This window comes from Nostoc sp., from assembly GCF_036917615.1.
Classification (GTDB): Bacteria; Cyanobacteriota; Cyanobacteriia; order Cyanobacteriales; family Nostocaceae; genus Nostoc.
The window spans coordinates 115,343-172,311 of sequence record NZ_JBALCZ010000061.1 but is presented as its reverse complement, the minus strand read 5'-3'; the positions used below and the strand labels follow the sequence as shown (position 1 = coordinate 172,311).

Genomic DNA, 56,969 nt, shown 5'->3' with positions numbered 1-56,969 from the left:
TTTCAGCCAGTTCTTCTTGGGATAAATCTAGCTCTCGCCTTCGCCGCCTAATCGCTTTGCCAAAGCGGTACTCAATACTGGAGTGTTTCTGCGTCACAAAACAATACTGAACCAGTATCGCCATTAAATCCATCTACTATAAGTGGATTTTTGCACAATATAAGTGTTATAAAGTTAAGTAGTATAGCATCAGGCAAGCAAGTTCCTAACTTTATGGTCTTATTTTGATAGATTCATAAAATAAAGTGCAAAGTGCTTAGTAAGGAGTATATGAAAGAGCAATTTGAACAATGGGTTGCTCGCCTTCAAATATCCGAGGCAGGGCAAAAAATTATTGAGAAAGTTCGCTCATCTGAGCCATCCCGTCGCGTTGGTGGCGGTAGTAAGAATGTTTCGGGACGCTACCCTAGTCGCAAAATGGGAGTCACGATTCAATTTGAGTCTCATCGGGTTGAACTGCCAATTATCTATCAGTTAGAACACGATGAAGATGTTCTAGAATTCTACGATCAACCACCACAAATTAAACTTGACTATCAAGCAAGTAACGGACGTAGATTAGGCGTTTTACACACCCCAGATTTATTTGTCATCCGAACCAATTCGGCTGGTTGGGAAGAGTGTAAAACTGAGCAGGATTTGAAAAAACTAGCAGAGAAAAACCCCAATCGTTACTTTTACTCTGAAGAAGATAATCAATGGCATTGCCCGCCAGGAGAATTCTATGCTAACCAGTTTGGGCTTTATTACCGCATTCGCTCAGATCGGGAAATCAATTGGGTTCTGCAACGTAATCTGCAATTTTTAGAAGATTATTATCGCTCAGAATCTCTAGTAGTGGAAGAAGCGATCGATCAATCATTACTTGCAATTGTGTCATTTCAACCAGGAATAACTTTAGCAGAATTACTCAATCAGTCAATAGGAGCTAAATCTGACGATATCTACATCTTAATTATTCAAGAGCAAATCTATATTGATTTAAATGCTTCACCACTTGCTGAACCAGAAAGATGTCTAATCTTCCGTGACGAACAAACTGCTAGTGCTTATAGATTAATGGTTGAGCAACCAAGTGTAAATCTTCCGGCTATCTCTCCTGTAGTCAATATTGTTACTGGAACGACTGTTAGTTGGGACGGCAAAGGTTTAAATATCATTCATGTTGGAGAAACAGAGGTTATACTTGGCGCAGAAAATAATCAGTTAATTGAACTCAAAAAAGCTATATTTGAGAATCTGGTTCGCCAAGGAAAAATCACAAGTCTCCAAACACCAGAAAAAACAGCTATTAGCACAGAATCTTGGCAGCGATTTGGTCAAGCTAGTCCTGAAGACCAAGCAGAAGCCCTTGAACGCTACAAAATTATCGAACCTTACTTAAACGGACATCTCCCAGAAAACGAAACAATACCAGCCCGTACCATTCGTGACTGGAAAGCTAAATATCTAACTGCAATTCAAAAATACGGTTGCGGCTACATTGGGCTTTTGTCTCATCGCAGTGTCAAAGGTAATCGTCAGCGCAAGCTGCCTGAAGACACCTTAGCAATTATGGAGAGGTTTATTTTAGAAGACTATGAAACTCTTAAACAAAAAAGAATGTGGGAGGTTCACGCGGCTTTAGTTCGAGCTTGCGAACAATCTGGTGTAATTGCTCCAAGCTATAAAGCATTTACCAAAGAAGTACAACGCCGGACTGGTTACGAACAGACTAAAAAACGCCAAGGTCGTCGTGCCGCTTATCAGCATGAATCCTTCTATTGGGAGCTTGCTATAACTACCCCAAGACATGGCGATCGCCCTTTTGAAATTGGGCATATAGATCATACTGAGTTAGATGTAGAGCTAGTTTGCTCTCGTACAGGTCGCAATCTTGGCAGACCTTGGGCAACATTTCTCGTAGATGCTTACTCACGGCGATTGCTGGCAGTTTACCTAACGTTTGATTCACCCTCATATCGTTCTTGCTTAATGGTGCTAAGAATTTGTGTCAAGCGTCACGGTAGGCTTCCCCAAATTGTAGTGGTAGATAACGGTGCAGAGTTTCACAGCGTTTATTTTGAAACACTACTAGCTACTTTTGAATGTACAAAAAAGCAAAGACCCCCAGCCAAAGCTCGTTTTGGTTCGGTTTGCGAACGCCTATTTGGAACTTCCAATACTCAATTTGTCCATACCTTACTTGCTAATACACAAATAACTCGTAATGTCCGCCAAGTCACCAAGTCAGTTAACCCTAAAAATCAAGCTGTATGGACACTTGGTTTACTTTATGAATATCTTTGTGCTTGGGCTTACGAAGTTTACGATACAGACGAACATCCAGCATTTTTCCAGAGTCCGAGGGATGCGTTTGCTGCGGGTATGGCGATTGGTGGCAGTCGGGTTCACCGCATGATTCCTTACGATGAAAACTTTCAGATTCTTACCCTACCTACAACCTCAGAGGTAAAAGCAAAAGTTCAGGTTGGACGCGGCGTAAAAATTAACTCAATCTACTACTGGTCTAATAGTTTCCGCGATCCCCAAATTGAAAATACCTCTGTTCAGATAAGATATGACCCGTTTAATATTGGTATCGCTTACGCCTTTGTTCGAGGACAGTGGGTAGAGTGTATCTCTCAATATTATGCAGAACTCCAAGGCCGTTCAGAAAAAGAACTGAAGTTAGCTAGTATCGAGTTACGCAAACGCCAGCAAAATCATGCACAACAATCTAAAGTTTCGGCTAAGAAATTAGCAGAATTTTTAGCATCGGTAGAGGCTCAAGAAGCTCTATTAGAACAGCGTTCCTATTATAATAGGCGAACAATTTTCAGCCACTTTCCAGATTTATGCCGTGCTATTTCTGCCAAATACCGTAGTCATAGTAAAGCATGTCACACAGAAAAGATACAGCAGTCTTGCAGAGAAGTTAAGCAGATTGTACTTAAGTTGCATAATCAAGGAGAATACCCCTCAGAAGCTCGTGTGTCTGAAATAATGACTCATCCTGGATATCTCCGTTACAAACAGGTTCGTGCTGTTTTAAATGAAACACGACGTGAAATTGGAGTGTAAAGCTATTAAACTTAAAAGGGCAGAGTAAGTTGGCTTCTTTCTTTACACTTAGAAAATTGGAAGCATAACCTTGCCGCCCTTTATTGGAAGCATAAGCTTACCGTTGCGGCAAAGTTATGGGTAAAGTCACAGTAGCGACTACTGCTAAGAACTTCCTAAAATGGACGTAACTGGATTCGAACCAGTGACCTCTACGATGTCAACGTAGCGCTCTAACCAACTGAGCTATACGTCCTTAACCACACGATTATCAATAATAGCATATACTCCTCTGATCGGGCAAGATAAAGACCCAAATCAGGCTAACTCTATAATTTGACATCTTGCACCTGTGGGAAAAACCGGGTTTCTAGCATTGGTAATATCCTTTTCTTAGATGACCCTAGTGTATGATCGATAAGGTTATTCGGTTCTGGTGGGGAGCAGCTACCAGAGGTAACGGGGAAAGTTCGGTGCAAATCCGGCGCTGTCCCGCAACTGTGAACCAATTTGAGATTAAGGAACTAAGTAATCTAAAATCCCAAATTGGTGAGTCAGGATGCCCGCCGAAATAGATTTATCAGTTCCACATATCTGCGAGGTACAGATGACTACTACTGTAAATATTTCCCCAACGAGTCCCTTGAGTGTTGCTGACCATACTTTATTTGTTTGCAAAACTTGTGCTAGCGTTTGGCAAGATGGAAAACGCTTAGGTGAAAGTGGCGGTCAAAAGCTTCTACACCAACTTCAGCAGCTTGCACAAGATTGGGACTTACGAGATGAATTCCCAATTCAGGAAGTTGAATGCATGAGTGCTTGTAATCGTTCCTGTGTAGTTGCCTTTGCTGCCAAAGGCAAATTAACATATTTATTTGGTGATTTAGCCGTTGATGGTAGTGCATCTGCGGTATTAGAATGTGCTAGTCAATACTATGCCAAAGCAGATGGTTTACTGCCTTGGTCAGAGCGTCCGGAAGCCTTGAAAAAGGGGATTTTGGCAAAGATTCCACCTTTATCTCAATGATCCGCGTTTTGATTCTGGGTGGGACGGGAGATGCCGCAGAACTAGCTGCCAAAATTGCGACTATCCAAGGGTTAGAAGCAATCACGTCTCTAGCCGGTCGCACCCGTGAACCTTCAGTTCCGTTAGGTGATTTGCGGGTTGGAGGCTTCGGTGGTGTGGCTGGATTGGCTACCTATTTGGGAGTAATGCAAATCGACTTATTAATTGATGCAACCCATCCTTTTGCGACTCAGATTTCCTTGAATGCCGCAGATGCTGCAACCGAAGTCGGAGTACCCCGTCTGATGTTAATCCGCCCGCCTTGGGAAAAAGCAAGTGACGATCGCTGGATTGAAGTTGACAGCGTTGGAGCCGCCGCAACATGTTTGCAAAACCAGGCACAGCGGGTATTTTTGACAGTTGGGAGGCAAGAACTTGCCGCCTTTGCTCACCTAGAGAAAATTTGGTTTCTGATGCGGATGATTGACCCTCCTACCGATGATGCTTTAGTGCAACTGGGAATGATATTGTGCGATCGCGGGCCCTTTACCCTCAATAATGAAAGGCAAATCCTGATTGATCACAAAATTGATACAATAGTGAGTAAAAATAGCGGTGGCGATGCAACAAAGCCCAAGATTCTTGCCGCGCGAGAACTGGGCGTGAAGGTTGTTATGGTAAATCGTCCAGCCATACCGCCAGGAGAGCAGGTTACTGATGTTGATGGTGCTTTGGCATGGGTATTTGACAAGTTGCACAACTAATGGCATTCGGCAAAAGCCGTCGATCAGACAAGGAAAAGACTGACTGCCGCATCAATAGAAGCATCTGCTGTACCACTTCCATCTTGGTAATGAACAGATTGAATTTATGCTTCTTGAATTATCTTTGCCTAAATAATACTACTTTCCCCAATTTTCCTATAATACACGGAAACCCTCTACAAGAACCGCGATCGCCTTTGGCGTGCTGAAAGCAATCGCACTAACGACCTCCATGAAAAATCTAGCACTTGCTACTGCCATAACCCTCGCCACTACATTTGGATTAGTTTTCGGGACAATGCCAGCCGCCTCTGCTTTAAGTTGGAACTGGAATTATTCTGGTACTGGCATAGCGGCGAGTGGTACTTTCACCACTAATGACACCCCTAACGATTTGGGTTTTTACCTGATTTCTGGAATTAGTGGTACACGAAATGGTGAAACAATTACTGGTCTGCAAGCCGCCGGGACTTCAATACCGGGAAACGAACCTTTTGATGTTGACAATTTAATTAGTCTGAATACTCAGCAGTTAACGGGTAACGGTTTTGGGTATTCCACTTCGGGAGGAAACTATTCTAATCCATTTTTCGCTAGTTTTTTGCCGACACCAGGTTATTTAGAGTTTTTTTCTGCGTCGTCAATCATGCCAGATTTTGAAAATTTGGGATTGGAAGATAGTGAGTTACCCATTAGTTTTTCTGCAACTATAATCACCGTCCCTGAACCTACGTCTATTCTGAGCTTACTCGTCCTCGGAACTCTCGGCGCACCTTTAGCACTCAAACGTAACAACCTATCCAAATTAATTCAGAAGAAGCTGGAAAAAGTTTCTTAAAACCATCAATAAAAACTCACAATTACTCCTTCATTCACTCTCTTGAAGGGGTTAATCGTTGTCAGCCAAGCCGAAGGAAGATGAGGTGCGTACCCTCTGAGAAAAATTGCGATATTCCTATAGGCTCTTTCAGACATACAGATTAGAGTAATATAGCAGCGGTGGTATCATTGCATCCAAATGATACCGTAATTTTGTCTAAATATAGAATTATATCGCCCTGCCAACGGTAGATTATTTCTAAAAGGAGTTTGCTGCAATGTCCACAACACCAACTACTCGACTGATTTTGGAGACTTTACTCCCCCATCTCAAAGTAGCAGCAGCCTATGCCCATTTTCTTCAACCAAAAATTGCTGCACTTCCCGCCAAAGAACAAGGAAAAAACTTTTTTGCTGCCGCCCTTACTGATGCAGATGTGGCTATTCAAAATCTTATAGAAGTAGTACTACTGGGCACTTTCCCAGAAACTCGCTTTTATGGTGAAGAATATGAGAGTTCTAATAACACCAAGTATTTTCGTGCTATTGAACTCGGTTCGGAAGGTGATTACTTAGTCACACTCGATCCGATCGATGGCACGAAGTTTTACATGGATGGACATTCTAATTACCAAATTATTCTCAGTATTCTAAATTCGGATGACTTTGAAGCAGTACTCGCCATTTCCCCTGCCCAAAACATTTATTTTTACGCTTTTCGAGGCGAAGGTGCTTTTAAAGGGACGCTGGAGATGAACTTAGAAGCCTGTGCCCCATTACACATAACATCTGCCAAACCTTCTATTTTGTTGGGATGGGGAATGAATTCGATCGCACATTTACTAAAAGATCGATATAAAGTAATCGATATAGCGACTGATTACTCTAGTGAGATTCAAATTCCCAATCTCAATGGTATTCTCAGTGGCGACTTGAGTGGAGCAGTCATCAAATCGGGCAAATTTATTGATAGTGCTGCACTCGCTTTTATTGCCAAAGAGGCTGGCTGGATTGTGACTACTCTGGACGGTTCGACTTTACCGCCACTGCATACTTGTAAAAACTATAGCTTGCCTGGATTGATAGTAGCTGCCTCAAAATCTGTTCATCAACACCTGCTGTCAGCGATGCAAAGCGTAGCTGTTTGAGGGTAAATAACTAGTTAATTATTTGCTAACTATCCCTAAACAAAATGAAAATCTGTATTGTTGGCGCGGGTGCGATTGGTGGATATTTAGGGGCAAAACTGGCACTGGCAGGTGAAGCAGTGACGCTGATCGCTCGTGGTTCTCATTTGGAAGCAATTCAAAAAAATGGGCTGAAGTTGCTCATGGCAGATGGTTCCAGCCAAATTGCTACTCCAATGGCAACTAGCGATATCCAGTCAGCGGGGGCACAAGATGTAGTAATTTTAACTGTTAAGGCTCACAGTGTGCCTGCGATCGCACCCTCTCTCTCTACACTCTACAATCCTCATACAATTGTGGTAACAGCCCAAAATGGCGTTCCTTGGTGGTACTTTCGCAAGTATGGCGGTGAGTATGAAGGTACACGCATTCAATCTGTTGATCCAGATGGGATTATTGAAGCTAGTATCGGTGCTGAACGCGCCATCGGTTGTGTTGTTTACCCGGCAACTGAGATAATTGAACCAGGTGTGATTAAACATATTGAAGGCGATCGCTTTACTCTCGGTGAAATCGACGGTACTAAAACAGAACGCATCCAATTATTAGCACAGACTTTAAAACAGGCAGGATTCAAAGCACCAATCCGCAATCAGATTCGCACGGAGATTTGGATCAAATTGTGGGGTAATGTCGCGTTTAATCCGATCAGTGCCCTTACTGGTGCTACTTTAGAGGATATTTGCCGTTATCCCCTCACCCGTGAACTAGCGCGGCAAATGATAACCGAAACTCAAGCGATCGCTGAAAATTTGGGTATAAAGTTTGGCATCACTTTGGAACAACGAATTAATGGCGCAGAAAATGTTGGTGCCCACAAAACTTCGATGCTACAAGATATTGAAGCCGGACGCACAACGGAAATAGACGCTATTGTTGGCGCGGTGGCAGAATTGGGAAAACTCACTCAAATTCCCACACCTTATATTGATGCTATTTATGCCAGCGTTAAGCACATTCTAGTAATTAGCTCACCGCGTAAATGGTTACTAGGAATGCTACGCAATTCTCTAGGTAAATTTATCCAAGCATATTCAATATCTTCATCGCTTGCTAATACTTCTCTTGGAATTCCCAAAGCCACTGTAAATTGATTGATAGCTGGTAGTATAGTTTGTGGGAGTGATGGCAGTTGAATTGTTGTAGGCTTTACAGGGATAATCTCTGTCATATGTAACATTCCGGCTTTTAATTATATTTGTATTTTATTATAATACATAATTTAATACTAAGTATAAACCCTTCCTCCCCTCTGCATCCTCTCCAAAATTTATCTCAACCAAGCTTCTTCCTGTAGCGATTTTAGCTACTTCCCAAAAAGAAAGAATGCTGATTCCTAATTCGTCAGACTCGTAATTTTGTAATTAAGTCCAAATGTAACTTAGAGAAAGTTTCTAAAGAAAATCTAAAGGTAGCAAATAGCGATCGCTGAAAACAGGATAATGCAGTTTTCCTACTCATCAGATCTCCTGCGCCATCCAAACGAGAAAACCCAAGATTTGCTCAACCGGAGGGAGCGGGTAATCTGTAAGGTCAATGGTTACACATTGCTCTTCTAACTTCAGAAACCGCCAAACCGTGCCACTACTTACCGTTCCGTAAATCGTCGAGATCGGCTGTTGCTTTTGTTGGTTAAAACGTTGAGCTGCAACCATTTCGGCGAGGCATTGCCCTAGTGCTGGTTTCAAGTCTTCCTTTTTAGCTTCCACCAGGATAACCGCGGGGGCTTTGATAAATAGCTGCTCTGGGGAACGACTAATGAGAAAGTCAACATAGCCAGTCAGTTCAGCCTCCGGTTCTACATTGAATTCCTCGCCAGAGAAAACGCTAATCTGTCCTTTGAGTTGGCGTTTGACTTCCAGTAACACAGGATTAATGATCCCCTCAGAACGGGCTTTCTCGCTACTCACCGCGATCGCCCAGGGAATCGTTTCTTTAAGAATATCCTGAAGCAAAGCAGTAGGAGCAATCGAGGGAATTTCTGGCAGGAAGCGGCTTCCTTCAACGATTGTAAGTTGGAAATCCTCTACAGCTTTTTGAAGAGTAAATTTACTATAAGGCATAGATTTATAATTATTAGAGAGGATGAAGAATTTGCTAATACAGAAGGGCGTAAATAACTATCCAGTCGAAAAAGTTTAAAAAGCTTATAAAACAAGCTTTCTTACCTTCTGCCTGAGGATTGGGGACTGCCGCGATCCGTTCAAAATTATTTGGGTGAAATTGAAGTGCAGTTATTAATTGAAATAGAAACACAAAAGTATTTATTATTTAATTGTAAGCTCTCAAATGCTTATCTTGCTCTAGGATTAAAGCAGAAGGACTAAAAACAGAAACATTTTATACCATCTTAAGTGTCTCATTATATATAATAATTTTCATTACTATAGTTACTATTTTTGTAAGTTATTTTTTAAGTTCATGAAGAAAAAAAAAGTATGGCCATTAACGATACTGGTTGTAGCAGTAGTAGGAATCAGCATCATTACAGGACATAGTAATTCTCTAAAAGCTGCCTCATCTTTAGGCAAAGACACGCTGACGATAATTACTTCCCCAGATTATCCCCCTTATGAGTTTTATGATACGAAAGGAGGCGATCGCCAAATCGTTGGTTTTGATATAGATATTGCCAAGACCCTTGCTGAAAAACTAGGGTTTAAACTTCAAATAATGGAATCCGATTTTAATGGATTAATTCCTGCACTCCAAGCAAATCGCGCTGACTTTGTTATGGCTGGAATGACTCCAACTCCAGAACGTCAGAAAAATATTGATTTTTCAATTATTTATTACGAAGCTAAAGATACGATTGTCGCACCTAAAGGTAGCAACCTAAAGCAGCCCCAAGATTTGTCTGGAAAAAAGGTTGGGGTACAACTAGGAACGATACAAGAACAGAATGCCCAGAAAATTGCGAAAAAAGTTGCGGGTATTCAGCTAAAGCAACTCAACAAAGTGCCGGAAGTAGTTCAGGAAATCAAATCTGGGCGAATTGATGCAGCAATTGTTGAGGATACAGTCGCCAAGGGATTCGCTCAAGCTAACCCAGATTTAGAATTTAATATAATTCCCTCAGAGGAGGCAAGTGGATCAGCGATCGCTTTTCCCAAAGGTTCTTCTTTTGTACAACCGTTTAACAAAGTCCTTCAACAAATGAAGGACGATGGCACATTAAATAAACTTGTAGCCAAGTGGTTTTCACAGAATACTACCGCCAATCCTGCATCCTCAACTCCTGCCAAAGGCGGATTAAATCTCGACTTCACCAGAATTCTTCCAGATATTCCCTTTATTCTGCGGGGAATCCCTTTAACCTTGTTGTTTACGCTATTATCTGTATCCTTGGGGTTAATCTGGGGAACAATCCTGTCTCTATTAAAAATTCTCGGCATCAAGCCGCTTACCTGGGTTGCTAATGCCTACACCTCTGTTTTCCGAGGCACACCCTTGCTATTACAGTTGGCGTTAGTTTACTACGCAACACCCCAGCTTACAGGCTATGACATTTCAGCATTGCAGGCTGGGGTGCTAACTTTTACCCTGAATTCTGGTGCTTATATGTCGGAAACTATCAGGGGTGGGATTCAGGCGGTGGATAAAGGGCAAAGTGAAGCGGCGATGTCTATGGGTGTTCCCTATTGGTTGATGATGTGGGATGTGATTTTGCCCCAAGCATTAAAGAACATTCTTCCAGCATTGGTAAATGAAACTATCGGACTGCTCAAAGATTCCGCGCTGGTGTCAACAATTGGGGTAGTGGAAATATTACGCAGCGCCCAAATTGTTGGTGCAAATAAGTATATTTATTTTGAACCGCTACTATTTGCAGGATTAATCTACTATGTTTTGGTAATGGGTATGACCTTGGGTGCGTCCGCTTTATAAAGGAGGTTACGGGAAAGTGAGTAATGTAGTAATTCGCACGGAATTCTTATCTAAATCCTTTGGCAAACTCGACGTACTCAAAGATATTTCTACTGAGTTTTACCAGGGGGAAGTAGTTGCTATATTAGGCCCTTCTGGTTCAGGTAAGTCTACCTTTTTACGATGCATAAACTTGCTAGAACAACCCACCAGAGGAAGAATCTACTTTCACGAGCAAGAAATTACCAAGCCTAAAGCAAACATCGCTAAAGTACGCCAGCATTTGGTGATGGTATTTCAACATTTTAATTTGTTTCCTCACATGAATGTGCTGCAAAATGTCACCTACGCACCGATCAAGGTGAAAGGAATAAACAAGCAAAAAGCAGAAGAACATGGCTTAGAATTGCTTGCTAAGGTAGGTTTAGAGCCAAAAGCGTCTGTCTATCCGTCCAAACTATCCGGGGGACAGAAACAGCGAGTAGCGATCGCTCGTGCATTGGCAATGGAACCAGAGATGATTTTGTTTGATGAACCCACCTCTGCCTTAGATCCAGAAATGGTCAAAGATGTGCTGGAAGTAATGAAAGCTTTAGCGCTATCTGGAATGACAATGGCGATCGTTACTCATGAAATGGGCTTTGCAAGAGAAGTTGCCAATCGGATTATGTTCCTCGATCAGGGGAGTTTAGCAGAAGATGCTACTCCTAACGAGTTTTTCCAAAATCCTCAGTGCGATCGCGCCAAGCAGTTCCTGGAAAAAATGCTTTATAAGAATTTAGGACTTACGCACTGTACAAATTAACCATAATATGTATTATGCAAAATGAACGTTTCAGACGCTGAACACAACCCTGATTTGGTCGCATATTGACTGTGTTGGGTGTTAGATATGGTTCAAAAGCCCAAATCCCGTATAGTACATATGTATGATGCGTAAGTCCTAGAATTGAAATTAGCCACTTTTATTGTGTAACTGAAACTTTTTAATTCCCAAAAATCATGTTTTTAACATATAAGTATTGTGTTATTACAAAATAAATAAAGGTTTTGGGAATTTTTATTAATACATTGCTCGACTTCTTTATCAAAAATTTATATAAAATATTTATGTGATTATGGTAAGTTTTTTTTAGTGGTTCTTACCAAGCCAATAGTAAGGATAAAAGAACATATTTGTATTAAGCCTACAAATTTTTCACATTTGTTCTGTCACTTTAACTTTTCAAACGATTAGAGGAAGCTTGCGTCACTACTTATCTAAGGATTGCTAATTAAGTTTGTTAAGGTTCATAACCGATACTACGATAAATTCAGAGATCAAAAGCCCTAGATTCTGACTCCTGGATTTAACGAAAGAGTAGGTATTCGGGAGAATTTTTGCGAAATCGCGTTTATTCATTCAATAATTCAAGGTTTATTCATGAAACTTCAAATATTTCCTGTATTGCTTGCAATGGTGACTTGTTCATCCATTCCCTTTGTGTTTGCAGTTTCATCCGCTCAGGCTGCTGATTTCGCATTCAGCGCGAATTTTACTAATGGATATTCAGCCGAAGGTTCGTTTACAACTAAAACTAATGCTCCGGCTTCTTTCTCAGAAATTAGTCCAGGGTATAGTCCATTTTCAACTCAATTTTTGGAATCTCAATCGCTATCCATTTTCGACTCCACCAATACACTTCTTCAAAGTGGTAGTTCGGTTATAAACGGCATTTCAAATGACAAGTATTTACGTTTGGATTACGATAACTCTCTAACTCCTAGCCATCGCTCACTATAATGAAGCAAAAATTTATTCTGGCTGTGACGAGAGCGTTGCCGTAATTTCTGTTCCAAGTCAAGCTGATGACTATGGAAGACCGCTGCCAAACGCGAAGTTTACAAGTTTTCGCTTTCAGCTTCCTTACGGTGGAAAAAAGGCGTTTGAGCCTTGTTTATTTCACCAAGAGTTTAAGTTTTCTCAAAATGATGTTGTCTGTTGGAACGAGTTTAATCGGCCATTTCGGGATGAAACGTTCAAATATGTCCTTCCCACAGCTCAAAATATTTTAAACAAGTATAATCTGCCAGAGTTAAGCCTGATCGACCGTAAGAAAAAGGCTTCTGATTTTCTTGCCGACTCGATGTGTGCAGCTTACGTAAAACACGAGCAGCTCACAGTTCTCAGCGTTGGCCCAGCAACGAACCTGGCAAGAGCTTACGAAAAAATTGAGAATAAACCTAATAAGTACGGTTGTCCGCAATATCTGCAACTTTCTCAGTTAAAGAATGTCATTTCAACCCGATTTATCGGTGGTGTGTGGGATACCAACAAAGCCGATAATTTCGATGCAAAAGGAAATTATCGTCTGAACGAACCTTACCCAACCTGGACGTTGGGGAACATCTATTTTCAGGATGGCTCGCATATCTTTGGGGAGCATCACCTGCCGTTTCCCGGTACAAATTTTGAAAACATTCAAACCGGACAGCACAAGAAAGCTTTTAACTCGCTCAATAATGCAGAGGCCAACTTCTGGATTGATGCCGTTGCTATCAATAAAATCTTAAATTCCGGCATCCCGGCATACATTGTTCCATTAAATGCAACTGATGAGGCCAGGCTGACTGGGTTTGCTGACCGCCTGCAAAGCAATCCCCGATGTGCCACACCTCCGGCTCAGTTCATGAAGAATCTTCAGCTTTCTAATCAACCCACTCCAGGATTTTATGTGTACGACACATTATTCTTCTGGGATACTCTGGCGGCGACCAGCATTTGGAAAGATTACGTTAATTTTAAGGATTTTTCTGACCTTGAAATTACAACTTTGACAAATGGAGATCCGAAGACTGTGACGGGACAAGTACCGGTTGCGGAACTGTTTCGTCGAGATATCGGTAACCTGTTTCGGCGGGGACGCTACAACCATCCGGTCAAACTGGCGCTGTCTGCAAAACCAGCAGAAGGCGATCCTGACTTTAAAACAACGATTCAAAACTACGTAATCGGTCTTGCTTGCACGGCAGGGCGGCCGCATCATGTCAATAAGTAGAGTATATAGTCTAAACTCCAGTTGTATCTAAGTTGTTGAGAACTGTAGTTTTTGCCCTCACCCTAAATCCCTCTCCCAAGTAGGGCTAGGGTGTACACACAAGTCGGAAAAACTTCATCCACCAAAGATTTGCGGTGAAACAGCGCTGCTGTTAGCGTAGCATTAGCGACGTTAGGAGCGTCACCCGAACGCAAGAGCGTCTCCTGTCTTGAGAAGGGTGCGTTACGTTGGCGTGACAAAGCTAAATTGTTGCAATCATGGCGATGCCTGCGGTTCTTGCTAGCCAACGCATTTGTTATTTCGGCGAACCCATTTGTTATTTCGGCGAACCCATTTGTTATTTCGGCGAACCCATTTGTTATTTTGGCGAACTCATTTGTTATTTTGGCGAACTCATTTGTTATTTTGGCGAACCCATTTGTTATTTTGGCGAACTCATTTGTTATTTCGGCGTACTTATTTGTTATTTCGGCGTACTCATTTGTTATTTCGGCGAACCCATTTGTTATTTTGGCGTCTCCATAACGCACTCTACGAAACAACTAGAAGAGTTGAAATCTATGCTGGTCATACTTCAATACGGTTCAGTTAAGGTTAAAACTTTTTGTCAAAGTCAATTTTTTTAACGAACCGCGGAGGCGCAGAGGACACAGAGAGAAGGAAAAAATGCTTAACTGAACCGTATTGGGTCATACTTGTGTGTACACCCAAGCCCAAGTAGGGAGAGGGACTTATTTTTGGCTCCCCTTCTCCCAATATTGGGACAAGGGTGGGGGATGAGGGTTTTTTCTGTTCAAACGGAAAGAACTACAGTTTTCAAGGTGGACGCGGTTTAATTGGGGTTTCGGTGCTGCTTGGTGCTGTGGAGTTTTAGTTTCCAGAATAATCACTTCCACAGCATCGCCGGCATGAAAGGGTAAACCCCGCAGCATCAGAGTTTCTCTTGAGTTAAAACGACTTCTATCTTGTGAGCGTTCATATTTAAACTCTAAAAGCAGGGTTTTCAGTCTTTACTATGATTACTGTAAAATCTAACTTAGAAAAAGTTTGTAAAGAAAATCTAAAGGTAGCAAATAGCGATCGCCTGAAAACAGGATAATGCAGCTGAACAGGTTAATCCTTCCCATTCAACCTAGAACTATGGCATCTACACCCAAAATCCTCGCCTTTGCTGGCAGCACCCGGATTGATTCTTACAACAAAAAATTGGTAAAAATCGCGGCGGCTGGCGCGAAGGCAGCAGGCGCAGAAGTGACTTATATAGACCTCCGCGATTTGCAACTACCTCTTTATGATGAAAATTTGGAAGCTCAAGAAGGACTACCAGCTAACGCCCGCACTTTTAAGGACTTGATGATTTCTCATCAAGGATTGCTGATTGCTTCGCCGGAATATAACAGTTCCCTCACAGCAGTTTTGAAGAACGCCATTGACTGGGCATCCCGTCCATATCCAAATGAAGCGCCTTTGGCTTTGACTGCTTTTGCAGGTAAAGTTGCTAGCATTATGAGCGCTTCCCCAGGCGCTCTTGGTGGTTTGCGGGGGTTGGTTCACCTGCGCTCTATCTTGGGAAACATGAAAGTTTTGGTACTTCCTGATCAGGTAGCCGTACCCAAAGCTTATGAAGCCTTTAATGCTGATGACACGTTAAAAGATCCTAAACAGCAGCAATATATTGAAAAGCTAGGCGATGGCTTAACAAAGATATTGCTGAAGCTTAATTAAACTCTTTAACTTGATAGTAAATAACGAATACCTATGATTAACACGAAGATACCATACAGCTTTTTCATTAACTCGGTGCTAATAAACGGCTGATTTGCAAACAATGCCCCGAAGAAGTTACCCACAATTAAACCAACTGCAATAATCAGGGCATATTTGATATTAAGATTACCGTTGTGGTGGTAAACTAAGGCTGCTAAAATGCCAATTGGCAAAATTTGAGCAGCCACAGAAGTTCCTGTAGCTAACTTCTGATCCAAACCAATTACTAACACCATTGCCGGAATCATAATTGCGCCGCCACCAATACCAAACATCCCGCCAGCAACGCCAGAAACTAAACCGATTAACAGCAGTTGGATAAAGATATTAGACATAAAAAATGGTCTCTAGATGGCAAATTATAAATTAATATTCTTGGACAATATTGATTTTGGTAGCATTCCATGCACACCTTTTTGGGGACTGTTGACAACTTGAGTGATATGAAAATTTACAGCTAAACTACACAATACATAAGCATCTTCTGGCGACAAATTTGCAAAGCGTTCCAGAAAATCAATCATATTTTTTAAAGCCAGTTCTAAGGCTTCATCTAAGGTTTGAGCAAAGCCCATTGTGATGATATGAGTTGGAGTTTCGGCAATTGGTGTTGTTAGTTGTAAATCCTTCCGAAGTTTGAGAGTGATTCTACCGTTCATCGAAGTTTCAATGGCGGTGACATTTACTTCGCCGTCTCCCTGTGCAGAATGCCCATCACCAATAGAAAATAATCCACCTGGTACGAAAATCGGCAAAAATAAACGAGAACCAGCTTGCAGTTCGCGGTTGTCGATATTACCACCGTAAGAACCTGGTGGGACGGAAGTTCGAGAGGTTTCTGGAGTAGCGACACCAAGAATTCCAAAAAACGGTTTGAGGGGAATTTTTATGCCAGCACCCGCCGGAAATTCAGCGATATTGTTTGCTAAATCTAGAGGAATGAATCTCAAAGCAGGTTGAGGAAACTGATGTGGTAAAGCTCCCCAACCTGTACGAATGGCATTGAAGCCGACAGGTAAACTAGGTGCGATCGCATCTAATTGTACTTCTAAAATATCCCCTGGTTCGGCATCGCGCACGTAAATAGGCCCTGTGAGTAAATGCGGCCCCCCAGCAATTTTGCGTTCTGGTAGAAAATTTTGGCAGATGTCGAGAAATTCTGGTGTGACAAACTCTGGTGGTGCTTTGTCGTAAACGTAGTAACCAGTATAAGTTTCTACGTCAACTGTATCACCAGAATCAATAGTAAGTGCTGGTTCTAGCAGATGGGAGAAACCACCTAGATGCACGGTTTCCTTGGTAGCTTTTAAAATATAGTGAGTCATCGCTGTTTTGTTTTTAGTTGCGTGCAATACAGGAGCAAGTCCCATAGGCGGATTAAAAGACTTGAACAAATTGGTGTACTATTGGTAGGGGTACAGCAATATTCCCTAAGGCGTGTTGCATCAAAGAGAGAACCGCTATGTGAATAACTTGCACAGAATTTTAGCAATCAAATCTTGCGTATCCGATGACAATGTACCCAGTTCACGCTGAATCACCGATTTACTAACTGTCATCAAATGATCCAGCCTAATAGTCGATGGTTTATTTAATCCACTGGCAGCAAAATCAGGATGATTGGTATCCAATATAATGTCCGTTTCCATCAAATCAGATGGAATCTTACTGGTGATGAAAGCAAGGATAACATGTTTGTAAGATCCCACTGGATTAGTCAAGCAAATGGCTGGACGCAATTTAATAGCTGATAAATCATCGAATGGGAAAGGTACGAGGACAATTTTACCCTTAGTCATTGAATGGCTTTCCATCGGCTAAGGTGTAAATATCTTCTTCAGGGTCTTTTAAAAAATCAAAGACTGGATTACTCACTGCTGCTTTCAGCCATTCTTGTTCATCTATTTCTTCTTCATCTGCCCAATCATTTTCTGTCTGAATCAAAGCATGAAACTGCTCATTTTCTCTAATAATGTCAAAATCTGAGTCATTTTTTGCCATTATTAAGTATTGGTCATGACTCAGATTTATAACTTTTTGCAAATTATCAATTGCTAGTTCAATATCTCCCTGCAACGCATAACAACATGCCTTATTGTAAAAAGCATCTGCATAATCCGGTTTTAATTCCAAAGCTTTATCAAAGCTACTAATAGCTTCTTCAAAGTGTCTCAGCTTCAATAACATGTAGCCTTGGTTATTCCAATCCCCGTAGTCATCAGACTTAATTTTAAGGGCTTTATTAAAACTAGCAATTGCTTCGGGAAAGCGTTCTAACTTTCTCAGTGTGATCGCTCGATACTTCCAAGCTTCGTACCAATCCGGTTTTAATTCTAAGGCTTTATCAAAGCTAATGATTGCTTCTTGCAAGCGTTTTAATTGCCCAAGTGCAATACCTCGACAATACCAGCCTTTGGAGATAATGGGGTTAAATTTTATAATTTTGTCAAAACTATTGGTTGCTTCTTCAAAGTGCCCCAAGTCATAAAGTACAATGCCCAAATTGTACCAACTCCAGTAATCGTTATATTTAAATTGAATGGCTTTGTTGAAACTGGCAATAGCATCTTCTAGGCGTCCTAAGTCATACAGCGTAATCCCTCGGTTAAACCATGCTTCGTATTTGTTGGGTCTAATCTCCAAGGCTTTGTCGAAACTGGCAAGTGCCTCTTGCGACTGTTCCAAACATCCCACTATAATCCCCCGGTTGAACCAGGCTTCATATAAATCTGGTTTAATTGCTAGAGCTTTGTCCAAGTTAGCGAGCGCCTCTTTTAAGCTGCCTAAATTCACCAGCGCAATACTCCGGTTATACCAGGCTTCGTACAAATCTGGTTTAATTTCCAGTACTTTGTCTAAGTTAGCAACTATATCTATATCACTAACTTCTAAGTTCGCCAGCACTGTTTTGCTTTTGTAGGAGCCTGCTAAAAAGTCAAGATTAATGTCCAAAGGCTTTTCGTAGCCGATGTTCGCTTGGTTTGGGCGTTCTAAAAGGAGGCTATCCATTATGCGTATCTATTCCATTCAAGTTTTACCAAATTAGTCATCTGGGTATTAATGCGATCGCACTCTTACTTAGATTTTAGCCTTTCCTCTTCTGCCTTCTCTCAATAATTAATTATTTCTGTCCTAAATCAATAGCTAAAATAGGTTTCAAGTTAAAGGGGTGGACAGATATACACCCAAAGGGCATATATTATCAGTTTTGTTAAAAGCTAGGTTATTATCTCAACAATTTGCTAAACTCCAACTTCAGGGAGAGAAATAAAAACAATTTGAACATCGGGAATTTGGAGGGGGTTGCAGAGTGGGTGATGATCAACGCATAGTCAATACACAACAGATTCATCCAAGGGATTTTTCTTGGGGATTATGGCCTGTCGTGCCACTTTACCCATATGGTAGGCGGCAGACAATTCGTAAAGAAGTCGTCAAGGACACAATCTGGAATTTTGACCAGATTCAAGGCATTTTCTACGTTGTTGTACCGATTCGCATGACTGTAATTAAGCTCGAAGCTGGAGGTCTTCTCGTCTACGCGCCTGTTGCACCAACTCCAGAGTGCATCCGGCTTGTGAATGAGTTGGTGACAGAACATGGCAATATTAAGTACATCATCCTGCCAACTATCTCTGCTATAGAACACAAAGTCTTCGTTGGCCCCTTCGCTAAATACTTTCCGACTGCACAAGTGTTTGTGGCTCCCCATCAGTGGAGTTTCCCGCTAAATCTCCCCCTTAGCTGGCTTGGCTTACCCTCAAAACGAACTCAAGTACTCCCAGAAGATAGTAGTAAAACACCCTTTGCTGATGAGTTTGATTATGCGATGCTGGGCCCCATCCACCTTGGGCCTGGTCGGTTTGCAGAAGTTGCTTTTTTCCACAAGCGATCGCATACTCTTTTAGTAACAGATTCTGTGCTTTCTATCCCAGAAGATCCACCTGCGATCGTTCTTTTAGATCCATATCCCTTGCTATTCCATGCCAAGGATCATGCTTCTGATATTGTTGCAGACATTGAAGTAAATCGCCATAAGGGTTGGCAGCGCATCTCGTTGTTTGCTTTGTACTTTCAACCAAGCACACTAGATATACGCCAATGGAGTCAGGTATTGCAAGATGCCTTGAAAGCCCCAGAACGCTCAAAGAAAGCTTATTTTGGATTGTATCCCTTTAAATGGCAGTCAGATTGGCAGCGATCGTTTGATGCCCTGCGAGGTGATGGGCGTTTGTTTGTCGCACCAATTTTACAGAAGCTGATTCTCAACCGCGCACCCAAAGAAACCATCGACTGGGCTGATAAAGTTGCTAGTTGGGACTTTGAGTGGATTATTCCCTGCCACTTTGATTCACCGATTAAAGCCGAGCCGCATCAGTTTCGCCAAGCTTTCTGTTTTCTTGAAAAGCAGCCTGCTGTCAGTAGGGGTTTGTTCAGCAGTAGCAACTATCCTTTACCACAGGAAGATTTTAAAGTACTTAGAGAAATCGATGCCGGTTTAAGTAAGTTTGGCATAGTGCCAGCAGCAAAGGAGAAAGTGTAGAAGAATTTTTGTCAGACTTACGCATTGTACAAATTCATCGTGATGTGCATTAGCGAAAATAGGTTATTTCAGGTTTTTCTTAATTATCCTTTGATAGTAAATAGACCATGCCCTATGGGCACGGCAATGTTGTGCGTCTACGAAAGATGTAGTTTTAAACTTTTCTATATTTAGTATTTATTGTCAATGCGTAATATGATGTCCACATAGTTAGTTATGATTCCCACAGTCATTGCACCCCACAGGCGAGATGCTCTACTTGGAACTCGTCATGTAAAATTTTGGCTCTCCATCTAACATTTCACATTTCTGCTTAAAAAAGTATACTACCTGGCTTTTTTAATGAATACAAAGAAGAGACTTTTAGAAATTGATGTTCTTAGAGGAGTTGCAGCTATAAGTGTTGTCTTATTTCATTACACAACTCGCTACAGTCAGAAGTTTGGCCATTCAAATGATGTATTAATCTATTTCCCTCAAGGGTATTATGGTGTTGAACTATTCTTTATAATTAGTGGCTTTGTAATTTTTATGAGCCTAGAGAAAATTACAAGTGGCTCTGAATTTATCATTGGGCGTTTTTCACGGCTTTATCCAGCTTATTGGACTTGTCTGATTTTGACTTACGCTATTGTTAATATAACTGGATTACCTAACTATACAATTAGTTGGGATGTTGCCATAATCAATCTCTCGATGTTTCAAGTATTTTTCAATGTTAGTAATGTTGATGGAGTTTACTGGACTCTGGGACTTGAATTATGTTTCTATATTATTATGTTTATTCTCTATCAAACCAGACTATTAAAGTATATTAATCAGATTTCAATAATCTGGCTCATACTAATGGCATTAACTATTATATTAGAGAAGCAAGCTAACATATTTATTGAATACAGAATTGGACTTTTATTTTTTATAAAGAGTAATTCAATAATATTTGCTAACTTATTTATCATAGGTATGATGTTTTATAAACAATACAAAAAAGGATTATCGCTCAAAGAATATTGTATTATTACTGCTTGTATATTCATTTATCAACTTCAACATTATTGGACTGAAACTTTGTTAATCATTTGTTTTACTGGATTATTGCATCTGATAATAGATAACAAAATGAGTTTTATTATTCAAAAACCTCTGTTGTTTATGGGAACTATATCTTATAGTTTGTATTTGATTCATCAAAATGTTGGTTATGTCATAATAAACAAATTATACAAGTTTGGAATTAATCCTAATATTAGTATATGTATTGCTTTAACAATATCTATATTATTAGCGGCTATAATTACATTTAAAATTGAAAAACCAATGATGCGGTTGATAAAAGAACAGTATAAAAATGTTACTACCAAGATGACTTGATTTACAGCATATACATCACCTATTTTAAACTTCCAATGCTGCCATAACTAGGGATTAGGTGGTTGCCTAAGACGCTGCAATGGCTGCGGGAGTCACTGAGCTTGCGATGCCCTGAGCCTGCCGTAAAGCCTGCGGCATAGCTTCGCTTAAGGCGCAGCCCAAGGTAGAGAAGGGTCGAAGTGCGGGCTGTGACGCTTGTGACGCTCGATAGCGAAGCGTTAGCGACGTAGGAGCGTCTGACTCGGTAACGCTGCGCTATCACTTTTGGCGTCTCCCCTTCTCCCAAAGGGAGAGGCTAGCGCCTGCCGTAGGATGCCTAAAGGGCTGTAGGGGGAAGCAAGCGCAGCGTCTCTACGAGACGCTGCGCTTGCTTCCCCGTAGGAGTACGCTATCGGTGACGCACAGGCATTTATCAACCTACGGCAATTCGGTTATATGAATCTGCGGGTTATTAACGTATAGCAGCCTATGGACGCTATGTGGGAAATCCAGTGAGTGTTTGCTTTGAGAAATGGATTCTTGAGTCTTAACGTTTAATTCCCTTAAACCGTTCTTGTGCTGCCTGAAACGCTTCTTGCATCACCAACTGAATTTTTTGGGGGTCGGGTTTCTTACCTCCCATTAAATCACCAAAGTAAACGCAGGCTGCTTCCCCTAATGCCCAAGTATAGGCGGCTGCCCAAGAGGCTGCGATCGCACTACCAAAACCTGGTATAAATTTAATTAACTCCCGGGCAATTGCCTGTGCTAAAAAACCACCTGCGATCGCACTCACAACTCCTCCCGCCTGAGATGGCGTAAGTGTCTGCCCATATAATTTACCCAACAGACCCACCATTGATCCTTGCAAGGCAGTTAGTACGGGCATTGTGGCAAATGGCAAAGGTACAGCGGCGACGGTGGCAGACATAATCGCAAATGGCAAAATATAACGGCGGGCAGCATCCCGATAAAGGTTGCCAAGTTGCTTACCAGTTTCTTCTCGATCCAATAGCTGATAAATGGACTGGGCTTCGGCATCTGGGAGTAGTTCTGCCAAGGAATCTCGCAGTGCTTCTAAGCCGTAAAATACTGGAGTGTAGCCATCTTCTTCTAAAGTAAAGTCAATTAGTACAGAGCGGTCAGTTATTTTTGCGAAGGCTTGCTGCATTGCGGCAAATGCGCGGTTGACTTCCTGATAGTCTGGCGGATAGGCAGGATGATCGACGATATTGGCAGGATAAACCTCATGCAAGCAGGTAACTACCAGCAGACAGGGAATATTTGGATACTGCTGGCGCAACTGTTGAGCAATTTGTCGCAGTGTGTCAGTTGCAAAATCATTGATTTTAACTGTCAGAAGCAGGATTCTGGCGGAACGAGTCTCCTGTTGTAAATCGCCAACTAACTCCTGAATAATTACCTGAGTATCTTGTTTAACATCGCCTAGTCCCACCGTATCAGTAAAAATCAGTAACGGCAGATCATTGGAAGGATAGGCATAGCGCTGGGTGTGTTGCGTGTGGGGACGAAATCCCTGACCGACAATCTCGGCAGATACGCCCGTCAATCCCCGGACAATTGAACTTTTTCCGGCTTGGGGTTTACCAATCACCAAAGCTTCTGTGGTTGGCAGTTCGGCTCGGACTTTCTCTAAAATCTCTGCAACCTGAGTTTCGCTGACACTAAACCATTCAACAACTGTCTGTGCCAGTTGTTCTACGGGTAAAAGTTGGGTTAAGCGTGTTGTTGCGTTGTTCCAGACACCAGCAATACGGTTTGTCCAGGAATTCTCGACCGACTTGGTTATTGCTCCATCGGTCGATTCACTCAATTTTTGAGAATCAGTTGACGGTGAGTCAGCATCACGTTGCTCAGTCATTTCTATGCAAACGGTAGATAGCTGTTTTTAATTTAGGACACTTCATGGTGTTTAAGATTGAAATTGTTGACATAGAAGACCCTTTTACTCATCTTATAGCGATTCTCAAAAGGATATAGCGATTTTAAATTGGATGAAGTACGCAGATAGACCTAACCCCCTAACCCCCTTCCCGACGCGGGAAGGGGGAAGAATTCAAAGCCTCTTTCCTTTTAGGAGAGAGGTCAAAACTGTACCTCACCCAATCGAGAACCGCTATAACCAGTATTGTTAATAGTGTTATAAACCTGGGCGATCGCGTTCTGGAGGTAGCGGTGGCTCACACTCCTAGACGAATCGTCGCCGTAGAAGAAGGTGCAGGGGAAAATTATTACATCGACCTGCAATGCGATTGTATCGGCTGACATTTTTGGTTCTTGGTAAAATAGGAGCGATCGCCTGCTAATTAGTTTGCGTAGCAAGCTTCACTAATTTAGAAATTTACTTATTTCAAGTTTATTTTATCCGTCTGATGGTTTCTCTTTAACACGCTCTTTCCAGTATCCCGGTTCGCGGCTACAGTGCATCACCGCCAAAATCAAAACGTAATCTTCCTCAATGGTGTATAAAATTCCATAGGGAAATTTGCGCGTTAGACATCAACGAATGTCTTCGTCAACAACAGCCTAACGACTCGGTGACTAAATGATTCGGAAAATAGCATCCTCAACCGCATTAATAAATGCCTGTGCTAATTCAACCCGACGCTCTGCGTAAAACTTGACTGCTTCGCCGTATTCGCTTAATGCCGTTGGGTGAAAAACGTATTTCATTACTCTAAAAGTTGTCTCACCCTAGCTAACGCTTCCTCTCCAGAAATGGGTGAAACTGTACCGCTTCGGACTTCATCTCTACGCTTTTTGGCTTCATCTGTCCACAGCATTTGAAGTGTTTCGTCTAGATCAAATTCAAGACTTTCAACCAGCTTTTCTGCCAACAATGCTCTCGCTGCACTGGGCAAAGCTAAGGCTTCCTTCATGATTTGCTCAACAGATACCATAATTCCTGAAAGCATAGGGACTATCGAGAGTCTAGCAGGAAAGCAGTAGAGATGGCACAACACCAAAGTTATGGAAAGCCTCTCGGACGCTTATCTATATCACCTTGACTCAATCAAATCGACGATCGCCTTCACCAATACATCTGGATCTACTGGTTTAGAAATATGTATTTGAAATCCTGCTGCTAGTGCTTGCTGCTGATTCATTTCCCCTGCATAAGCCGTCAGAGCGATCGCTGGTACCAATCCTCCAAGTTTGGGCGATCGCGCCCTCACTTCCCGCATCAGCATATAACCGTCTGTCTTTGGCATTCCAATATCGCTAATTAAAACATCTGGTATCGACTCAGACAGCGCTTGTAATGCCTCCTGTGCTGATGATACGGCGGTTACTTCTGCACCGTAGTCTTGCAAAATAAAGGTAATTAAGTCGCGGATATCGGGTTCATCGTCTACCACCAAAATTTGAGTGTTTGAAAGCAGCGAGGATTCCGGATCAGAATCTATAGACTCATTCTCTTCATGTCTCACCTGTTCACTTATGACCAAAAGCGGTAGTTCAACAGTGAAGGTTGCACCCGATGTTTCTCTAGGAGTTTCCGCTTGAACATTTCCCCCATGCATTTCTACAACTTTACGCACGATCGCTAATCCTAAACCTAATCCACCAAATGTCCGGGTAGTTGTACTATCAACTTGGCGAAAGTAATCAAACACATAAGGCAAAAAGTCTGGCGGAATTCCCTTACCTGTATCGCTGACCTGAATTTGAGCTTGCTTACCAACTTCCACTAATCGAATTTCTACCCGTCCTCCTGTTGGTGTAAATTTTACCGCATTGGAAAGTAGATTCCACACAACTTGCTGAAGCCGATTTGGGTCGCCCATCACTTGTCCCAAAGTGCGGTCAAATATCGTCTGAATTTGAATTGACTTGGCTTGTGCTGCTAGTTGTACTGTCTCTAGTGCTGCTTCAACCACCATTACCAAACTGACTGGACAGATATTCAAGTTTAATTTTCCTTGGAGGATGTGAGACACATCTAACAAATCTTCAATTAGCTGGGTTTGTAACTTGGCGTTGCGTTCAACGGTTTCCAAGGCGTGGTTAGTGGTTTTTTCATCAAACTTGCGAGTCCGCAGCATTTTCGACCATCCCAGGATGGAGTTGAGTGGGGTTCGCAGTTCATGGGAGAGAACCCCCAGAAATTCATCTTTGATTTTGTTGGCAATTTCTGCTTGTTGGCGTGCTTTCCCTTCTCGTTCGAGGAGGCGATCGCATTCTTTCTCAGCTAATTTGCGTAAGCGGAGCTCGTCGGAAACATCAGTAATATTTAGTACAAAAGCAAGACCATTATCCTGGCAGTCATTCAGCAAGGCCATCCCCAAAACAATTGGGACTCGCTTCCCGTTGCGGTGGACAAACTCTTTCTTATAAATTTTGGAAACTCCAGTGGTTTGCACCTCCAAGAAGGCGCGATCGTCTAAATCCTTATACTCGCCAGGAGTAAGTTCTCTCCAATTAATTCTACCTAAGGTGGCAAACTGATCACGAGTGTAGCCAGCTAGTTGAAGGAAGGCATCATTGGCATTAAGAATAAAGCCATCCACGTTCCAAAAAGCGACCCCGATTAGGTTAGATTCAAACAAACGCCGAAATCGTGCTTCACTTTCACGTAATGATTTTTCTGCCCGTTTGTGTTCCGTAATATCGTGATAAACACTAATTACGCCTTCAATAGTTTGATTAGAATTCCGTAATGCTGTGAGGATGTATTCATAATAACGCACCCCATCGGCGGTAATATATTTACACTCATCCTTAATTGGCTGCCCAGTTTTCATCACAGCTTGTCGTTGATTATCTACCTGCTCTACAAAGTCTGCGGGTAAATCTACTTCTTGCAAAGTCTTGCCGATCATATCCTGGGGTTTTAAGCCTAGTAGAGTTGCTCCATCACGACTGACATACTGATAGCAACCTCTGCGATTAAAGATGTAAATATGATCTACTGATGCGGTGAGGATAGCATTTAAAATATTTGCCTGTTCTTGCAGTTGGGTTGTTAGTTTGCGACTGCTTTCTTCTGCCTGCTTGCACACAGTAGTTTCCATACAAATTCCAATCATTCGCACCGCTTGTCCCTGATCGTCATAGATAAATTTTCCCTTGGCAGAAATCCAATGTACACTTTGGTCTAATCGAACTATACGAAATTCATGGTTATAGTCAGTCTTTTGTCTTAAAGCCTGGGCGATAACTTGCATTACAGATTGCCTGTCTTCACGATAAACGCACTTCAAAAACGCCTCATAAGTGCCGTCAAAACTCCCTGGAAGTAGACCAAAAAGCACTTCATGATTTTCAGACCAGATGACTTGATTGGTCACAATATTACAATCCCACAAGCCCATCGGGGAAGCATCTAGAGCTAGCCTGAGCCGTTCTTCACTCTCTCTGAGGGAGACTTCTACCTGCTGTCGTTGTACAATTTCTTGTTGAAGTTGCTCTAAAGTCACTGCCACATCTGTTGGCATCGAGGCTGTAGATGTCCCTTGTTGAAGATGCCATTCAATGTCTAACTCGACAACTTGAATCTGGGGATTTTGTCGTGCTACTGCCAGTTGTTTCTCTAATTCTATTACTTGCTGCTTAAGCGCTGCATGCTCTTGTTGATAAAATATTTCTGATTGCTCTAACTCAGCTACACGCTGCCGCATAACTACTAATTCATCAGTGAGTTGAAAGTTAATTTTATCAATACCTGCCATCTTAAACACAACTCACAACTAAACAATACCGATTTGAAGAGTAGGCATCCAGTAGTTATATGAGTATGAATTTTTTAGCTGAAAAATGCAATCCATCAAAAGGCACATAGGAGTTTTAGCCACAAGACATCCTCTGAGATTAAAAGCGATGTTTGACGGCAAGATGCTTTGCATCTAGAGGCAAATCAATCATTTCTTCAGACGCATGAAGACCATACCAGTTAATAACCCTACAACCTGCCCCCAGAAGACAACACCCGATTGATTTACACCAACAGGAGGAATATTTAAACTGCCTATACCATAAAATAATTGTTGTATAAACCACCAAAATATATAGAAAAAGGCTGGGAGTTGGATGGGGATATACAAGATTATTAGCGGCAAAATTGTGTCAATTTTCGCTTTCGGAAATTTCATCACATATGCTCCTAAAACAGCTGCGATCGCGCCATTGCCCCCAATCAATGGTACTGTCAAACTCGGTTCAGCCAGAATTTGGACTAAAGAAGCGATCGCACCAGCAGCCAGATAAAATCCTAGATAGCGTCTATGTCCCAGAATATTTTCTACAGTCTTACCAAAAACCCACAAAAATAGCAAATTTCCCAATATCTGACTAAAGCTGCCATGTATGAATATTCCCAAAAGTAATGAAAATGTTCGCCAAATTACAATTATCCAAGCAGCATTGTTGTTGAAGAAGAGTGCATTTGTAATTGCCCCACTAATCTGCGCCGGAATCAACCCCCAACTATTGACAAAATAGCCCAATTCCCCATTAAATTCTAGTTGAAGTTCCCATAAAAATACGGCAAGATTAATCCCAATCAGCCAATAATTAATAATTGGTTTAGTCCGACAACGAATATTATCACTAATAGGAATCATATGGATTTGTCATTAGTCATTGGTCATTGGTCATTGGTCATTGGTCATTGGTCATTAGTCATTAGTCACTTGTACTGAGCGAAGCCGAAGTATTGGTCATTCTCCCCCTGCCTCCCCTATCGCCCTTAACGTGTGGCAAGATTGAAATCAGATCGCATCGCACTTAACTAGGCAAACGAGATGCTGGGAAACACACTTGTAGGAAGATACCAAATTATTAGTAACTTGGGAGGTGGGGGTTTTGGTGAAACTTTTGTGGCTTGTGATACCCAATTACCCGGTTCACCTCCATGTGTTGTTAAGAAACTTAAGCTCCAGGCAAGTGATCCGGTAACTTTGGAGACAGCTAGGCGTTTATTTGATACAGAAGCACAAGTTCTATATAAATTAGGAACTCACGATCGCATTCCCCAACTTTTAGCTTACTTTGAGGAGAATACCGAATTCTATCTCGTACAAGAATTGATCGAAGGTCATGACCTGAGTCAAGAATTAATCCCAGGTAAAACCCTGAGTCAAGAGCAAGTCATTTCACTTTTACAAGAACTTTTGACAATCTTAGAATTTGTCCATCAACAGAATGTAATTCACCGTGATGTTAATCCCCGAAATATTCTTAGACGCCACCCGGATTGCAAATTAATTTTAATTGATTTTGGTGCAGTTAAACAAATTACTACTCAAGTGATTACTCCCCAAGGTCAAACGCAAGCTACCGTTGCTATAGGTACCCCTGGATATATTCCTGGAGAACAAGCTCATGGTACGCCAAAATTAAGCAGTGATATCTATGCTGCGGGAATAATTGCTATTCAAGCTCTCACCGGATTATTACCAGAGGAAATAGTAAAAGATGCCGATACTAATGAAATTATCTGGCATAATCAAGCCACGGTAACGCCTGAATTTGCTCAATTCTTAGATAAAATGGTCTGCTACGACTTTCGACAACGCTATCCTTCGGCAACAGTAGCATTACAAGCACTAAAAGAGTTAATACAACCACCCGCTCAGACAATCGCGTTAACTCCTATTTCTCCACCAAAGAATATAAACAAATCTCAACCTAAAAAAAGTATATTAGGTAAGATTTTATTAACGATATTTTTAATTAGTGTTAGCGGAGTTGGATCAATATTTATTTTGAATCACATTAATTCAAATAACGCCATAGAATTATCCAAACAAGGAAATACCCTTTTTGATTTGCAACGCTATCAAGATGCACTAGCAGTATATGAAAAAGCAGTTAATATTAGACCAGATTATGCTCAAGGCTGGAATGGTCAAGGCAAAACGCTGGATAAATTAAAAAAATCCAAAGAAGCATTAGCGGCATATGACAAAGCAATTCAAATTCAGCCAGATTATTTAGAAGCTTGGATTGGACGGGGTTTTGTATTAGAAAATTTACAGCGATATCAAGAAGCGATCGCCTCTTTCGACAAAGCTTTACAATTAAATAATGATAATTCCGAAGTGTGGAACGCTAAAGGGGAAGCTTTCAGTAATTTAAATCAATATGACCAAGCAATTAAATCTTATGAAAAAGCGATTGAACTCAAACCAGATAATTACGAAGCTTGGTACAAAAAAGGATTAGCTTTGCAGAATTCTAAACGATATGAAGATGCGATCACAGCCTATCAAAAAGTCGTTGATTTAAAACCAGATTACCAGCAAGCTTGGTATAACTGGGGAAATGCCTTAGTAAATTTGCAACGTTACCGAGATGCGTTTACAGCTTATGATAAAGCAGTGCAATATCAGCCAAATTATTATCAAGCTTGGTTATCAAGAGGTAATACACTGCTGAATTTACAACGTTATCCAGACGCAATTGAATCTTTTAATCAGGTAATTAAATATAATCCGAGAAGCTATCAAGCATGGTATAATTTAGGCTGGTCGCTACATCAAACCCAACGCTATGAAGAAGCGATAAAATATTATAATAAAGCAGCAAGAATTAAAGCAAACGACTATCAACTATGGTATAATTTAGGAAATTCACAATACATTTTGCAAAAATACGAAGATGCGATCGCATCTTATAATAAGGCAGTTCGTTACAAACCAGACCATTCCGAAAGTTGGTATAGCAGAGGCAATGCCCTATTAAATTTGAAACGCTATGAAAGTGCGATCGCTTCTTACGACCAAGCAATAAAATATAAGCCTAATTACCAACAAGCAATAGACGCCCGCAACCAAGCCCAAATTCAACTGCAAGGCGAAAAATCAAAACCTGTAATCGTGCCAATTATCCCAGTTCCTAATTCTACCAATCCATCGCAGACGACACCTTAGTACTAGACATCTCCAGAAAAGAATGTAGAGACGCGAAATTTCGCGTCTCTACAAGGGTTTGGGTGAACGCATAATTAATTTTCATCAGATGTCTAATATATTGTGCCCCTACAATAATGTATATTCTACGTATCTAAAAATTGCTGTATGTAACAAGTCCATTCATCTGAAAATTGCTATAACTACCGGATATTCACTTCTTGTAGGTAATTTCCTCCCTGAAGATATTCAATCCTAGTAGCTGAGTTTTTAGAAACGAATGAATTTGTTGTTTTTCCAGAAGCTACCTTTTGATTGTCAGCCAGCACGCGTTGTTTTTGAGTATACTCATTCAATTTGACTTGAGCTTGAGCATAAACTAGAGTATCTTGGGGAATATTTCGGAGAAATTTTACAGCCCGCTCAAAATCACCAATAGATGCTTTTTTGTAAGCGTTCTGTAAAAAGTAGGCTGCTCTGATCTGCCGCTTTCGATTGTACTCAGCCAACTTGTCTTGAACTAAAGCACCAGCAGAACTTTCTTTAGGAATTTGACGCAGATATTGTAATGCAGCAGAAAAATCTTTTTCAGCGCCTCTTTCGTAAGCTTTTGCTAATAAATCTTGCGTCTGTGCTTCAATATTGACGGATGCTTGCCGAACTAGTTTATCTGTTTTAGATTGCCAATATAAAATATTTGGAACTTTAGCAGCAGCATTGATAACATTTGACCATTGGCCTTCATTCAAAGCTGTTTGAGCTATTTGGTATTGCTGTGCAGCTACTTGCCATTGCTCTTGCCATTCTTCGATTGTCGCTTGCGCTTCTGGATAAACATTGCTGTGGGAGGGAATTGATTTAACGAGTGCGATCGCCTCTTGCAAATCTCCGGCTTGATATTCTTGTGTTGCTTTATATAAGGTTTCTGTTTCTGAGTATGCAGGTGCAGCATTAATTAAAGAATATACACCAAATCCCATTAACAAAGAATTAGCCGCCAGTCCGACTTTGATTCCTGTAAATAAGGGGGATAATTGCCCAGATGCCGGATTTTGAGAATTATCATCTTCAATCGCCCCTTCTAGAGGAAATTGAGAATCTGCTTCTAATATTTGTGGTGGCTCAGTTTCCCAGATTATTTGTTTGAGTACCCGCAGTACCTCATCCGCAGACTGGAAGCGCTTTTGGTAATCGTAGCGGATCATTTGGCTGAGAACAGCAGCTAGATAATCGTTAACTGGTGTGTTTTGAGAACGCCAAATAATTTCATCACTATAAGGATCAGCCTTTAATTGTAGTGGCTCTAACCCAGTTAAAGCCTGGATGGCAATCATACCTAAAGCATAAATATCACTGTTGGGCTGTGTTTGTTCAATAAATTGCTCTGGCGGTATGTACCCCAATGAAGTCGCAGGAATTCTAAAAATGGGCAATTCCGCACCTATGCCAAAATCGATAGACTGGATTGAGCCAAAGTCAATCAGAACTAACTTGCGATCGCTATTACGTCTGATCAAGTTTTCCGGTTTAATATCGCAATGGATAACGCCTTGAGAGTGAACAAATTCTAAAATACTTAAGACATCTATCAGAAATTCTACAACTTCGCTTTCACTCCACAGACACCCCCACTGTTCATCAATAGGTAATTCCGCAGTCAGCGCGTGTCCTTCAATACACTCTTGCACTAAATAAAATTGCTTGTTTTCTTCAAAGCAGGCGATGAATTCTGGAATTTGGTGATGGCTTCCCAGAAGCTTGAGGGTTTGGGTTTCAGTTAGAAACAGTAACCTCAGCATATCCAAGTAGCCGGATTCAAAACTGCTAACTTTAATCTGCTTAACAACGCATTTGGGATTCTCCGGATAATCTACGTCTACAGCAATGTATGTTTGTCCAAACACCCCTGCACCCAGGCTTTGGACAATTTGGTAACGCCCTTGTAGTAATTTACCGATTATGTGGTGGGTCATGACCTGGTTACTCAGTAAGTCCTTTTATTTAGTTTTTCTGACATTCCCTTCTATTTCCGGAATGCTTTAGAAATAAATAACCAGAATTTTTATACCTGATGATGCGATCGCCGCATAAACCACCAAACCAATTCTTTGCTTATCCTCTATGAAGATGCCCAAAACCTTTACGAGAGAAAGACGCCTAGAAGCAATCCTCCAAATAATTACATCAGGGAAGTGGTTCTTAAAGAGAACCACTTCCCTGCACCACTCAATGATTATCATTATCTTTGAGAGACTGCATTGATTTTTTTTGGTCATTTATTTTTCTGGTAGTCCCTAAGAAAACACATCATTATCTGCGATGATTCTCCTAAAGACTGCTGTTAGCTTCAAATGTTTTTAGAGATGAAAGGTTACAAAGTTGATATAACTGCTAATACCGATTTTTGCAATTACTAGGAGAACAACAATGACCAAAGCAACAAGTAAAACTCCAATTAACAAACTTAACAAGCCAAAAACAGATGGTAAAAAGGTTTGGGATGCTTATCTTGCTCTTTTCTGTTACCCAATTTTACTAGTTGCTCATGAACTAAAACTGTTTCCACTCTTAGCAGAAACACCACGCACTTTACAAGAAATTTCCCAGAATCTCAACCTTGAGCTACGAGCAGCAGGGACGCTCTTATCTGCATGTGCATCTATGGATTTTACCCAACTAAAAGATGGGTATTACTCGCTTACGACTGTTGCTTATGAGTATTTACTTGAAACTAGCCCTACTTCTTTTTGCGGGATATTGGACTCCCTAATTGCTAACCCTGATTCCTTTTCCTACGCGGGAATTAAGAAAGCTATTTTGACAGATGCTCCTATTGCTGATGAAGGTAATTCTATCTACAAAGTTTACGAACAAGAAGATAAAGAGCAAGTTACCCGCACTTTTACAAAAGCCATGCATGCTGGTAGTATTTCTTCTGCCTTGGCATGGCCTGAAATTCTAGACCTCTCTATCAATAAATATATGCTGGATATTGCCGGAGGTTCTGGTGCTCACAGCATCGGTGCAACCCTCAAGTGGTCTAACTTGAAAGCAACGATTTTAGAGTTAGCATCAGTCTGCAAAATCGCTCAAGAGTATATTGCCGAGTATGGACTGCTAGAACAAATCAGCACTGAAGTTTGCGATATGTGGAATGATCCTTTCCCCTCTGCTGATTTGCACTTTTACTCGCTTATCTACCACAATTACGACCTTGAGAAAAATCGTTTTCTGACAAAAAAAAGCTTTGATAGTTTGGAGCCTAATGGACGCATAATTATTCACCAGCCGCTATTTAATGATCATCGGACAGGGCCATTAGCTACATCGGCGTTTAACGTGATTATGCAGATTTGGTGTGCTGGCGGACAAGAATATTCAGGTCTGGAGTTATCTACTATGTTGGCAGAGATTGGGTTTGTTGATATTGAAGTTAAACCAACCTCTGGTTACTCGAGTATTATAACTGGTCGAAAGCCAAAGTAGGCAGGGCTAATTGCTTACTTTTGGCGACTAATATCAAGTCCGGCTAAAGACTGATCATTTAGACCGTAGTTCTTACTCGGGAAAAGAGGCTTTTCCGATTTTTGCACAGATGCGGTAATCATAAGTGATTAACCGGAATTAATATGAAGAGTTGATTTAGGAGGAAGCAGTACCCTTGGGTACTGCTTCCTCCCCTTTCCCCATGATTATCATTCTTATGTAGCTCATACAGCTTTATTTAATCATTTTTGGGTCATTTATTTTTTTGGTAGTCCCCAAAGACGCTCAAGGCACGCACTCGCACTCGCACTCGCCTTCGCTTACCGCCCAGCGTCTTGTGGAGAAGCGGTGGCGAAGGCGAAGCAAAGAGCGAGTCTTGTGGATTCTCTTAAACGCAATCATGCGAACAAGCAAAATTAAAAAACTTATACCACAAGCATGAGGGCTGATTTGGTGATGGTAGTTTTATTTTTGCCCATAAGTACATAAATACTATAATAGTCATAAATCATTTGTGAGAGAGCGAAAGGCTGAAAAGCTTATAAATACGTACTTTTAATCTCCGTATTTTCTTCCGATTCAATTCGGATTGCTATAAATTATATCTGTAGTTAGAGTTTTAATAGTTGTAATTGGGCGATTATTCAGCCATTTGTAAGAGTTAAACAGTAACTGAAAAGATGTACTTTGTTATTTATAACAGCATGAAAGACAAAATCCTCATACTTTTACCAAATTTTATTTATCGTGAATGTTAATCTAAGTTTTCAGTTCTTGAGGCGAGTATTTACTTATTTTACCTTAATTAGTTTACTAACAGCTTGCGAATCAATTCAAGCACAGCAAATAACTGCTCGGCAATCCCAAGTTGTTTTTGGTGCTAGTAATGGCGAATTAACTGAGCAAGGTGCTGTGCGTACTTATTATATTTACACACCAAAGTCTTATTCTCCTAGTCGTCCTATGCCATTAGTTTTAGTATTTCATGGAGACGATGGTAGCGGACGCTCAATTAGTAATGTCTCTCAATTTAATGAATTAGCAGAACAAAAAGGATTTATTGTAGTTTATCCTGATGGGATTGACCATAAATGGAGCTTGAGAAAGAACGGCAAAAGGAAGATTGATGATATCTCTTTTGTGAAGAATTTAATTAATCACCTACAGGAAGTTAGAAATATCGATAAGCGTAGAATCTACGCTACTGGCTTTTCTAAAGGTGGAATATTAACTCAGGCTTTGACTTGCCAACTATCTGATCAGATAGCAGCTTTTGCTTCTGTTGCTGGTTCTCTGCCAATGCGACTTGAACAAACATGCCAACCGCATCTTCCTGTATCAATATTGATGATTAACGGCACAAACGACCAATCTGTACATTATCAGGGCGACGAAAAAAATCAAAAAGGAGCGCTCATTTCCATTCCGAAAGTAGTAAATTTTTGGCGCGTTCACAACCAATGTCCGACGTATACTGCAAAGGATGTAGCATTTGCCCCTGACAATGGGAGCAGTAGCGATAAAGTTAAAACCTATTCCTACTCCGGTTGTAACGCTGGTTCTGAGGTTTTACAATTGGCTGTAGTTAATGGGGGACATCTTTGGTACGGTGGTACTTCTAGTGATAAAAATATTAACAAGTTCAATAAGAACCTGGGTTTGGACTCAACTCAGACGATTTGGAATTTCTTTGAGCGTCATACTCTACCCCCAGTTCAGGGCAAAGACATCTGATCAATAAAGCCCAAAATAAATGGTGGGTGCGATCGCACCTCAACTCGCTCTGATTGCGATCGCTTCTAACGGCAGCAATTCAAGCGTTCGCCTTCAGCCTCTGGTAGAGAGGAAAATCTAAAAGGGCGTAGGCAAGCATTTATCGCTCTGCTTGCTCCCTAGTTAAGTTTATATCCATAAATTTTTTGACTTGAAATCAACTGTTCGATAGTAAATTTGGCGTGAGCGATCGCTCTTGCGGGGCGTAGCCCATCGCTCTCTATTCAAGTGATGCCTACGCTCATCAAAAGCAGAATCGGAAAAAATACTCCAGCACTCAGATGGATCAACGGTTAACACTACTCATGTCAGGTAGCGCTCACCTGCTGCCACATTTTTTGGTGCAACTGCTTCAAGTCGATTCAACTCTTGTTCAGTCAGGGTAATTTCGGTAGCTGCAATATTCTCGTTTAAGTAAGTACGGCGTTTTGTACCAGGAATTGGCACAATATCTTCTCCTTGAGCGAATAGCCATGCTAAAGCAAGCTGACTAGAAGTTACTCCTTTTTCGGTGGCATAGTATTCTCTAACATCTGAAGAAAGAGCGTACTTAGAAAAATTGGTCACCACAGGTAAGAATTCTGCATATAAAATAAATCACGCGCGTGTGTTGCTGCTAAAGGTATGGAGTGCAACCTCACCCCATCACCCTTATCAACAAAGCAAAATCCCTGCACTTAATCGGTGGGGACTATAAGGTTTCTCTAAGCAGCTTTACTGGTGCATAAGTACTATAAAAGACAGTGGCAGGAGACAAACGATCGCTCTAAGAGCGGGCGGATACCCTGTACAGTGACAGATTATCTGTCGTCGGAAAAAATGCTTGTTATCAAAAAGCTAAGTGTAGTTGAAAGCGAGGGGAGATGCTCCTAGCTCCTGTCTCTCATGTGTCTCAAGGGCATTGAGCCTCCAATCCTGTATGCAACGGAAATAGAGACTGGAAAAAGTTTATTATATATAGATTTCAGCTTTTTACTTCTCTGTTTTAACCAAACATGACAAGAGATATTCCCGCGCTTGCACACCCTTATATCTGCGCTGATTTGGCGACTTGCGTCTGGATACAGCAGGCTCAGTTTTTTCCGTTTTACCAACTTTCGGTGATTGGGGATCGGCTAAGGTATCCAGGGCAGAAAAATGACGAAACTCGACGCAACAAAGGTTAGGGTTACCGCCAGGGCTGCCAGATTTTTCTCGTTTTACCAACATTCGGTTATTTGTTGGGATTTAAGTTCTATCTTGATCAGTAAGCACCACTGTAACTACTGTTACAATGATGCTCACTATGAAACGTAATTATAAAGGTTTCAGTCGGCAAATTTGAGATCCCCTTAATTGGGATAATTGTTTTGAGTTAGAGATGATTCACTCTTGAAAAGTATGCTTCAATGTAGCATAAATCATATGAATCTATTACGCTCCCATGAATGACGCGCCCTCTGCCACTCATTGCTAGCTTACCGCGCTGCTTACAGCACCCTTAAGGGCTGCAATTCCCTGTTCAATGCTAGCCCACAGACCCATGTCAGGTTCTTTACCGGCTATCTCTCGCGTTCCGACGAAGTAAAGAACACCTTTAAGAATCTCTTGGTGAGCGCGATTTTCAAAATTAACTCGGTTGAGCGGTTCCATCAAATCTTGAAGGTCATCATTCAAGGACTGGGAAACCTTGTGTAGAACCAGCCCGGTCATTGTCTGTTGATGCTTTAGCAACTCAAGCTGTAAGTACTTGTCATACAGAGTTAGCTCGGAGCCGCTCATCATTTGGCCTACCTTCTGGGCATGTTGTTGAGTAATGTCGCGAGGTTCTGCTGCGTTGCCGTATCTAGAAATAGCTGCTTCAATGATGCCGAGATTTTCGCGATCGCTCTTAATCATTCCTTCGAGCCGCTCGCAAATCGTATTGTCGTCCGTCTGTGCTATTAACTTTTGCTCAGTTTCCAACAGAACATTCTGAAAAAGCTTTAGATCAGCAAGCTTAGTCGCTATATTTGTCACATCGGTCATTATTATTAACTCCAGACTACAGGTTTTATCGGTTATGACAAGCAAACTCACTTTTTCCATATTCTCGTAAGGTTTAAGTAAGTCCGTCCCTCCTCAGAAAGATTTATATTAAGTTCGTCATAGTAAACTCTCAACGCTGAATGGCACGAATAAAAGCGGAAATCCTTACCAGATGGAGATTACAGCTTTTCATCAATGAGTAGTGAATGAATAGTCAGGCGATAGCCCTTGGTGGGCACTCCGTGCCATCGCGCATCCCCATACCTGCGTTGAAGAGGAGACTTGCGCCTGGAAACAGCAGGTTCACTTTTTTCCGTTTTCCCAACAATGGGTCATAAGTTGGTATTTGAGTTCAAACTACTTTTATTAGTAGATATGTACTAATAAAGTGTCTGCTTGTAGCTTTGTTACAACGACATCTAATTAGTCACTGTACATACGCCATCGCACCCCCATCAAGCAAGTATCATAGCTAACCAAAGAAAATCAAGCGAGGAAAGGTTGGCTTTGGTGCGTAGTTTACCGCCGTAGGCATCGCTCCCTTTGCCCCAGTTCTCTTGGAAATTAATAAGCATAAATTAACGTGAGTTCGATTAAGTTTAAACTCCGAAATCCTTACCCAACATATATTTTGATAACTAGTAATTCAGTAGTTACTGAAAATATTTGAGATTATTGAGAGTAGATTTGAAGCTTGGTTTCGATAATCCTTGACTGACAAGAATTTCAACCTTTAAAATCAGTCGAACTCACGTTATTTAGAATGAAATAGCCCTACCGCCAAATAGGAGTGTTTTCATCAGAGGAATCGTCAAAAACGACGCAGCAGTGTTGATCAAAATGCACAGGGCTAGTCGTTCAGAATTGAGTCCAATGCGATCAGCAATTATAAATGTGAGTAATTGGGTTGGCATTGCGCCTTCTAATACGATCGCCTCCAAATAGGGTGATTGAATTCCAATCAAGGTGGCTATCCCAAAAACCACTAACGGGGAAATCAGCAACTTGATCCCACCGGCTATCAAAAGAGGCAACGGTTGATAGATGCGGCGATAGCGCAAGCCCATACCCAGAGACAACATCATTAATCCCGTTACTGTGTTTCCCAGGATTTGGGTGGCTTGGAGCAAAAATGCTGGCACTGGCAACCCACTCAATTTCCATACTAGGGCGATTGCCACCGCCCAAAGGGCCGGCAATTTTACCATTTACTGGACGGTTTGCCGCACGAGCTTGATACAGGTTTGGAGTGGCGTTAGAAGTGGAAAGGCTCCGATGGCATGGTCAACTTCCGTTTCCTTCGGTTCTTGATCGCGCATTACCCCCTTAAAGCGCGCTCCTAGTGTCATTCCCAAACTGAGATTTAAAGGCGTTATGGTGACTTCACATAGGATCGCAACCTTAGCAACTTGCACAGCTAAGGTTGGGAATAAGCCCTGCAATACGGGCAATCCCAAATATGTGACGTTGCCAAACGCACTCGCTAAAATTAGAGCGCCCTTTTCTTGCGGCTGTAGTTTGAATGCCCGAAATACTAGGATGGCAACCCTCAAGCAAGCAACTGTACTCAGCAAAATAGTCAAGGGGATTTGGTAAAATTCTGAACCCATCTCAGATGTATAGATGACCCGAAAGACTAGAGCGGGCAGAAAGACGTTTAAGACTAGCACCCCGATCATTTTGCGTCCCGCACCTATATCCAAATCTTTGAGGATATAGCAGAGTATACTTCCTACCCATGCAATCAAACCTAATGCTAGCAAAACCGTTGTCATAACAGATCCCTGAAAACTACTGCATTGAAATAACCTTTAAGATTGTTCGCCGAGATACACGCAAAAAGATACAGGTTGTAAAATTTTATAACGTCAATATTTAAAAGCTTTGATTAAATCTTGTTTCAATACCGAATTTAGCTTGTCTTTTATCCTTTCACGGAAATGCCCAAACCCTCTGGGCGACCGAAGGGAGGCAAGGGTTTAAGACCCCCACAAAACAAGAAAATTTGGTGAGTCCAGTCCTGTAGGCGGGTCTCCCGCCGTAGGGAACTGGCGAACCCGTAAGGGTGGCTCTGGTTCAGGTGCGGTTAGAATCCCCATCTGTTGCGTAGCTTCCCGCAGGGTACGAAACATAAAAGCCTTCTGCCTTCTTCAAAGTTTTTTAAATAACTTTCATTTGGTTCTCTAACTACCAATTCCCACTATGAAGTATCTCCATCAAACTGTTGAGCTATCCAGTGCAGGCGCTTTAGTGGTACTGCATGGCGCCATGACCAAAGCTGAAGAAATCGGAGTGCCCCAATGCATTGTCGTGGTTGATCGCGGCGGTAATTTGTTAGTCTTTGTTCGCATGGATGGAGCTAAGGTCTTGAGCCAAATTTCGGCGACTCAAAAAGCAGTGACGGCGATTTCCTCTCGTGTCGCCACGGGCGGAATGCCAGAAGAGTTAGCGCTCAAGTTGGGAATCACCACAGCAGGGCAGATGACGAATTTGCCGGGTGGATTGCCGATTATCTTAGATGGTCAAGTGGTGGGAGCAATCGGTATTGGTTCTGGTACGGGAGAACAAGATGTAATTGTAGCCCAAGCTGGAATTGATGCCTTGTCAGCAGCGATCGCCCAAGGGAACGAACAACATCAGTAGCACCTCTGGCGGTAGTGACCGTTGGGTAACGCTTGCGCTCTACCCAACCTACATCCCACATTCCGCACAACTCTTGGAGACGCTCTTGCTAGCAAGATCCACGTTCGCGGAGCGTCCCGTAGGGAAGTGGTACGACAAGCTACTTCTCTGCGAGCTGCGCCAACGACTGCGCTCAGTACAAGTCAGTGACCACCGGAGGCATCGCCCTATTGCCCTGGCGAGAAGAATTAAAGAACCAACGCACTGTCTGCAACCATTTCAAGATTCCACTCCTTGGATACTAGGCGATCGCAGCCAAAATAGAATAATGTCGGACATCTGGTGGCGCAGCTATTAATCCTTCTAGCTTGGCTATTGGTACTTGCAGACGGACTGACGCTAAATGAGTATCCAGTGCTGCCGCTCCTTCCCACTCTTGTACAAAAGTAAAATCTGTTGGCTGTGATTGATTTTGTAAAAGTTCATATTTAATGACACCTGCTTCAAGTCTTGTTGGTTCAATCAGTCCCAATAATATTGCTTTGAGTTCTTCTACTTTATTAGGTATTGCCACATTCAGGAGCTACAACATGAATGGTTTGGTTAGTCATTGGTAATTAGTCCTGCCGTCATTAGTCATTAGTCCATAGCCAGCAGTTCATAGTCAATAGTTACTCGGACACCCTGCGCTACGGCTTTCGCTACATCTCCCCATTCCTAGCCTACTGGGGTGGCCACCATGTAGCGAAAGATAGTTAGTAATAAGGCGTAGTTTACCGCACAACGACCGGCTCAATGACCACCGCTCTCCTCGCCCTTTTAAAAATCAAGCGAGGAAACGCTGCTCCCGCGCGATGATACAGAGTACCCAATCTAAGCGATCGCTTGGGTGAAGCGGATAAACTGGTATTATGCCAAAAATACCAGAGTGCGTTCGCTAGTCTTATAAAGAGAAATGATACAAAACATTTCCCTCTTCATTTACTTCAAAATCAGCATTAAGTTCCTTGGCTTTCTCATCTAAATATTGTTTAGCTAACTGGGTTGATATTTCAGCATTTTTCGCCATTTGCAATACCGTTATTCTGCCAGCATTTTGCTCAATTAATTCTAAGAAAACTAACTGAATCCGCTTTTGTTCTGATTCCAGAAGTAATGCTTTTTCCTTTCGATTCTGCTGCACTAAAGACCAACTCAACCAGCCTCCTACAATGGTTGATGGAATAGTCAAAATAGTTAAAGCAGCTACATCATTTTCTTTTTCTTGAGCAGGAGTTTTGGGATTGATAATTTCTCGAATCATCACAGCAGAAAATGGAATGCCAAATAATAAAAAACATATTGCTAAAATTTTTTTAACTAGTTTCATACAACTTTTTTCAGTTCCTAACAAATAATGTAAAAATAATAGCTCTATTATATAATGTATAATCAATTACTTATGACGCTGATATTTCGCTGATGTTTCCTCTCTTCTCCACACACTGTTAGGTCGCTTGTAAATGCTGATGACAGCGAGAAAATCCATCACAATCAGGCGATCGCCCCTCTTAAAATTCAAGCGAACGCGAGTAGCGTCTCGTAAAGCCTGCGGCATAGCTTGTCTGCGACACGCTGCGCGAACGCTTAGGGCACAGCCTAAGAAGAGAAGAGAGGAAAATTTATAATTTTAAAAACCCGAAAATCATCCCAAAAAGCAATACAGAGCTAATCCAGACATTTTGAGTGAACATTTGATTGTAGGCAGTATTTGGAAGTTGTGAGTCAAACAGCCGTATAAACTGCCAAATCCAAGCAATAGTTGCAATTATCAAGCTAATCCAGAAACTCAGTTGCAATTGCATATAAAAGCCTAGCAAACCCAATAGTAAGACAGCAGTTGCATAGCAAATCATAACAGCAACAGGAGCATACTTACCAAAAAACAGAGCGCTGGACTTAACGTCAATCCGTTGGTCATCCTTGCGGTCAGACATAGCGTAAATGGTGTCGAATCCCACAGCCCACAGAGATCACAGCAACCGTGATCCCGACAGAGACAGAAAGCGTACCAGAAGCTAAGGGACGCTCACGCGTTCTTTCCACTTGTGCATCAATATCTCGATCACACAACTTGCGTGATCACACAAGTCGTTGATCACGCAAGTTGTAGCACTGCTAGCTAAAGCAAAAAAAATGATCAGGTTAACAAGTGGTATTGATGGCATTCCCTTTGCTGGTAAAACAATACCCCAAAGGGCTGGAATTATTAGAATTAACCGTCCAGTGGGCTTTTCCCATCTTAGAAGTCGGACAATTTTATGCCAAAAAGGCTCTTTTCTTCCTTGAGATTCTGATTGAGTAAGCATAAGTTTGCTCCCACTGCATTTGTAGTTACTAATGCCAAGTTCATCTTGATCGCGCCTACAGATTAAATCTGAATTTCTGAATTACGAATTACCAATTGGTATTAATTATCCTGTCTGAGAATGGTAAACAGCAAATCTATCGCATTTCAAAGGTTAATCAACTATGAGCTTTTGTTGCTGACTCATAAAAGCTTTTAAAGTACAACACATGAGGCAATGCCTGCGGCGGTAAACTACGCCCTCTTGCTCAAGTTTCCTCTGGTGCGGACACTACGTGAACGCTTGAAAATGAGCGACGGCGAATAGCCCGTCGTAGACATCGCTTTTCACTTTACAATCAGTTCATTGCTATCAAAATTGATATCAAATGACTGATCACAAGACCCCACCAAGCGAAATGATTCGCGTGCCCAGTGCCTTAATTCCAGCAGTACGCCAATTATCCCAGGTGCACAGAGAGGGACACAGAATTGCCTTGCTGCAAGGCTTAGAAGAATTAATATCTAAGTTTGATAGCAATATTGATATCGATGTTGCGCCTAGCAGTAAATCGGTTTTGCAGCTAGAGGAGAAGCTAGAAACCAAGCTCGACGTAATAACCAAGAAGCTGGAACTTTTGGAACGGTCATTATTTCACCTCCTGACAAGGATGTAGTTTTTTATTTATCCTCATACTGATAACAATATCATGATAAATATCATGATATTATGAATAAAATAATTAAAAATTTAAGTGATACCGAGAAAAAATTAGACCGCAAAAAAGACTATATACAAATTGTAATATAACCAGATGATAAGGTTGCTTTTGAAGCTTGGTGCATTGCTAATAGCATTACCATGAGTGAGATTATCCGCAAAGAAATAGCACCTTATATTGTTAAAGGTAAGAAGCTTTTGTCAGAACAAAGTTAATTTTTGTATTTTTAGAGTATAAGTAGAGCGATCGCAATTAAGCATCTGTAACGCTCGAACGCGAACAGCGGCGACCACAGGAGAAGACTCGCTATCGGTGTCGCTTGGTATGTGTGTAGTTTACCGCCGGCATCGCTCTAAAAAACATTTGGTGGTCTACCATTCGTAAACCACCACAGCCCATACTTATCAATCACGCATTTTTGAATATCCTTTATTCTGCGGATATCAATCGCGATCGCAAAGCCCTAACTGGGCGCGTTGGCAAAGTAGTCCCAGATAGAACAAGGCTTGTTCCTATGGCAATAATTTTAGGTTTAAACCCCAGAAAGGATGAAATGCCCAGAAAGGATGAAAGGTTAGCTATTCCAGCGCTTGGCGAGTACTACAACGATTTACTCCATGTGGATGCATCGATAAATGGTCGCACTAAAGTTGTCCAGGCACAGTCTCTTTTATGTGCCAAGCTTCAGGAGCGGGACAAGTTGATAAAACAGAGGGTTGAATACTTGGCCAAAAAGCGGGGTATTACCTTTGATGAAATGTGGGCAGAAATCCTCAATAACACTGCTCAAAAAATAGTCTCTGGTGAGGAGGGGCTAGAGTATACGCCAGGGGATGAGGGCTAGTTTATGGAAGGGAAAAACTTTCTTACCAGATTGGGAAGCGATGCCTACGGTGGTCACTGAGCCGGTCGTTGTGCGGTAAACTACGCGGTTATGATAGCGATCGCTTTCATATAAAAGAGGTATTTATGAAGTACAGTATTGAACTTTTAGATGAGACAACCAAGTTAGTTTCTCTCATTGAACAACAGCTTGATTGCTCATTTGATGAGGCTTGTGCAACAACCCAAATTATCTTGCACAAGGTGAAAAACAAGGAGATTGCGGTAGATCATTCATTAAAATCTTCATTGCCTAATTTCTTGGAACAGGTAATAAGTAGTAATTTTTCTTAGAGTCAAAGGCGATCCAGAATGCGATCGCCTTTATACAAGCGAGGATAGTAGGGCAATGCCTACGGCGGAAAACTACGCACCCATTACCAATGCACCAGTACTGCAAGCTGGGTCAGGAGAGTAAGGCGAGCGATCGCTCCTTCTAGCTTGCCTACGGAAAGCTCCGCTTGCTGCTTACCAGTTTCTTAGAGGAAATATGAACTGTGCCAACTGGAGCGTAGTTTACCGCCGTAGGCATCGCCCACGGTAGCCGGGTACACCATTGCACTTCTCCTAGCGTTTGTAACGGGCAGCAGCGATGAACTTGGTTCGGATCTGACAGTGGTAGACAGAAGCTAATAATTTTGGAAACAGTATTTCTCGATTGGCGAATAATCGTGTATAAAATTATGCCTAGAAAATTTCGCTAACAAAGTCGTAATTTACGAAAACCATCTTTTTTATCCAAAGTCCAAAATTTTTCAGGGCTGCTATTATTAAAAAAATACTGATCCCTACATTTTATTTAACTAATATCTCTAATATGCGCTATGGAAAGCCCAACTCATGTCAGGTATAAGCCCATTTTCTGTTTCCAAGCAACCGCCACTAATTCTATTAGCTGATCATGACAAGACCATCCGAGTGTTATTGCGTAAAGCTATGGAACAAGAAGGTTATCGAGTGGTCGAGGTCAATGATGGTAAGCAATGTTTAGATGCTTACGAGACTATCAAACCGGATATAGTTTTGCTAGATGCTGTAATGCCTGTGATGGATGGCTTTACCTGCTGTGAGCGCTTGCGCCAGATTGCCAAAAATAATTTAATCTCAGCCCTTGCAACCTTTGATACTGGCTCAATCGTTAATAATACGGTCATCTCCCAGATATGGGAGCGCACTCCTATATTGATGATCACATGCTTGGATGATGAGGAATCCGTAAACCGTGCTTTTGACGCAGGGGCGACTGATTATGTGACTAAGCCTATTCACTTGCCTGTATTACGCCGTCGCTTGCGCGGACTGCTACAGCAAGCGCAAGTATACAAACAATTAGAGGCAGCAAACCAGGCTTTGCATCACCTTGCTAATATCGATGGCTTAACTGGTTTAGCTAATTACCGCCGTTTTGATGATTATTTGAATAAGCAGTGGATTAATCTGGTACAAGCGCAAGCTCCATTGTCCTTAATTTGGTGCGATGTCGATTTTTTTAAATTTTTTAATGATCACTATGATCATCTTGAAGGAAGTAAATGCTTACAAAGAATTGGTGCACTCTTCGCAACTCAATTAGAACTAGAAAGTCAAGATTTAGCAGCTTATTATGGAGGTGATAAATTTGTTGTTATTCTGCCATATAGCGATTCCGAACGCGTAATTATCGTTGCCACAGAAATACAAAATAAAATTAGAAACTTAGAAATTGCTCACCCCAAGTCTAAAATTAGTCAATATGTCACCCTAAGTATAGGGGTAGTGACTACAGTTCCCACTTGGGAATCATCTCCTGAAATTTTGATGAAGGCTGGTGATCAAGCACTTTATAGAGCAAAACAAGAGGGACGAAATCGAATTGTATTTTGTTAGATATGTCTAGATTGATTAGCAAGCTGTCATGAAATGCAAATTGAACAGCTTGATTTGAAAAACGTAAAAATTAATTTGAGATGTTCGTAATCCTCATTGTCACTAATCAAATTTGATTTAAGAAACTTGATGAGGACGTTTCTTAGTTTCTACCTGAAAGCCAGTTTTAGAGAGCATTTTCAGAGCCAATACCGCGCAACCACTCTGCTCAGTCGTAGCTCCGAATTTTTCTTAGCGTACAATTTTCCTTTTCTGGCACGGTTATGCCTATAAGGAGAGTGAGGGAAGCGATCAGAGTGCGTAGTTTACCGCCGTAGGCATCGCCTTTTTTAGAGATTTTGTCAAAGCCTACATCATCAGCTAACAAACCGACTCTCAGCATAAGCAAAGCCTTTCATAGTAACTTTAGAGGAAGCGTTTTGTTGAGCATAAGAGACGATACCCCTAGCTACCTTTAAGCGACACCGAATAGCCCGTCGTAGACATCGCTCTAAGATGCCTTTAAAACCAATGGTGAATACTCCTAATTTCCGATGGCTGAAACCCTTATTTTTACGTTGGTTTTTAAAAGTTTGTGGTTTACTGATGATCGTGTTGGGCATCATTGCGATTCGCCTTTCCCTTCTTTGCCACCATTGCTTCAACCTTAATCTTTGGCTGGATATTTATCTTTGCCGGAATTGCTCAAATCGTTTATGCCTATCTGCAAGAGAATCGCATTTCAAATGCGCCGGATTTCACCTAACTGGGGATTGATGCTTCGGTATTGTCAAAGCAAAGATTTAGAGAGTAATGCTTTATGTCTAGCTATCTAGAATCAAAATCTCATCCTTCAGAGAGGCAGCAAATTAGCAGCTTGCTGCGATCATTGGGCTGGAGTGGATTTTGGATAATGATCCCTTAAATCTTTCCAGATGATTGGTTCCACCTCAGTCTATGAATCGAAGCCATAAAGAACGGAGGACAAAAGACATTATGTCTCTTCATAAAATCGAAGATTTTGATGCCAATTATCATCAACAGAATTCTCAGGAGTATCTGAGGGGGTTTGACCTTTACTCCAAAGACGAAAAAGTTGGCTCTGCTGACGACCTTTTGGTTGATGATGATGGCCACATTCGTTATCTGGTGATAAACACAGGCATCTGGATTTTTGGCAAAAAAGTTTTGCTGCCAATCGGATGCTCCCAGGTAGACTATGATACCCACCGCGTCTATGCAGTCAACCTCACTAAAGCCCAGGTAGAAGCGCTACCTGAATTTACGGATAGTATGACTGTTGATTTTGATTATGAACATCGGGTCAGACAAGTCTATCGTCCTTCATCTTCATTTAGTGTCTTTGACTCTTCTGGAGTTGGATACGCCGGGTATGGAACTGATCCTCCCGCCCTTACCGATACTCCCACCTCTTCTGGGGTTGGATATGCCGGATATGGAACTGACCCTCCTGCCCGTACCGATACTCCCACCTCTTCCGGGGTTGGATACGCCGGATATGGAACTGACCCTCCTGCCCCTCCCTATGTTCCTACCTCTTATGGGGTCGGGTATGAAGGATATGAAAATGCCCTGCCTGCTCCGGATAGGGCACTCTCACCTGATACTGATCGTAGCACTGCTGTTGACCACTGCGATTCCTACACATATCAGCAAGATCCCTCCTTATATGAGATGAACGATCAAAATCATCAACGGCTGAAACTGTATGAAGAACGGCTAGTGGCAAATAGAAAACAGCACAATTTCGGACGAACGCTATAATTTTCTGCTCGCAGCAAATCTATCGTGTATCGCGATATTGGTGTGGTGCCATCAATGACTACGATTCGTAGCCCATTGAGAAATGCTCCTAATGAGGGAATTATAAAATCCGGCTTCAGTTTCGCCATCAGGGAGTGCCTGAAGATAGAAGACTTGAGAGCAAAAGAGAATGTAATTATTATATATAATCAGCTCTCAAGAATAATTTTTAGGAACAAAGTTAGTGGAAAAAGCCACAGTTACGACACCAGTTTTTGAGTTGGGGGATGTGGTTGAAGTTAATTTTGGTGAAAAACCAATACGTCGTATTATTCAAGGGACTTTCAGCCTAAAAAACAATTGGCTTTATGCAGTAGAGTGGCGTTCCCCAACCTTGTCAGAAATGGAATTGGCTCAAAGTAGAATTATCTGGCTTGCAGATGTGGATTTAGTAGAAGTGAAGGGATGACTATAAACTCCTATAATTATACGTCCTATCCGTTTTCCTAACCCCATTTACTGCTGAGTTTTTAATATAGGCTAATGAGTATTTAAGTTGCATAACACCAGGGCTGTACTGCTTCGCAGAACCCGTAGGGTAGCCCTTACTAAAGGCGAATCAGTCTGGAAAAATGAATGACGATTAGCTTACTGACTGTGACTATACTACGATGTAAAGGAACGATGTTATTTCTAAATTACAATTTCTAGCAGGGGTCAAGGGATTTAGTAATTTTGTCTATCTTTGTTCAACGTTCAGTATTCATCCGCCATTTTCTAAAACTTGCATCTGTAAATGTCCTTTCAAATCTAATGGTTCCGTTAGCAGGACTAATAGATGTAATGTTTTTAGGGCATTTAACGGAGATTCGTCATTTAGCAGGAGTGGCACTAGCAACAATTTTATTCAATTATATTTATTGGACATTCGGTTTCTTACGCATGGGTACAACTGGAATGGTTGCACAGGCTATAGGGCGTAAAGATAACCAATCAGCAGTACTAATTGGTTTACAACATGGGATTTTAGCACTGATATTAGGACTCGCCATCCTGATATTTCAACAACCTTTACAAATATTAGGGTTTGCGATTCTAAGTGCTACACCAGAAGTTAAAAGTTCTGGAGTTGATTTCTATAATGCTTTAATATGGGGTGCCCCAGCAACATTGATTAACTTTGTCTTGATTGGTTGGTTTCTTGGACAAGCACAAAGTAGTAAAGTGTTGTTGCTTTCAGCTATTAGCAATTGTACAAATGTACTACTTGATGATCTATTTATTGTTCAGTTGGGATGGTCAAGTAGAGGAGCTGGGTTAGCGACAGCCATTAGTCAGTATCTCATGCTAATGGTAGGTACTTTGCTATATTGTCAAACAATTTCATTTAAGCAAATACAAGCTTTAATTGGGGAATTATTTGACCTGTTTGCTTTAAAATCAGCTTTAATGCTGAATGGAGAAATTATTATTCGGACTTTCGCTTTAATTTCGACAATGGCGATGTTTAGCAACCTCAGTTCCATGTTAGGAACTGAAATTCTGGCGGCAAATACCCTGCTGTTGCAAGTGGTGAGCTTGGCAGCATATTTCATTGATGGCTTGGCATTCGCTACTGAGAGCTTGGCTGGAATTTTTCAAGGTAGTGGAAATATTGCTTCTTTAAAACAACTGTTGCAAACTTCTATAGTCAGTAGCTTGGTTATAGGATTAATGTTTGCTATTGCATTTATTTTTGCCCCAGAATCACTGTTAAGATTGCTGACCAATCATACTGAAATTATCAATAATTTACGCTCTTATATTCCTTGGCTGTTACCAGTTTTAGGTTTTGGCTCAGTCGCTTATGCGCTAGACGGTTATTTTCTAGGGTTGACTCAAGGTCATACACTTCGTCAAGCTATGCTTACAGCCACTCTAATCGGTTTTCTTCCATCAGCAATTACAGCAAGGTATTTCCATAATAGTCATTTACTATGGCTATCAATGTCTTTATTTATGGCAGCAAGAACAATAACTTTGGCATTGTGCGTACCAAAAACATTAAGTAGAAAACAATAATTAATTTACATTCAGAGGAGATGCGTATTGTCAATAAGAAGCCCTGAATCTTATTAAGGAATGTGGTAGTGCAGGTTGAAGTTTAACTTTGGAGTTGCGACATCAGATCCGCCAAGTCAGAAATTAACGTACCAATTTGCGTGGATTTTGAACAGGGGCAGATAGGGGAACTCTCATCGCTAAGGGCGTGAAGCTATTCGGCAAGCTCTAGCCTTGCCAAGCGATGTGTTAAGCATCACTGCGCCTCTGGTGCTGCAAAATTATAATGTATATCGTGAGATGATAGGGGATGAGGAAATGCCGCAGCTGGCTAATCCCATTCAGGTTTGGGATGAGGTGACTTTCTCATATATCTATGTGCCGCCCCACGTTGAGTATGACCTGCATATTCCTACTTTTAAGTTGATAGCTGAGTGTGACTGGGAGCCAGAACACGGCTATTAAGTGCGCTTTCGCAATGGAGTAGCAGACGATGCAGAAAAGACGAGGTGAAACAGGACGGTAAAATATACCCATGCGTAGGCATAGCCCGTCGTAGACATCGCTCAAGCTCTCAACTAACAATTTTTCTTATACCAATTTAATGTGAAGCTGCATAGAAAAGAGCTTCTAGAATAAAGTTATAATAAGAGATAGATATTACCTCTTCAAGTGTAAGTTGGTCGAATATTTATTGGATGCAATCGCGTAAAGTTTGTAAAGAAGAGAAAAGTTGATTTTTGAGTGGTTTCTTGAGGAACTGCCAAAGCCATTTTTCCAGAAAGTTTGTGGCTTTGAGGACGAGGCACTTTTAGCTTTGCTCCTAATCGATATCGAACCCAGGCATAAACTGTTGCATACTCTATATCTTGTCCATGTTCTTCTTTTAACCACTCAACTATTGCACCATAGCTACTAAAGCCTTTTTCTGTTTTTAACTCCTCCTCAAATGCTGCGTAGTTTACCGCCGTAGGCATCGCAGCATCATCGATTTTCCGTTTTGCTCCTGGTGCTTTTTTGATTTCTAATAAGCCTGATATCCCATCATTTCTGTACTTCTGCAACCATCTCGTGACCGGACCGTTGAAGTATCTTTTGCCAAGCATTTTCCGATTTCTTGCTGCTCCTTAACCTGCCCGCTTTTGATCCACCACAGCATAATAAGCTTTTCTTTCTGGTTTCCTAAATTGGCTGTTTGTAGACGTTTTTAAGTTCTTCTTCGCTCTCTGCGATTTTAATCTTAAAAGGGCAGCTCATGGTTATTTTAATTTATCGAGTTGGTTTTCTCTATTAGTCTGTCAAGAAAATTAACTCCAAGTTACAATGCTCGATGAATTGTGGCGATCGCCTCAATTTCATCACGACCACTATAGAACTCAGACATTCCCATGCAATCAAGTCCGATAGTTGAAACTTCTAACCCAAGTTTCCCTAGCTTTCTAGTTTTCATAGAATAATCTCCTAGTCAGTAATTGGTCAAATAAAATCAAGTCTTTCACCATTATCCCTTTATTGATCAGCAAGTCATCTATTATTAGAGGTATGTCTTGATACAAGTAGGTTGAAAGATTTAAAAATCAATATTGTGTGGGTACTTCACATTCATTTTACCAGCCGTGTTAAGACAGCTTTCTTGTAAAGTAATTTAATTGGTAGCAGTGCGATGCCTACGCACTCATTCAAAGAGGAAAACAGGGGAGCGATGCCGTACCCCTACAAGACAAGCAAGCTACGCGGAGCGTCTCCAAGAGTTGGCGGGCGAATACGCCATTGCAGATTTACTATGTGTTTTCTAGTACCTGGAGTTTAGACTAATGCAGGGCAAAATGACCCAGCAGCGCGATCGCTGACAAGCTAAACGTCTCAAATTCCAAAATCGATATAGTCAAGCTGAGTTTTCTGGTTATTTTTTCCGTTTAGGAGTATCTTTTTTAACTACTTAATAACAAATTATACGCAGACGTGGTTCTCCAGTAGGCCAGGAGACTTTCCACGGGTTTTGGGTAGGTGTACCAATCGTGCCGAAAACTGCACCTATCGCTTGAGCAAGCCAACAAGAGGGTCAACTTGGACTGTTTCTTCTGCCAAACATCTGAAAATCCAAGTTTTTCTAACTTATCAATCCCAATTTTGAGACTCATGGAAGTTTTCTAACTTGTAACGGGAAAACTAAGGTTATATCCTTGAGCAGAAAATCATATGAGTCAAGAATGCTTCAACAAAAATACCCTAATTGGGAAAACACCTGAACACGCTCTGAGTTTATTAGAAGGAACAAAGTACTGTTTCTTAGGATTAGTCACAGAGAGGACTAAGTATCTAGCACCAAAAACAAATCTGGAAAACCCTACAGTCTATGCTGTAATCACAAATGGATTAATAAGTGAGATTGTATCGACTCTGAATCAAGAGAACTTCCAATAGCCAAATTTCCCCCGTTTCTACTCATGCCTTTCCACCACACAAGGGAGGGCTTTTTTATGACATACTTGCATACATTTTATACTCATATACAAAATTACCGTCAGATTGACCTACATTTACAAATCTGGTCGCTCACCCAGATGATACAAATTTTACCCTACCGCGTCAGCACACTCTCAGAAATAACCAATGGTGAGATGTGGGAAGGGTGGCACAGCATTCGGATTCGGGAACAAGCCCTACAAGATGCAAGCGATCGCCCCTTTGGGCACTGTTCACTTCCCGCTCTTTTCAACCCTCGCCTCAACGGCAAACTATCGCTGCTGCACCTAAAACTAAGTCTGACTTTTCCCGTTATCTTTTTTGGCATAAGCTAGCTTTGACCCAAACAGGCGATCGCCGGAAGTTAAAATATTAATCAAAGTTGCTAGTTACTCTTTTAGGCGATCGTTTGAGGTCACTTAAGTAATAAAACGAACTTGTCAAACAGTTTGCCCAAAACGGCTTTGATCTACTAATCACAGCCACTGGATCAAGCATTTAGGTTGCCTTGCACTGTTGTTTACTGCCCCTTTGCTCCCTTTAAGTTTTAGCCAGTATCTGACGCATGGGCAGTTCCTCTATCCGTTTGAGTACGCCCACGGCGGGACGAACGCTCCGTGAATTGCTATACATTGCCTTCTGCTCTGTACGCTTTGGCATCAGGTTACAGCACATGGTATTATCCGAGTGGACAAGTAGAGATGCTCGTTCTAAGTGACTCAAAGGGATCACTAAACTTTACGTGATTTCAATAATAGCTAGAAATAAACTTTAACACTTCCAAGGCATCTGATTCTAATCAAAACACTCAACTAAATAGTTATTTATATGAGCCACCACTCGTTTCATGACGAAATCAGCCTAGCAGAAAAAACAGAAGATTTGGCAAGAAAAGCAATGAAGTTGGGACTAATTCCTTCATTTGTTGTTCATCACTTTCCTGACAGCTGGGTATTCTATATCCCTGATCAAAATACTTCACCCCCTCTTACACCAGAAGAGGCGTATCTGAAATTGAAAAAATTAATTGAATCTTCTGCATCCTCAGTATAAATCCAGCCATATTTATCATGGAAGAATTACGTAGAATTTAAAATCTACAATTTATTTCAGTATGCATTCTTTACCAGAGCGATCGCACATTCGCTGATTTAATTGACCAAAAGTAGGGTGCACGGTGTGGGGGGAGAAGCGGTAGGGAAGTATTGGTAGAGATGCGATCGCTATTTTATGTTTTGAGGGCTTTGCGATGCATATTTGTTCCCCACAGTGTACCAAGATTTCTACAGCTTGGTCACCGAAAACTGTAATTTTGTAACATATAACTCATGATCTTGCTCCTGCCCAGACTCGATGTAGGACTCTCGGTTTGAATCGACAATCTGATAGTCGTTGGCTTCAATCCACTGCAAAACTGCTGCGTAGGCTGAAGTGAGCGTTTTGTAGTGACTGTGATGAATAAATGTACCCAAGGCATGCGCCCAAATCAACTAAGAAACTTTCGATTGCTGCCATAGAATAAGTTTTAATTGAGAACAGTAGCAAGCCCTATTAATGATTTGGTCTTCGTTTTCAGCTATCCAATCATAAATTTGTACAGCTTTTGCTAATGCCACTTGTTCTGAACGATAAAGCCGAGGGGTAGGGCAGTAGGCTTGGCCATTGATATGTATAGCTGCAATCTGCCAATAATCGCTCTCTGGTACAACTTCTAAAAACCCGTTACTGTAAGGCTCGATTATTCCTATGTTCATCTACAACCATCAAATTTTCAACGAAGGGCACAACAAAGCTGATGCCAGCCAATCCTTGCAAGTTTTTGCTGGAATCACCAGGGAATGCAGTAGCAACCCCCACTAATCATTTTGTATTTGTGGTCAATGGAAATCTGAATTATTGGTCACTTTTTGGCTAGTTGTCTTAGTGCTAGTTTGGGCTTGATGGTCAAGCAATTTTGGATTTTAGATTTTAGATTAAAAAATTGAAGCATAGCAATCAAGTCAGACGATGCAGGCTCGCTAGCCGAAGTGGGCAAGTCAATTAATGCAAGGATTTTGGATTAAAGAATTATTCTCGCGTTTAAATTCGCTTGCTCTCAAACCTTTTTAAATAATGGAACGCAAGAATCTTCTTTTCCATTATCCAAAATTTAAAATCTAAAATTCGGTGATCGGTCAATCGTCTTTGCTTCACCAAAACAGCAAACTAACACTAGACATCTGGGAAAATTAATTATGCGTTGACTCAAACCCTTGTAGAGACGCGAAATTTCGCGTCTCTACATTGTTTTCTGGAAATGTCTACTCAGTAAAAATGCTCTGTAGGTAAGTGCCATTGTTGCATATTTGCATTACTTAAGCTTCATGTTGTGTTTTGGCAATCTAGTGTTAACTATCTCGCGGTAAGTCCCGCACTGAATTTTGTACTCGGAATCAGTGGCTGGATCTAGCTTCCTAGCGGGCACTATATCAAAAAATTTTCCCTTTTGCAAGTAAATTTGCAACACGTGTGATATTCTTGCTATGTGCTGAGTGCCATACCGTAACAACCTTTTATCTTTTTTCAGTCTTTTAATGTTGCAGATAATGTTGCAGAAAAACTAGAAAAGTCGGACTCCGCCAATTCCTGATTACTCATGAACGCAACCACTACCAATCCACAAAAATACTATACTCGTATCCTGAGCGTAGCTATAGCAATTTTATTACTTTTACTGGGCATATTTGCCAGCATTGCCTACGGTGCTGCTGACATTTCCATTGCCAAAATACTTACTGCCTTTACCAACTTTGATGACTCCACTGAACACATAATTATCCGCTCGATGCGCCTACCGCGTACACTGATTGCAAGTATGGTCGGTGCTAGTTTGGCTGTAGCCGGGGCGTTAATGCAAGGACTGACTCAAAATCCCTTAGCTGCGCCTGGTATCTTAGGGATCAACGCAGGCGCAGCCTTAGCAGTGGTAGTAATGGTCTTTGGTTTGGGTACATCAACACCCGCCCTGATTACTCTTGTAGCATTTCTAGGAGCATTGTTAGCAGCGATCGCAGTTTATTCCCTCGGTTCTCTGGGACAAGGGGGTGCAACACCACTGAACTTGACTGTTGCTGGTGCAGTTCTAACTGCCTTGCTATCTTCAATTACCACAGGTGTACTGATTTTGAGTTCGCGCACTTTTGAAGAAGTCCGCTTCTGGCTAGCAGGTTCTTTAGCCGGACGAGATTTCAATTTATTTCTGACTGTCCTGCCCTGGATGATAGTAGGGTTATTAACAGCTTTTGCCTTGAGTAGACAGATCAATGTCCTCAGCTTAGGAGAATCGGTAGCCACAGGCTTAGGTCAGCAAACAGGTTGGATCAAGTTGGTAACAGCATCGAGCGTTGTCATATTAGCCGGGAGTGCTGTAGCATTAGCAGGGCCTATAGGCTTTGTTGGTCTGGTGGTTCCCCATCTGGCACGGGGAGTAATCGGTGTTGATTATCGTTGGGTATTGCCTTGTGCAGCTGTATTTGGTGCAGATTTAGTAGTATGGTCAGATTTAGCAGCCCGTTGGTTAATTAGACCCCAAGAATTGCCTGTTGGTGTGATGACAGCAATGTTAGGAGCGCCGTTTTTGTTGTATCTAGTGCGTTGGCGGGTGAAGAGAGGATGACAACAATTCCAAATTCCCAATTTAAAATTCCAAATTCAATACTCGGCAACCAGCCTGTAACTAGAGTATTGTTGCTGCTGCTATTACTCACCCTCGCTGTCTTGGGGATCAGTCTTAGTTTGGGAGATTATCCTGTGCCGCCAGCAGATATAGGGACAGCTGTTCTTGGTTTACCAACAATAGATCCAGAATCTCCCTTTGTTGTTGTTACCTTGCGTTTACCTAGAGTGTTAATCTCCTGGTTGGTAGGAGTCGGCTTGGCAGTTGCTGGTTCAATTTTACAAGGATTGACACGTAATCCCTTAGCTGACCCTGGCATCGTTGGAGTAAATGCAGGTGCAGCCTTAGCAGCGGTGACTTTGATTGTATTATTCCCAACTGTACCCAGTTTCTATTTGCCCCTAGCTGCCTTTGGTGGTGCTTTTGTTGTTGCCTGTCTCATCTACTTGCTAGCTGGTACAGGAGAAAAATCACCTCTGCGTTTAGTCTTGGTAGGAGTAGCACTCGCAGCAATTATCGGAGCTTTCACTACTTTGATGCTAACTTTTGGTCAAATCAACGATGTCACTAGAGCGCTGGTGTGGCTGGCGGGTAGTGTTGCTGGTAAAAGTTGGGAGCAAGTCTGGCAACTGCTACCTTGGATAGTCGTCTTTGTTCCCTTAGCTTTACTGCTGGCGCGGGAACTTGATACTCTGCAACTGGGTGATGCTGTAGCTAAAGGACTCGGTAGCCGGGTTACATGGCAAAGGAGCAAATTATTGTTAGTGAGTGTAGCACTAGCTGGGTCAAGTGTGGCGATCGCCGGGACAATTGGCTTCGTTGGATTAATGGCTCCTCATTTGGCACGTAGACTTGTTGGGTCAATACATAAAAATTTACTACCAGTCGCCGCCTTAATCGGGGGATTATTGGTAGCAACAGCAGATTTTTTGGGTAGGACTTTATTTTCTCCGACAGAATTACCCTGTGGTTTGCTGACTGCTGCTTTGGGAGCGCCTTATTTTATCTATTTAATGTATCAAAGACGGCGACGATGAGTAGACGAAAAATAAATTGGGCGTTGCTGAACCCAGGTACATTTTAGGCTGCTAGAAGGATAAGCTAAACATTGCTATTCTGAGCAAG

At 41.6% G+C, this 56,969-nt stretch carries 58 protein-coding genes, 1 tRNA gene, 5 pseudogenes and 1 riboswitch (1 of these 65 cut by a window edge); of the genes and pseudogenes, 30 read left to right on the top strand and 34 right to left on the bottom strand.

Annotation, left to right across the window (positions count from 1 at the left end; genetic code table 11):
- Window positions 1-97, bottom strand: a pseudogene (locus V7K85_RS22215) (helix-turn-helix domain-containing protein); it reaches 164 nt to the left of the window's first position.
- Between the two features lie 173 nt (window positions 98-270).
- Between V7K85_RS22215 and V7K85_RS22210 the strand changes: the two are divergent.
- Complete coding sequence (locus V7K85_RS22210; RefSeq protein ID WP_334816596.1) at window positions 271-3,063, top strand: TnsA endonuclease N-terminal domain-containing protein; 2,793 nt, start codon at window positions 271-273, stop codon at window positions 3,061-3,063.
- A 161-nt stretch (window positions 3,064-3,224) separates the two neighbouring features.
- Here V7K85_RS22210 and V7K85_RS22205 read toward each other — a convergent pair.
- A tRNA-Val gene (locus V7K85_RS22205) sits at window positions 3,225-3,298 on the bottom strand.
- A 155-nt stretch (window positions 3,299-3,453) separates the two neighbouring features.
- Window positions 3,454-3,627, top strand: a riboswitch (cobalamin riboswitch).
- A gap of 22 nt (window positions 3,628-3,649) precedes the next feature.
- Here V7K85_RS22205 and V7K85_RS22200 point away from each other — a divergent pair.
- The 5 genes from V7K85_RS22200 to V7K85_RS22180 all read left to right on the top strand — a co-directional run bounded on the left by V7K85_RS22200 (window position 3,650) and on the right by V7K85_RS22180 (window position 7,912).
- Entirely contained in the window at window positions 3,650-4,069 is a 420-nt protein-coding gene (locus tag V7K85_RS22200) for a DUF1636 domain-containing protein (RefSeq protein ID WP_334816618.1), read from the top strand.
- Complete coding sequence (locus V7K85_RS22195) at window positions 4,066-4,812, top strand: cobalt-precorrin-6A reductase (protein WP_334816595.1); 747 nt, start codon at window positions 4,066-4,068, stop codon at window positions 4,810-4,812. The genes V7K85_RS22200 and V7K85_RS22195 overlap by 4 nt, the downstream gene beginning before the upstream one ends.
- A 232-nt stretch (window positions 4,813-5,044) precedes the next feature.
- Window positions 5,045-5,650: a PEP-CTERM sorting domain-containing protein gene (locus V7K85_RS22190; protein WP_334816594.1), complete on the top strand. Its 606-nt coding sequence runs from the start codon at window positions 5,045-5,047 to the stop codon at window positions 5,648-5,650.
- Window positions 5,651-5,909: 259 nt separating this feature from the next.
- Entirely contained in the window at window positions 5,910-6,779 is an 870-nt protein-coding gene (locus V7K85_RS22185; protein ID WP_334816593.1) for an inositol monophosphatase family protein, read from the top strand.
- Window positions 6,780-6,823: 44 nt separating this feature from the next.
- Window positions 6,824-7,912, top strand: a complete 1,089-nt coding sequence (locus V7K85_RS22180; protein WP_334816592.1) for a 2-dehydropantoate 2-reductase — start codon at window positions 6,824-6,826, stop codon at window positions 7,910-7,912.
- A 366-nt stretch (window positions 7,913-8,278) separates the two neighbouring features.
- Here V7K85_RS22180 and V7K85_RS22175 read toward each other — a convergent pair whose 3' ends face one another.
- On the bottom strand, window positions 8,279-8,881 hold the full coding sequence (locus V7K85_RS22175) for a hypothetical protein (RefSeq protein ID WP_334796085.1): 603 nt from the start codon (window positions 8,879-8,881) through the stop codon (window positions 8,279-8,281).
- Window positions 8,882-9,239: 358 nt separating this feature from the next.
- On the opposite strand from V7K85_RS22175, the gene V7K85_RS22170 reads away from it, so the two are divergent.
- The 4 genes from V7K85_RS22170 (at window position 9,240) to V7K85_RS22155 (ending at window position 13,723) form a co-directional block, all read left to right on the top strand.
- On the top strand, window positions 9,240-10,706 hold the full coding sequence (locus V7K85_RS22170; protein WP_334816591.1) for an ABC transporter permease subunit: 1,467 nt from the start codon (window positions 9,240-9,242) through the stop codon (window positions 10,704-10,706).
- Window positions 10,707-10,722: 16 nt separating this feature from the next.
- Window positions 10,723-11,490 (top strand): amino acid ABC transporter ATP-binding protein, encoded by a 768-nt coding sequence (locus tag V7K85_RS22165; protein ID WP_334816590.1) that lies wholly within the window; start codon window positions 10,723-10,725, stop codon window positions 11,488-11,490.
- Window positions 11,491-12,108: 618 nt separating this feature from the next.
- A complete protein-coding gene (locus V7K85_RS22160; protein ID WP_334816589.1) occupies window positions 12,109-12,468 on the top strand; it encodes a hypothetical protein in 360 nt (119 codons plus the stop codon).
- 343 nt (window positions 12,469-12,811) lie between these two features.
- Window positions 12,812-13,723, top strand: coding sequence for a hypothetical protein (locus tag V7K85_RS22155; protein ID WP_334816588.1), 912 nt, complete (start codon window positions 12,812-12,814; stop codon window positions 13,721-13,723).
- A gap of 62 nt (window positions 13,724-13,785) precedes the next feature.
- On the opposite strand, the gene V7K85_RS22150 is transcribed toward V7K85_RS22155, so the two are convergent.
- Window positions 13,786-14,265, bottom strand: a complete 480-nt coding sequence (locus V7K85_RS22150; RefSeq protein ID WP_334816587.1) for a hypothetical protein — start codon at window positions 14,263-14,265, stop codon at window positions 13,786-13,788.
- A gap of 189 nt (window positions 14,266-14,454) precedes the next feature.
- Window positions 14,455-14,702 (bottom strand): annotated as a pseudogene (locus V7K85_RS22145) (hypothetical protein).
- Window positions 14,703-14,863: 161 nt separating this feature from the next.
- Between V7K85_RS22145 and V7K85_RS22140 the strand changes: the two are divergent.
- Entirely contained in the window at window positions 14,864-15,448 is a 585-nt protein-coding gene (locus V7K85_RS22140; protein WP_334816586.1) for an NADPH-dependent FMN reductase, read from the top strand.
- Window positions 15,449-15,453: 5 nt separating this feature from the next.
- Here V7K85_RS22140 and V7K85_RS22135 read toward each other — a convergent pair whose 3' ends face one another.
- From V7K85_RS22135 to V7K85_RS22120, 4 genes are all read right to left on the bottom strand, one after another.
- Complete coding sequence (locus tag V7K85_RS22135) at window positions 15,454-15,825, bottom strand: sulfite exporter TauE/SafE family protein (RefSeq protein WP_334796077.1); 372 nt, start codon at window positions 15,823-15,825, stop codon at window positions 15,454-15,456.
- Window positions 15,826-15,849: 24 nt separating this feature from the next.
- Complete coding sequence (locus V7K85_RS22130; protein WP_334816585.1) at window positions 15,850-16,815, bottom strand: acetamidase/formamidase family protein; 966 nt, start codon at window positions 16,813-16,815, stop codon at window positions 15,850-15,852.
- A 135-nt stretch (window positions 16,816-16,950) separates the two neighbouring features.
- On the bottom strand, window positions 16,951-17,289 hold the full coding sequence (locus V7K85_RS22125; RefSeq protein WP_334816584.1) for a type II toxin-antitoxin system PemK/MazF family toxin: 339 nt from the start codon (window positions 17,287-17,289) through the stop codon (window positions 16,951-16,953).
- Window positions 17,282-18,499, bottom strand: coding sequence for a tetratricopeptide repeat protein (locus V7K85_RS22120; protein ID WP_334816583.1), 1,218 nt, complete (start codon window positions 18,497-18,499; stop codon window positions 17,282-17,284). The genes V7K85_RS22125 and V7K85_RS22120 overlap by 8 nt, the downstream gene beginning before the upstream one ends.
- Window positions 18,500-18,800: 301 nt before the next feature.
- Between V7K85_RS22120 and V7K85_RS22115 the strand changes: the two genes are divergently transcribed.
- Together V7K85_RS22115 and V7K85_RS22110 are read left to right on the top strand one after the other, a co-directional pair.
- Window positions 18,801-20,033, top strand: coding sequence for a DUF4336 domain-containing protein (locus V7K85_RS22115; protein WP_334816582.1), 1,233 nt, complete (start codon window positions 18,801-18,803; stop codon window positions 20,031-20,033).
- 342 nt (window positions 20,034-20,375) lie between these two features.
- Entirely contained in the window at window positions 20,376-21,404 is a 1,029-nt protein-coding gene (locus V7K85_RS22110) for an acyltransferase family protein (RefSeq protein WP_334816581.1), read from the top strand.
- A gap of 19 nt (window positions 21,405-21,423) precedes the next feature.
- On the opposite strand, the gene V7K85_RS22105 is transcribed toward V7K85_RS22110, so the two are convergent.
- The 7 genes from V7K85_RS22105 to V7K85_RS22075 form a co-directional block, all read right to left on the bottom strand.
- A complete protein-coding gene (locus tag V7K85_RS22105; RefSeq protein ID WP_334816580.1) occupies window positions 21,424-21,666 on the bottom strand; it encodes a hypothetical protein in 243 nt (80 codons plus the stop codon).
- Window positions 21,667-21,930: 264 nt separating this feature from the next.
- Complete coding sequence (locus V7K85_RS22100) at window positions 21,931-23,265, bottom strand: YcjF family protein (RefSeq protein ID WP_334816579.1); 1,335 nt, start codon at window positions 23,263-23,265, stop codon at window positions 21,931-21,933.
- Window positions 23,266-23,489: 224 nt separating this feature from the next.
- Complete coding sequence (locus tag V7K85_RS22095) at window positions 23,490-23,672, bottom strand: hypothetical protein (RefSeq protein ID WP_334816578.1); 183 nt, start codon at window positions 23,670-23,672, stop codon at window positions 23,490-23,492.
- A 273-nt stretch (window positions 23,673-23,945) separates the two neighbouring features.
- Window positions 23,946-24,077, bottom strand: coding sequence for a hypothetical protein (locus tag V7K85_RS22090; RefSeq protein ID WP_334816577.1), 132 nt, complete (start codon window positions 24,075-24,077; stop codon window positions 23,946-23,948).
- On the bottom strand, window positions 24,077-24,304 hold the full coding sequence (locus tag V7K85_RS22085) for an addiction module protein (RefSeq protein WP_334816576.1): 228 nt from the start codon (window positions 24,302-24,304) through the stop codon (window positions 24,077-24,079). Before V7K85_RS22085 ends, V7K85_RS22090 begins: the two co-directional genes overlap by 1 nt.
- 99 nt (window positions 24,305-24,403) lie before the next feature.
- The gene (locus tag V7K85_RS22080; protein WP_334816575.1) at window positions 24,404-27,076 is read right to left on the bottom strand and encodes a hybrid sensor histidine kinase/response regulator; all 2,673 of its coding nucleotides are present in this window, start codon (window positions 27,074-27,076) and stop codon (window positions 24,404-24,406) included.
- A 189-nt stretch (window positions 27,077-27,265) separates the two neighbouring features.
- Window positions 27,266-27,967 carry a rhomboid family intramembrane serine protease gene (locus V7K85_RS22075; protein ID WP_334816574.1) on the bottom strand — a complete coding sequence of 234 codons (702 nt, stop codon included), beginning with the start codon at window positions 27,965-27,967 and terminating at the stop codon, window positions 27,266-27,268.
- A 180-nt stretch (window positions 27,968-28,147) separates the two neighbouring features.
- On the opposite strand from V7K85_RS22075, the gene V7K85_RS22070 reads away from it, so the two are divergent.
- The gene (locus V7K85_RS22070; protein ID WP_334816573.1) at window positions 28,148-30,277 is read left to right on the top strand and encodes a tetratricopeptide repeat protein; all 2,130 of its coding nucleotides are present in this window, start codon (window positions 28,148-28,150) and stop codon (window positions 30,275-30,277) included.
- Window positions 30,278-30,459: 182 nt separating this feature from the next.
- On the opposite strand, the gene V7K85_RS22065 is transcribed toward V7K85_RS22070, so the two are convergent.
- Window positions 30,460-32,229 carry a serine/threonine-protein kinase gene (locus V7K85_RS22065; RefSeq protein ID WP_334816572.1) on the bottom strand — a complete coding sequence of 590 codons (1,770 nt, stop codon included), beginning with the start codon at window positions 32,227-32,229 and terminating at the stop codon, window positions 30,460-30,462.
- Window positions 32,230-32,295: 66 nt separating this feature from the next.
- The gene (locus tag V7K85_RS22060; RefSeq protein ID WP_334816570.1) at window positions 32,296-32,469 is read right to left on the bottom strand and encodes a hypothetical protein; all 174 of its coding nucleotides are present in this window, start codon (window positions 32,467-32,469) and stop codon (window positions 32,296-32,298) included.
- A 214-nt stretch (window positions 32,470-32,683) separates the two neighbouring features.
- On the opposite strand from V7K85_RS22060, the gene V7K85_RS22055 reads away from it, so the two are divergent.
- The gene (locus V7K85_RS22055) at window positions 32,684-33,742 is read left to right on the top strand and encodes a methyltransferase (RefSeq protein WP_334816568.1); all 1,059 of its coding nucleotides are present in this window, start codon (window positions 32,684-32,686) and stop codon (window positions 33,740-33,742) included.
- A 747-nt stretch (window positions 33,743-34,489) separates the two neighbouring features.
- On the top strand, window positions 34,490-35,476 hold the full coding sequence (locus V7K85_RS22050) for an extracellular catalytic domain type 1 short-chain-length polyhydroxyalkanoate depolymerase (RefSeq protein ID WP_334816566.1): 987 nt from the start codon (window positions 34,490-34,492) through the stop codon (window positions 35,474-35,476).
- Between the two features lie 342 nt (window positions 35,477-35,818).
- On the opposite strand, the gene V7K85_RS22045 is transcribed toward V7K85_RS22050, so the two are convergent.
- From V7K85_RS22045 to V7K85_RS22020, 6 genes are all read right to left on the bottom strand, one after another.
- Window positions 35,819-36,082, bottom strand: coding sequence for an aldo/keto reductase (locus tag V7K85_RS22045; RefSeq protein ID WP_334816564.1), 264 nt, complete (start codon window positions 36,080-36,082; stop codon window positions 35,819-35,821).
- Between the two features lie 405 nt (window positions 36,083-36,487).
- Window positions 36,488-36,724: a hypothetical protein gene (locus V7K85_RS22040; RefSeq protein WP_334816562.1), complete on the bottom strand. Its 237-nt coding sequence runs from the start codon at window positions 36,722-36,724 to the stop codon at window positions 36,488-36,490.
- Window positions 36,725-36,967: 243 nt separating this feature from the next.
- Window positions 36,968-37,522 carry a hemerythrin HHE cation-binding protein gene (locus V7K85_RS22035; protein ID WP_334816560.1) on the bottom strand — a complete coding sequence of 185 codons (555 nt, stop codon included), beginning with the start codon at window positions 37,520-37,522 and terminating at the stop codon, window positions 36,968-36,970.
- A 758-nt stretch (window positions 37,523-38,280) separates the two neighbouring features.
- Window positions 38,281-38,730: an AEC family transporter gene (locus tag V7K85_RS22030; RefSeq protein ID WP_334816558.1), complete on the bottom strand. Its 450-nt coding sequence runs from the start codon at window positions 38,728-38,730 to the stop codon at window positions 38,281-38,283.
- Window positions 38,731-39,297 (bottom strand): AEC family transporter, encoded by a 567-nt coding sequence (locus tag V7K85_RS22025; RefSeq protein ID WP_334816556.1) that lies wholly within the window; start codon window positions 39,295-39,297, stop codon window positions 38,731-38,733.
- Between the two features lie 204 nt (window positions 39,298-39,501).
- Entirely contained in the window at window positions 39,502-39,654 is a 153-nt protein-coding gene (locus V7K85_RS22020) for a hypothetical protein (RefSeq protein WP_334816550.1), read from the bottom strand.
- 70 nt (window positions 39,655-39,724) lie between these two features.
- On the opposite strand from V7K85_RS22020, the gene V7K85_RS22015 reads away from it, so the two are divergent.
- Window positions 39,725-40,165: a GlcG/HbpS family heme-binding protein gene (locus tag V7K85_RS22015; RefSeq protein ID WP_334816548.1), complete on the top strand. Its 441-nt coding sequence runs from the start codon at window positions 39,725-39,727 to the stop codon at window positions 40,163-40,165.
- A gap of 280 nt (window positions 40,166-40,445) precedes the next feature.
- Here V7K85_RS22015 and V7K85_RS22010 read toward each other — a convergent pair whose 3' ends face one another.
- The 4 genes and pseudogenes from V7K85_RS22010 to V7K85_RS21995 form a co-directional block, all read right to left on the bottom strand.
- Window positions 40,446-40,718 carry a putative quinol monooxygenase gene (locus tag V7K85_RS22010; RefSeq protein ID WP_334816546.1) on the bottom strand — a complete coding sequence of 91 codons (273 nt, stop codon included), beginning with the start codon at window positions 40,716-40,718 and terminating at the stop codon, window positions 40,446-40,448.
- 369 nt (window positions 40,719-41,087) lie between these two features.
- The gene (locus tag V7K85_RS22005; RefSeq protein WP_334816544.1) at window positions 41,088-41,513 is read right to left on the bottom strand and encodes a hypothetical protein; all 426 of its coding nucleotides are present in this window, start codon (window positions 41,511-41,513) and stop codon (window positions 41,088-41,090) included.
- Between the two features lie 66 nt (window positions 41,514-41,579).
- Window positions 41,580-41,741: a hypothetical protein gene (locus V7K85_RS22000; RefSeq protein ID WP_334816542.1), complete on the bottom strand. Its 162-nt coding sequence runs from the start codon at window positions 41,739-41,741 to the stop codon at window positions 41,580-41,582.
- A gap of 64 nt (window positions 41,742-41,805) precedes the next feature.
- Window positions 41,806-42,492, bottom strand: a pseudogene (locus V7K85_RS21995) (UbiA family prenyltransferase).
- Window positions 42,493-42,859: 367 nt separating this feature from the next.
- On the opposite strand from V7K85_RS21995, the pseudogene V7K85_RS21990 reads away from it, so the two are divergent.
- From V7K85_RS21990 to V7K85_RS21975, 4 genes and pseudogenes are all read left to right on the top strand, one after another.
- Window positions 42,860-43,123 (top strand): annotated as a pseudogene (locus tag V7K85_RS21990) (hypothetical protein); the annotation flags it as partial.
- A 487-nt stretch (window positions 43,124-43,610) separates the two neighbouring features.
- Window positions 43,611-44,036 (top strand): hypothetical protein, encoded by a 426-nt coding sequence (locus tag V7K85_RS21985; protein WP_334816538.1) that lies wholly within the window; start codon window positions 43,611-43,613, stop codon window positions 44,034-44,036.
- Window positions 44,037-44,161: 125 nt separating this feature from the next.
- Window positions 44,162-44,368, top strand: coding sequence for a hypothetical protein (locus tag V7K85_RS21980; protein WP_334816536.1), 207 nt, complete (start codon window positions 44,162-44,164; stop codon window positions 44,366-44,368).
- Window positions 44,369-44,914: 546 nt separating this feature from the next.
- On the top strand, window positions 44,915-45,940 hold the full coding sequence (locus V7K85_RS21975; protein WP_334816534.1) for a GGDEF domain-containing response regulator: 1,026 nt from the start codon (window positions 44,915-44,917) through the stop codon (window positions 45,938-45,940).
- 208 nt (window positions 45,941-46,148) lie between these two features.
- Here V7K85_RS21975 and V7K85_RS21970 read toward each other — a convergent pair whose 3' ends face one another.
- Both V7K85_RS21970 and V7K85_RS21965 read right to left on the bottom strand, forming a co-directional pair.
- Window positions 46,149-46,322 (bottom strand): hypothetical protein, encoded by a 174-nt coding sequence (locus V7K85_RS21970; RefSeq protein WP_334816531.1) that lies wholly within the window; start codon window positions 46,320-46,322, stop codon window positions 46,149-46,151.
- On the bottom strand, window positions 46,297-46,545 hold the full coding sequence (locus V7K85_RS21965; protein WP_334816529.1) for a hypothetical protein: 249 nt from the start codon (window positions 46,543-46,545) through the stop codon (window positions 46,297-46,299). Before V7K85_RS21965 ends, V7K85_RS21970 begins: the two co-directional genes overlap by 26 nt.
- Here V7K85_RS21965 and V7K85_RS21960 point away from each other — a divergent pair.
- From V7K85_RS21960 to V7K85_RS21940, 5 genes and pseudogenes are all read left to right on the top strand, one after another.
- Window positions 46,545-46,685 (top strand): DUF308 domain-containing protein, encoded by a 141-nt coding sequence (locus tag V7K85_RS21960; protein ID WP_334816527.1) that lies wholly within the window; start codon window positions 46,545-46,547, stop codon window positions 46,683-46,685. The two genes, V7K85_RS21965 and V7K85_RS21960, sit on opposite strands and share 1 nt — an antisense overlap.
- A 230-nt stretch (window positions 46,686-46,915) precedes the next feature.
- Entirely contained in the window at window positions 46,916-47,704 is a 789-nt protein-coding gene (locus V7K85_RS21955; protein ID WP_334816525.1) for a PRC-barrel domain-containing protein, read from the top strand.
- A 220-nt stretch (window positions 47,705-47,924) separates the two neighbouring features.
- Window positions 47,925-48,152: pseudogene (locus tag V7K85_RS21950) on the top strand (DUF1392 family protein); the annotation flags it as partial.
- Between the two features lie 266 nt (window positions 48,153-48,418).
- Window positions 48,419-49,744: a guanitoxin biosynthesis MATE family efflux transporter GntT gene (gntT, locus tag V7K85_RS21945; protein WP_334816523.1), complete on the top strand. Its 1,326-nt coding sequence runs from the start codon at window positions 48,419-48,421 to the stop codon at window positions 49,742-49,744.
- A gap of 195 nt (window positions 49,745-49,939) precedes the next feature.
- The gene (locus V7K85_RS21940) at window positions 49,940-50,188 is read left to right on the top strand and encodes a DUF6985 domain-containing protein (protein WP_442940607.1); all 249 of its coding nucleotides are present in this window, start codon (window positions 49,940-49,942) and stop codon (window positions 50,186-50,188) included.
- 203 nt (window positions 50,189-50,391) lie between these two features.
- Here V7K85_RS21940 and V7K85_RS21935 read toward each other — a convergent pair whose 3' ends face one another.
- Both V7K85_RS21935 and V7K85_RS21930 read right to left on the bottom strand, forming a co-directional pair.
- A complete protein-coding gene (locus tag V7K85_RS21935; protein WP_334816520.1) occupies window positions 50,392-50,829 on the bottom strand; it encodes a helix-turn-helix domain-containing protein in 438 nt (145 codons plus the stop codon).
- A 212-nt stretch (window positions 50,830-51,041) separates the two neighbouring features.
- The gene (locus V7K85_RS21930; protein ID WP_334816518.1) at window positions 51,042-51,173 is read right to left on the bottom strand and encodes a hypothetical protein; all 132 of its coding nucleotides are present in this window, start codon (window positions 51,171-51,173) and stop codon (window positions 51,042-51,044) included.
- A 1,030-nt stretch (window positions 51,174-52,203) separates the two neighbouring features.
- Here V7K85_RS21930 and V7K85_RS21925 point away from each other — a divergent pair.
- Both V7K85_RS21925 and V7K85_RS21920 read left to right on the top strand, forming a co-directional pair.
- A complete protein-coding gene (locus V7K85_RS21925) occupies window positions 52,204-52,524 on the top strand; it encodes a hypothetical protein (RefSeq protein WP_334816516.1) in 321 nt (106 codons plus the stop codon).
- A gap of 493 nt (window positions 52,525-53,017) precedes the next feature.
- Window positions 53,018-53,242, top strand: coding sequence for a hypothetical protein (locus V7K85_RS21920; RefSeq protein ID WP_334816514.1), 225 nt, complete (start codon window positions 53,018-53,020; stop codon window positions 53,240-53,242).
- 230 nt (window positions 53,243-53,472) lie between these two features.
- Here the strand turns inward: V7K85_RS21920 and V7K85_RS21915 are convergent, their stop codons facing one another.
- Entirely contained in the window at window positions 53,473-53,679 is a 207-nt protein-coding gene (locus tag V7K85_RS21915) for a hypothetical protein (RefSeq protein WP_334816512.1), read from the bottom strand.
- The gene (locus V7K85_RS21910; RefSeq protein ID WP_334816510.1) at window positions 53,680-53,943 is read right to left on the bottom strand and encodes a hypothetical protein; all 264 of its coding nucleotides are present in this window, start codon (window positions 53,941-53,943) and stop codon (window positions 53,680-53,682) included.
- An 881-nt stretch (window positions 53,944-54,824) separates the two neighbouring features.
- Here V7K85_RS21910 and V7K85_RS21905 point away from each other — a divergent pair.
- Both V7K85_RS21905 and V7K85_RS21900 read left to right on the top strand, forming a co-directional pair.
- Window positions 54,825-55,844 carry a FecCD family ABC transporter permease gene (locus V7K85_RS21905; RefSeq protein ID WP_334816508.1) on the top strand — a complete coding sequence of 340 codons (1,020 nt, stop codon included), beginning with the start codon at window positions 54,825-54,827 and terminating at the stop codon, window positions 55,842-55,844.
- The gene (locus tag V7K85_RS21900; protein ID WP_334816506.1) at window positions 55,841-56,881 is read left to right on the top strand and encodes a FecCD family ABC transporter permease; all 1,041 of its coding nucleotides are present in this window, start codon (window positions 55,841-55,843) and stop codon (window positions 56,879-56,881) included. The genes V7K85_RS21905 and V7K85_RS21900 overlap by 4 nt, the downstream gene beginning before the upstream one ends.
- Window positions 56,882-56,969 lie beyond the last annotated feature (88 nt).

Bases quoted from the DNA above. Each gene is read 5' to 3' on its own strand.
- V7K85_RS22210 (WP_334816596.1), top strand. From the start codon at position 271: ATGAAAGAGCAATTTGAACAATGGGTTGCTCGCCTTCAAATATCCGAG.
- V7K85_RS22200 (WP_334816618.1), top strand. From the start codon at position 3,650: ATGACTACTACTGTAAATATTTCCCCAACGAGTCCCTTGAGTGTTGCT.
- V7K85_RS22195 (WP_334816595.1), top strand. From the start codon at position 4,066: ATGATCCGCGTTTTGATTCTGGGTGGGACGGGAGATGCCGCAGAACTA.
- V7K85_RS22190 (WP_334816594.1), top strand. From the start codon at position 5,045: ATGAAAAATCTAGCACTTGCTACTGCCATAACCCTCGCCACTACATTT.
- V7K85_RS22185 (WP_334816593.1), top strand. From the start codon at position 5,910: ATGTCCACAACACCAACTACTCGACTGATTTTGGAGACTTTACTCCCC.
- V7K85_RS22180 (WP_334816592.1), top strand. From the start codon at position 6,824: ATGAAAATCTGTATTGTTGGCGCGGGTGCGATTGGTGGATATTTAGGG.
- V7K85_RS22175 (WP_334796085.1), bottom strand. From the start codon at position 8,881: ATGCCTTATAGTAAATTTACTCTTCAAAAAGCTGTAGAGGATTTCCAA.
- V7K85_RS22170 (WP_334816591.1), top strand. From the start codon at position 9,240: ATGAAGAAAAAAAAAGTATGGCCATTAACGATACTGGTTGTAGCAGTA.
- V7K85_RS22160 (WP_334816589.1), top strand. From the start codon at position 12,109: ATGAAACTTCAAATATTTCCTGTATTGCTTGCAATGGTGACTTGTTCA.
- V7K85_RS22155 (WP_334816588.1), top strand. From the start codon at position 12,812: ATGTGTGCAGCTTACGTAAAACACGAGCAGCTCACAGTTCTCAGCGTT.
- V7K85_RS22140 (WP_334816586.1), top strand. From the start codon at position 14,864: ATGGCATCTACACCCAAAATCCTCGCCTTTGCTGGCAGCACCCGGATT.
- V7K85_RS22135 (WP_334796077.1), bottom strand. From the start codon at position 15,825: ATGTCTAATATCTTTATCCAACTGCTGTTAATCGGTTTAGTTTCTGGC.
- V7K85_RS22130 (WP_334816585.1), bottom strand. From the start codon at position 16,815: ATGACTCACTATATTTTAAAAGCTACCAAGGAAACCGTGCATCTAGGT.
- V7K85_RS22125 (WP_334816584.1), bottom strand. From the start codon at position 17,289: ATGACTAAGGGTAAAATTGTCCTCGTACCTTTCCCATTCGATGATTTA.
- V7K85_RS22120 (WP_334816583.1), bottom strand. From the start codon at position 18,499: ATGGATAGCCTCCTTTTAGAACGCCCAAACCAAGCGAACATCGGCTAC.
- V7K85_RS22110 (WP_334816581.1), top strand. From the start codon at position 20,376: ATGAATACAAAGAAGAGACTTTTAGAAATTGATGTTCTTAGAGGAGTT.
- V7K85_RS22100 (WP_334816579.1), bottom strand. From the start codon at position 23,265: ATGACTGAGCAACGTGATGCTGACTCACCGTCAACTGATTCTCAAAAA.
- V7K85_RS22095 (WP_334816578.1), bottom strand. From the start codon at position 23,672: ATGTCAGCCGATACAATCGCATTGCAGGTCGATGTAATAATTTTCCCC.
- V7K85_RS22090 (WP_334816577.1), bottom strand. From the start codon at position 24,077: ATGAAATACGTTTTTCACCCAACGGCATTAAGCGAATACGGCGAAGCA.
- V7K85_RS22085 (WP_334816576.1), bottom strand. From the start codon at position 24,304: ATGGTATCTGTTGAGCAAATCATGAAGGAAGCCTTAGCTTTGCCCAGT.
- V7K85_RS22080 (WP_334816575.1), bottom strand. From the start codon at position 27,076: ATGGCAGGTATTGATAAAATTAACTTTCAACTCACTGATGAATTAGTA.
- V7K85_RS22075 (WP_334816574.1), bottom strand. From the start codon at position 27,967: ATGATTCCTATTAGTGATAATATTCGTTGTCGGACTAAACCAATTATT.
- V7K85_RS22070 (WP_334816573.1), top strand. From the start codon at position 28,148: ATGCTGGGAAACACACTTGTAGGAAGATACCAAATTATTAGTAACTTG.
- V7K85_RS22065 (WP_334816572.1), bottom strand. From the start codon at position 32,229: ATGACCCACCACATAATCGGTAAATTACTACAAGGGCGTTACCAAATT.
- V7K85_RS22055 (WP_334816568.1), top strand. From the start codon at position 32,684: ATGACCAAAGCAACAAGTAAAACTCCAATTAACAAACTTAACAAGCCA.
- V7K85_RS22040 (WP_334816562.1), bottom strand. From the start codon at position 36,724: ATGTTGGTAAAACGAGAAAAATCTGGCAGCCCTGGCGGTAACCCTAAC.
- V7K85_RS22035 (WP_334816560.1), bottom strand. From the start codon at position 37,522: ATGACCGATGTGACAAATATAGCGACTAAGCTTGCTGATCTAAAGCTT.
- V7K85_RS22030 (WP_334816558.1), bottom strand. From the start codon at position 38,730: ATGGTAAAATTGCCGGCCCTTTGGGCGGTGGCAATCGCCCTAGTATGG.
- V7K85_RS22025 (WP_334816556.1), bottom strand. From the start codon at position 39,297: ATGACAACGGTTTTGCTAGCATTAGGTTTGATTGCATGGGTAGGAAGT.
- V7K85_RS22020 (WP_334816550.1), bottom strand. From the start codon at position 39,654: ATGTTTCGTACCCTGCGGGAAGCTACGCAACAGATGGGGATTCTAACC.
- V7K85_RS22015 (WP_334816548.1), top strand. From the start codon at position 39,725: ATGAAGTATCTCCATCAAACTGTTGAGCTATCCAGTGCAGGCGCTTTA.
- V7K85_RS22005 (WP_334816544.1), bottom strand. From the start codon at position 41,513: ATGAAACTAGTTAAAAAAATTTTAGCAATATGTTTTTTATTATTTGGC.
- V7K85_RS22000 (WP_334816542.1), bottom strand. From the start codon at position 41,741: ATGCCGCAGGCTTTACGAGACGCTACTCGCGTTCGCTTGAATTTTAAG.
- V7K85_RS21980 (WP_334816536.1), top strand. From the start codon at position 44,162: ATGAAGTACAGTATTGAACTTTTAGATGAGACAACCAAGTTAGTTTCT.
- V7K85_RS21975 (WP_334816534.1), top strand. From the start codon at position 44,915: ATGTCAGGTATAAGCCCATTTTCTGTTTCCAAGCAACCGCCACTAATT.
- V7K85_RS21970 (WP_334816531.1), bottom strand. From the start codon at position 46,322: ATGCTGAGAGTCGGTTTGTTAGCTGATGATGTAGGCTTTGACAAAATC.
- V7K85_RS21965 (WP_334816529.1), bottom strand. From the start codon at position 46,545: ATGATGCCCAACACGATCATCAGTAAACCACAAACTTTTAAAAACCAA.
- V7K85_RS21955 (WP_334816525.1), top strand. From the start codon at position 46,916: ATGTCTCTTCATAAAATCGAAGATTTTGATGCCAATTATCATCAACAG.
- V7K85_RS21935 (WP_334816520.1), bottom strand. From the start codon at position 50,829: ATGCTTGGCAAAAGATACTTCAACGGTCCGGTCACGAGATGGTTGCAG.
- V7K85_RS21930 (WP_334816518.1), bottom strand. From the start codon at position 51,173: ATGAAAACTAGAAAGCTAGGGAAACTTGGGTTAGAAGTTTCAACTATC.
- V7K85_RS21925 (WP_334816516.1), top strand. From the start codon at position 52,204: ATGACATACTTGCATACATTTTATACTCATATACAAAATTACCGTCAG.
- V7K85_RS21920 (WP_334816514.1), top strand. From the start codon at position 53,018: ATGAGCCACCACTCGTTTCATGACGAAATCAGCCTAGCAGAAAAAACA.
- V7K85_RS21910 (WP_334816510.1), bottom strand. From the start codon at position 53,943: ATGAACATAGGAATAATCGAGCCTTACAGTAACGGGTTTTTAGAAGTT.
- V7K85_RS21905 (WP_334816508.1), top strand. From the start codon at position 54,825: ATGAACGCAACCACTACCAATCCACAAAAATACTATACTCGTATCCTG.
- V7K85_RS21900 (WP_334816506.1), top strand. From the start codon at position 55,841: ATGACAACAATTCCAAATTCCCAATTTAAAATTCCAAATTCAATACTC.